The organism is Amycolatopsis pretoriensis (genome assembly GCF_900107925.1).
Taxonomy (GTDB): Bacteria; Actinomycetota; Actinomycetes; order Mycobacteriales; family Pseudonocardiaceae; genus Amycolatopsis; species Amycolatopsis pretoriensis.
Map to the genome: position 1 here is coordinate 57158 of NZ_FNUJ01000018.1, position 56939 is coordinate 114096.

The window sequence follows — 56939 nt, forward strand, 5'->3', positions numbered from 1 at the left end:
GCGGCGCCCCGCCTGTCGCCGTTGGTCGTTCGCCCCATTGTCGTCCACAGCCTGCCAGCCGACCTGCGGGAACGGTACGTCGAATTCGGGGCCGACACGGGGCATCTAGGTGCCGGCGATGCCGCCGCGAACATCGCGGCTATAATCAATGGCGACTTTCTCGATGTCGGCGAATGCGCGCTCCTCATCAGCTCAGGGGCCGGAATAGCGATCAGTGCGATCGTCCTGACTCGGGCGGAGTGACCGGGAAGGAGCTTGACGTGGATTCCGCCGCGCGTAGGCGGTGAACTGGACCTGCGCGGCAGAGGGCGATTTAAGAGCCGGTCGATTGATTCACAATCAATAGGTAGAGGCGTGTCCCCGTGTGGTGGGGGAAGTCTTGTAGCGTGCTACAACGCGATGGTCGAACAGCCGCTGAACCGAGTCGGGAAACGTGAACCACAGCGCCAGCCAAATTTTCCTACCCAGCGTAATTACGGAGTAATGAGGGACCGATGGGCGATCCCGCATCGGGGAGGACGGCCACCGCCCATCGGTCCTGCAGGACTTCGACATAGCTCCTGGAGTGTCTCGTTCACCTCGAGATTAAACCGAGCGTGATCGCGTCGTCCCGCTGTCGGCAGGGCCGATGTCCCTTCGTCAGTTTAACGTGCTCGAAAGGACCTCGGTGATGCTATTGCGTTCTACTGATGACGGCGCGATCTCGGCAGGCGTCTGCTCGAGTGCCTCCAGGACCAGCTGAACACCGTGTTCCTCCCGCTAGGAGTCGACGAACTCGACCTTCACCGTGACGGACGATCCAGCTCCGCGACCCGCGGCCGCCTCGGTTGTGGTCGTGCCCGGCCGTGTTCCCTCGTAGGTCTCGGCCTGCCTTCACCCACGTCCGCAACGCCTCCGGATGCACACCGAGCTGGTCGGCGATCCACTTGATCGCCCCACCGGCCGAGACCGGGTCCCGCCTAGCCTCAACCGCCAAACGCGTTGCCCGCTCCCGCAACTCATCCGGGTACTTCCGTGGTGCCGCCATGACTGTGAATCCTCCGGGTGTTCGACGTCTCCATCAAACCCGGGGCGGGACACTTGTCGTGATTGTAAACGCCGTCGGCGAAGGGCCGACGTGGACAGCGTCGTGGCTTGACGACGCTGCGATTCGGTTGTATAGCGCCGAGTAGCAGGATGAGCTGGGTGACGTCCTTGCAATGACTACCGGTCTGTGTCAGTGTCCGGGCGAGTGGGGTGTCGGCGGCGTGGGTGATCAGATGGTGCCTCGAGCTGAGCTCACGCCGGTCGAACGGGTTATGCTTGGTGTGGCTTCCTCCCTCGCGGGCAGGTAGCAGTCAAGTCAACCAGCACTGCCAACAGGTCCAGCAGCACTGCGGCCTGTAGCTCGCGAGCAGGCGTTCGCGCGGTACGTCGAACAGCTGATCGAAGGAGAGTTGTCCCTACGACGCGAATTGGCAGAGAAAGGAACGTGCCAGGTGAGCCCGACCTGTTGGCGTGCCCGGTCGCCAACCTGGTTAACATCACGATCAAGTACAACCAGCACGGAGGCATGGATCGAGGTCGCCGTCGGCGCGAAGCCCGCACTGAGCGAAGGCGATCCCGACGAGCTGGTACTTCCGGAACCGATCGGCCAGCTGTTCCCAGCCGTTCCACGGCTGGGCGCCAACCGCACGAACCAGCGCGACGACGCCGGGTTGATCCTATATCCATAGTGGACTCGATCGTCAGGGTTCACCGCGGCCGGGCGTTCTCCCTCCCGGCGAGAGCGGCGGCCTGCGGGTCGCAGGTTGTTCTGCCGTGACCGTCCAGGACCACCCCGAACTCGCAGCGCCGAGCCCGCGCTTACTTGGCTGGCGCAGCACCCAGCTGATCGACTACCGCAGTCGTAAACGCACTGCTGCCGATCTCGGTATTCGGCTTGATCCACGACTGCTCCGGCTGCGGACCCGCGATCTGGCGTTCGCCGATGAACTGACCGGTGACCGGATCGATGATCAGCTGCCGAATTTGGTGGCCATCGTCCAGTCCGAGCGCGACACCAGTGCGGCCATCGAGGTTCGTCTCCGCGGCCAGCACCGCCATGCCTGGGATCTTCGCCAGCGCCCGATACCACTGTGCGCGCAACTCGGCCGGCATCATACCGGCTTCAAGGACCTGGATTCCCACGTTGAACATCGCGGACGGGGCCGCACTGTTCCCCTTCGTGAGGCTCTGCAATTTCGCGTACAAGGCGGACGGATCGCGGGGAAGTGCCGCGTAGAACGCCGAGCTGTCCCAGTCAGTGGAGTCGTCGCACTTCTTGGGTGGCTTCGCTTCCGGGAAGAAGTCACCGCACCGGCCTTGCCATTGACCCTGGTCCACGTCCGTCGGCGGCAGCTGGGTAGCCTGCGCCTGCGGTACGGAACCGCCCAAGAACTTCCCGGTGTTCAAAACCTTGCGTGTCTCTTGCCAAACATTATGCTCATCGGCGGGAATCCAACGTTGGTCCTGCTGCTCCCAAAGGTAGCTGTAGCCGATTTTGTCACCAAACTGCATGGTGTTCATGACCCACGCGTGTTTGTTGACGTATCGGAACTGCCCGGGACGAATCGGCTGGTCGGCGGCGCTGACACTGAGGTCGGCCGCCCGGTTCAGCACCTGCGTAGCCGACATCAGCTTGATGTCCGGCCAGTTTGCGGTCGGATTCGTGCCAAGGTTCGCACTCGGCGCCGGAACCACCGAGTTGCCGGTCGCCTTCGCTGCCCCCACTCGCGCGACAGCCAAAGTCAAGACCGCTACTCCAATGACAGCGCCAATGACAAACAATAAGTTCCGGCTGTTTCGCTTCGAACCGCGCGGAGCGGTCCGGTCAGATTGAGGCATTAAGTTCTCCAAGTGGCGACAAAAACTTGGCTTGAAACACGATCGACAAAGCCATACCCTAATGGGACGACAGGATAAGCCGCCCGTCAGCGAGGCGCAAATATATCGAACGACTAGTGGTTACCCGCAAGGGAGGCTACTTACCACAGGGAAGTAATGCGTCTCTTTGATCCGCTTCAGTGACGCCGACCTGATCAGGCGCTGCCCGCGCCAGGACAGCCGGAGTCGCCCGTCCAGCTGCTACGCCGGTTCTTTCGTCTCAACCGCGCGCTCCTCCACTGGACGGTCGCCGACGTGGCGTGCTTGTACTTCGCGCGTTCCGCGACCCGCGACACCTACTCCGAGATGGTTGGCCTCGACCTGCTGGCCGACGGCCGACCGCTGGCCAGCCACGCCCGGCACCTCCGGCAACGACAACGTCTTCTGGGCCTGCATCAGAAGTATCCGGACTCGGCTGATCGAGCGCACCGAAGCTGATCGACACCAGTTGCCTGAGCCAGCGGGTGAAGAGAGCCGGACTAGTCCCGGAAGCCGCCGTTGACCGCGCCCAATGGGCACACGGCACCGCACGGTGACAATCTGACACCCGCGGGCACAACACCCGATACCTCTCGGCCGCTCAACCCGGCAACCATCGGTGCCGAGCCGAATTCCTTGCCCTCCGGCCACGACAGAGCCGAGAGCCGCCCGCCCCCTAGCGCCCCAGCCCACACAGGGATCATTCACTGCACGGGGACAAGCGGCAGGTCGAGAAGACGCCGGTCGTCATCGACGCCGTGGCCAGCGCGGCCGCGACGTCCGCATGGGGTATGCCCGGCCGAACGGCGCTAACTTCGTCCAGTAGCGCGTACTGCTCATCGGCGAGCTCGACATCGAGCGCGTCGAGGTAACCCGCCAGGTGCGTCGGAGTGCGCGGGCCAACGATGGGGATCAGCGACGTCCGGGCCCGTGCCGCCCGCCTACGCAACCACGCCATGGCAACCCGAACCGGACCCGTCCCGGTTTTTCGGCAACGGCGAGGACTGCGTCAAGCACCGCGGTACCGTCCGCTTCCGTAGACCGGGTGGCGAGCCGACCCGGCTCCCCACGCCGGTACTTGCCGGTCAGCAGGCCGCCCGCTAGCGGCGAGTACAGCACGACGCCGTGTCCGTGAGCCTCGGCCATCGGCAGCAACTCCCGCTCCCCGGAACGCTTGGCCAGGCAGTATTCGGTCTGGATGCCGGCCAGCCGCCCGCACGCCTTTAATCGGACCGCAGCGCCGGGGACCCGCCACGTCGGAAGGTTCGGCAGCCCGCCGTAGCGGATCTTGCCCGACCGGCTCAGGTCCTCGAAGCCGGCCAAAATCTCCTATACTAGGGTGACCCCATCCGGGAAGTATGGCGTGAAGACGTGAACGTAGCCGGTTTCAGGCGCCGCAGGCTGTCCTCAAGCGAACGGACCATGGTCCTGCGGCTGCTGCCGGTGGTGCCCGGCCGTACATCCGCCAGCCTAGTCCCGCTGTACTTGGTGATCAGCACGAAGTCTTCGCGGTCGCGACCGAGGAGGTCGCCGAGGATCGACTCGGCCTCGCCGTTCCGATAGATGTTGGACACGTCAAAGGTGGTGCCGCCGGCCGCGACGAACCCTTCGAAGATCGCTTTGGCGCCCGCGACGCCCGCGACCGCGGGCTCCGAGCCGAAGGTGGCCGCGCCCAGCACGTACTCTGAGATCCGCAGGCCGCTTCGACCGAAAAGCTGGTAACGCACAAGAACCTCGTGAACGAACGAGCTATGGGGTATGGTCGGCCCAGTATTATAGAACGAATGGTCGTTCTTAATGCCGAAAGTCCCGCAGCCGCACCTCGACGCCGGCCGTCAGCAAATCCTCGACGCGGCACGCACCCGCTTCGCCACGCACGGTTTTGCCCGGACATCCATGACCGACCTGGGGACGTCTCCAGCCTCTCCGTCGGGGCGATCTACCGGTACTTCAAGGGCAAGGACAAGATTGTCGCAGCCGTCTGCGAGCAGTCGACACAGGCGCTGCCCACCGACCTAACCGCCGAGTCCGTGCGTGACTTCCTGGAACACATTCGCACCATGGCCCGCGAGGAGGACCATGCCAGACTCGTCGCGCACATCTACGCCTAGGCAGCGGTGTTCCCGCCGCTCGCCGCACTCGTCGATCGACAGCTCGACGATCTTCGCACCGCGGTCGCCGCGCTCCTCCCTCATCTGGAATCAGCCGAGGCGGCGCGAATCGCCGAAGCCTTCGTGGCCCTATGCCACGGCTACTCCCAGCAGCTCGCCGTCCGCACTGACGTCGACCCGACTCCGTTCACCGCAGCATTGATGGCGATCATTGGGTCGTAGCGGGCGATTGGTCCGCCGTGCATCGGAGGTCACCATGTTCGACCGTTAACCGGAACCGGTCGCGCAGGTGCGCCTGCCGACCGGCCGCTGCACACGGACGGCTTTGTCGCAGCGTTTCCGTGCGCGGGCCGTGCCCCGGCCGACGCGGCGTTCGCGGCGAAGTGGAGACGCATTCGTGTGCAAACCCAGACCCTTACCACCTCGGCCAGGCACCGCGCGAACCCGACTTTGACTCTGGTCACTTCAGTGGACCAGGACCGTGACCCGGTCACAATCCGCGCGGTTGGCCGCCCGTGAACTTCCAAGCCCGCGGCCGGCACCCGGTCAAGGCGATTTGCCACTGGTCATCAAATTCAATTCAAGACCCCGCTGTGCGAGGCCAACGACGTCAGGGCGTTCCAGGCCGAGTCCCGCGCGCGACTGGCGACGCTGCCGCGATTGCGGCCACAGAAGTTATACGACCTCGTCGCCGAAGTCGCCTAATCCGGCCCGGCCACATCCAGGGCGGCTCAGTGCACGCCTACATCCGCCGCCGCAGTGAAGAGCAGTGGCAGCACGCCCACCCGCTGCTCGCCGCCCCCCTGGACCGACCAGTATGTTGCCGATCGGCCCGCCTCTTCCGACCACGAACGCCACGACATTCTCGCGACAGCCGCGAGCGTCCCAGCTGCTGCGCCTGTTGCGGCCGCTTGGCCGAGGTGCAGGAGCATGCCGGAGAGGGCTTTCGTCGCGCGGCGCACCTTGCCGCTTCCGCGCCTACACCGAAACCCGCAGCGCCCGCAGGCTCGTGCTCACCGACAGCGTCGAGACCACCGCGATCGACGCAGACGTTCCCCAGGTGATCGCCCAACCGTTCCAGGACACTTCCGTAGCCCGCCTCGAGCGCACCCTGGCCGCAAGCGCCTTCGCCCGCCTGCCCTACCGCTGGCAGGAAATACTGTGACGCACCGAAATCCGCGGACTGACGGCGGCATCGGTCGCGGCAGGCATGCACCTGTCACCCAACGCGGTCTCCGCCTTGGCATACCGGGCCCGCGAAGGTCTGCGGCAGGCGTATCTCCAGGCGCACGTCGCCGAGGACGCCCGATGCCCGGACGCGTGCCGGCTGTCGGTCGAGAGGCTCGGCGGGTGGACCCGTGGAGCGCTCAATACCCGTGAGACCATCCAGGTCGACGGCCACCTTGCCAACTGCCACCGCTGCCGCGCCGTCGCCACTGAACTTCGCCACGAACTGCGCGCATGACGTAGCCCTCCCGTGGCAGCAGAGGCCCGGCCGGCTTGACTTGCCTTCCACAGCAAGGCAGCGGCGTCAACCGCGAGCTGCGACACCCCGCGGTGACGACGCGACTGCCATCAGGGAAGGACGTTGCCGTTCGAGCAGTTGTGGACGTGGTTCCCCGTCCAGTCACTGAGCGCCGGCACCACGGCTACTTCAGCCAAGCAGACAGCGACAGCCGTGAAATCCATGACTGTGCTGGTAACACCAACAATAAGACCGGAGTCAGTGCTGGTGGAGGACTCCGTGGTGGCGGCTTGCGCCGGAGTTGCGGCGCCGACAGCAGCCGAAACCAGAGCCAGACCCGCGATGATTATTTTTCGCATGGCGTGATCAAACCCGCAGCGACGCACGCCGAAACGGTCTGTCACCCGTCTGAGCACTGGGTATGTGCAAGATCTGAGCCCGGAGGCGATCCGAGTCAAGAGCGGTCCGTCAGGCCGCCGAGTAGGCTCGGATCGGCAGCTACACCGCGATGGACGCCCGGCAAGTGGGCTGCAATCGGCCGACCAGGGAAGGCGGCGGATCACCGCGGTCACCGTCGGCGTGTTGCGCGGGATTCACGGTCAGCTCCGAGGCAACAGCGCAGTGGCCGCCGCACGGGCGAGAAGGCCTTGGCTGGTGGCGGAGAGGCCGAAGCGATTCCAGTGGAAGATCACTACGTGGGTGAGGATGGCGCGCAGGCCCCGGTCCAGTCGCCCGGCCGCGGCATCGTGACCAAGTCGTTCACCGCCGACGTGCATCGCGGCGAGCCACGGCGCGGCGTACGCGACCGGCCCGCCCGGCGTGAACAGCTCGCTCTCGGCCAGGTCGGCAATTGAGAGGAGCAGGCGCACCTTTTCGACCAGCTTGTCGAGGCGCTCGGTGTCGGCATCGGTCGGTGCGGGCCGCACTCGAGCGACCCGGTCGAACACATCGCCGCATTCGAAGGCGTCCAGTCCAGTCGCGCGCATCAGTCCGCTCAGCAGCAGGACCGACAGTTCCCGACGGCCGAGGCCAGGAACGTCGTGACGTAGGTAAGCGAGCACGCCCGCGCTGTCTGCGCAAAACAGCTCGTGGACGGTGTCGATTCCGGTCGCACCGCCGAAGGCCGCGGTCTCTGGCTCGTACACCGTCGGCCACCAGCGCGCGATAACGTCGGTGCCGGCCAGCTGGTCGAGCACCCGGTCGACAGCTGCGGCGTCCGCGCGCAGCAGACGTAGCCGCCAGCAGGGATGTTTGCGTAGGAACCACCACCCCGCTATCGCTTCACAGGCGCGGAGATCGTCCAGGGCCGGTCCGAGCATCGTGGCTCCGACGGTCTCGGCGGCCGACCAGTCGGCGAACTGGACGCGCACCTGGTACCAGGCGTCTTCGGCACGTCGTTCCAGCGCGGCGACCCCGGCGGCATGGTAAGTCCGCACAGCATCGTCGAGGTCTACCCGCCCCAGGGCGTGGCGAACGGCAACGTCCGCGGGGTCGGCACCGGCGAGCACCGCGAGCACCGCGGCGTTGAGACCGGTGGGCGACGGAGTGATCGTCAGGGACGTGCCGGTCAGGTGATCAGCAGGCATGCGTCCCATCCCGTGGGCGGTGGCGTGCTGTGGCGCGCGGTCTCGAGCGCCAGGTCCACTCCGGCGCTGCCGGTCAGCAGCCCGGTCGGGTGCGCTTGGTGGCGGTCCTCATCGCCGCGTGCGTGCCGGCTGAGCCGGCCGGCCAGAGCCGGCAGCCTGGCGGCCAGAGCCGGTCGGCGGGCGTCGCGGGCCGCACGGTAGGCGGTCTGGAACACCCCGGCGATGCCGTGGCACAGGCCCGCATCGGTGATCCGATCGAGCTGGGCATCGGTCAGGGTCGCGGCCAGGGCGTTCTCGGCGGCTTCCTGACGCCGGGTGTCTCCAGTGGCCAAAGCGGCCAGCTGCAGAGCGCGGGCGACGCCGACCGTCCCATAGCACCAGGACGCTCGGCCAGAGCCAGCGTGGGCGGGGCGGCCCGCGGTCAGCTCCTCGCGGGTGATCCATTGAGGCCACCACGGCCCGTCCGCTCCGTCCTGGCGCCACCAGTCGAACCAGGCCGTGAGCGCGGCGATGGCCTCGCGCTGGCCGTCGACCGCACGACCGTCCACAGTGGCCAGGGCGAGGAAGGCCAACAGCCCGGCCGCGCCGTGAGCCATGCCGAAGTTCGCGTGCCCGCCTGGGGTAGGCAGGATCTCGTCCGGATCATGCGGCACCCACCAGCCGGGCAACTCGACACCGTCCTCGCGGCGCGGTCGGGTGACGAGAGTGACGATGTACCGCAGGATTCCGGCCAGCTCGTCACTGCCGGAATGGTGCCGCAACAACAGGGCACCGATGCCGGTGAGCCCGTAGAACAGGTCATACTCGGCGAACACCGTGGGCTCCCCGCAATCGATCCGGGTCTCGGCGATGGCCAAGCGCCGCCGGGTCAGGCGCAGCACATGCTCGTCCATCGTTCGGCTGGCCGCGCGGAAGCTTGGGTGGCGGTCGGCGGCGGCATGCAGCAGGAACGCGACCGCGGGCGCCCCGTAGTACAGACCGGCGTGGTCGGCGGCGTCAATCGGCCCTGCCGCCACCCGACGGATGTGGTCTTGCGCGGTGGCCCAGCTGCCGGCGCCGGTCCGCGCGCGTTCGACGTGCAGCAGCGCGCCCGCGACCGCGCCACAGGCCAGGGACTGGCCGGTCACCTGATCGGGCTCCAACGACACCGCGCCGTCCGGGCTGGGGCTCGCGTCGGCCGTCATCGGGCACCGACCGCGGCGAGCAGGCGCAGCGCGACCGCGCGGGCGAGGCGCCCGGTCTCCTTCTCGAACGTGGGGTCGACGCCGACGGCGCGGATGTGGTGCTCGTGCAACAGCGTGCGCAGCACCGCGCCCGGCTCTTGCCCATGGTGGATGAGAGCGTCGCGGTAGGCGTGCAGCGCGGTGTCACGGGCACACCAGGCGGCGGCGACCGCCTCGCCGCCGGGCAGCGCGCCAACGGCTCGATAGCGATCGGCGGGATCGGCCACGGCGAGCGCGTGCTCGCGTAACTCCCGGTCCAAGTGGCCGTGCTCTTGGCGCAGGCATCCCAGCAGCGCCCGATACCCGGTGGGCGGATCGGGCGCGAAGTGCGCGGCCAGATGCGCCATTGACGCCGCTGCCAGCGCTTGGGCGGGAGTCCCGGATATCTGCGCAGTGGTGAGCTGGGCGATGGCGGCTGTGGTGTCGGCGGCGAAGACCTGCTCGGCCGCCACGAGCGCGGGGCCAGCTCCGTAGCGGGCGGGGTGCTGCGGCGCCGGGGCGAGGGTGAGCTGGCCGGGTAGCCCTCGGGAATCGAGGTCGGCCGCGAACGCAGTCAGCCGGGCGGCGACGGCTCCGTAGCGCCGCGGGTCGGTCAGGCGCAGGGACACCGCGAGGTGTTGGTCGGCCTCGGGCCGGATCATGTCGCGGTGCCGCCGCACCCACCACGACGCGACCAGGCCATCCGGATCACCGGTTTCGCGGAGTTCGGCGGCGAGCCGGGGCAGGTGCGCGGTGAGGATCTCGTCGAAGCGTGCCGGGTTGCCGACGATCTGCGCATGCACCAGCGCGGAGTCACCGGGCTGAAGTGCGGCACCGGGAGCCGCGGTAGTAGGTAACGGCCGGTTCGGCGGGGTGACCGCGGTCATCGGGATCAGCAGCTCTGCCGGTCGCCCGATCCAGCCTTGTCCGTCCGGTGGGCCGTCTTCGTGCAGTTCGATCCTGCCCGCTCGCTCCAGGCGGGCGCGCAGCAGTGCGCGGTCGAGGTCCTGGTCGAGGTCTATAGGCAGGCGGAGCTCGCCGTGGACCAGCACCACCCGGACCGGTACCTGCCATCGCTGCCGCCATGTCCGCAACGCTTGGTCGTCGCCTCCGGGTTCGGGGCGTACGGCGAGGTCGGTGTCGGAAAGGAGCCAGCGGGCGGCTGCCAGGACTGTGCGGCGGTAGCGGATGCGTGGTACGTAGGGCAGAACCCGGGCGGCGCCGAGATCGAAGCCGCGGAACACGGCGCTGCGCGCGTCGGCGACCTCGGCGAGGAACCGGGCCAGCGGCGGGCTCTGCACCGAGGTGTCCAGCGCGTGTGGGACCCGGGGTATCACCCGTCGGCCGGTGGAGATCTGCACCAAGTACAGCTGCTCTGCGTCGGCGGTGACCGCCAGGTCGTCCACCCCGATGACGGTGAGGTCCGGGCGCGTCGGATCGGGATGCTCCGACAGCGACACGACATTGTCGAGCAGCGGCGGCACTCGCACCACGTTCTCGTTGTGCGGGCGGCGCGGCGGGAACGACAGCTGTACGGCCACCACGTCCGCGGCCGGGACGTTCGGCTGCGGTGCGCTGTAGGTCGCGGCCAGCCTGGCCTGGTTGGCGTCATCGAGCAGGTCGGCGAATCGACCTGCCATGCTGGTGTACGCGCGGGGCGCAGCGGTGACCCGCAGCTGGAACTCGCCGCGGTCAATCGCCGCCGTCGATGCTGCGTGCACGGTGATGCCCAGTTCGACCCGCTGAGGCGGAACAGCATCGGCGTGCACGCCGACGGTCAAGGCGTCGACGTCGGTATCGGTCAGGTCGATCTCCCGCGCTCCGGACAGGGTGGTCTGCTGGATCAGCGCGAGGAGGGCGGCGTCGCGGTCGGTCAGTGCACGCCACGCGGGCCGGGCGCGGGGCGCGCCGAGGTAGCCGGCCGGGTAGCCCAGGCCGGACTCGGCGATCAGGTCCCGCACCGGCACGAGCGCGCCGGGACCGTAGCGGGCGAGGAAGCGAGCGTGGTAGTCGAGCCATGCGGCCGTCCCGAACGGCTGCGTCGTGGTCCGCAGCAGCACGGTCGCGGCCCGTGCGGCCTCGTCGAGCACGCGCGCGGGCAGGGTGATCGCCGCGTCGAGGCGCACGTGGACGGCCAGTGCATCGCGGATGTGGGGTACTAGGGCGCGCATCCGGGCCGCAACCGCTGTGCGGATGGCCCGCGCTTGGTCAGGATCCTCGGCGTGGTTGTGCAGGGTGAGATCGACAGTGATCGCGTCGAGGTCGCGCAGGATTGCGGCGACGTCGTCTAGAGTGTCCGCTTTGGCGGCGCGCAGGGCACCGATCAGGTGGGACACGGCCTCGACGCTGGTCATCGGCGGCCGCAGGCCCGTGATCAGTACGCCGGCGTCGACCAGGCCGTGCAGCAAAGCGTCGATCTTGCTGGGAGACGCGGACGGGAACTCGCAGGTCATCAGATCGGCGAGGGTGTCGAAGCGAATCGGCGCAGCGGCCGCGGCCAGCGCGAACCGTACCGGGCGGGTGAGCCGCACCGAGGACTCCCGCAGCGGCCCGGGTGTGGCAGCGCCGACGTCGGCCCGGCGGTGCACGATCACGCGTCCGTCGCGCACGATTCGCGCGCCGTCCCCCACGACCGTCAAACGCTGGCGCAGGCCGGGATGCCGTTCGAGGTGGTCGATCAGCGTGGTGAGCCATTCGCTGTCCACCCGTGCCACGGCCCGATGCCGCGTGCCGACGGTGGCTGCTGCAGGTCCGATGTCGACGACGCCGACGCCGGCGAACAGGCCGAACGGCGTCGAGCGGCGCTGCCAGCGCAACAGGTAGGACGCGACAGACGTCACAGCCTGGCGTAACTCCTTCGCCGTGGTCTCGGTGGCGCAGTCGCTGACGATATGGTCGACGCGGGCGCCGAGGGCCGGGCTTGCTAGCGCCACCGCCTCGCGCACCTCCGGACGCGCCCATACTTTCGCCAGCCACGCATGGCCGTCCAGCCCGACAGCGGCCGGGTCGCCCGGGTGGAGCCACGTCGGTGGGTCGAGATCACCGGGATCGGTGGTGACCCGGGCCAAGAGGAGGCCGACGTGCTGATAGCGCGGGGACACGGTCATGGCGATTCGCTCTCCTCACCCGGTCATGATTAAGGGGCACACTCTGCTGTCGGCACCCGAGCCAGACTCGGGCGCCGACGGCAAGGGTGGATCAGTACGGGTCGTTGGAAAACGTGGTGCACGCGCTGGTGCTGCAGGTGTTGCCGCATCCGTCGCTCGTGTCGCACATCGTGATCACCAGCTTGGTAGTGGACTCCACCACGCGCAGGTCCAGCTCGAACTCCGCGTCATCGACGACGTCCACGGGCGGGGCGGCCAGTGCTGCTGACATTCGGTTCACTCCTTCACTTCTCTGGGTTGTGCCGGACACCCGGTCACCGAGCGGCGGATGCCGCCGGGGGCCAGGAGATCGTGGCCACGCCGTGCGTCTTGACCAACACGGCGGTGTCCTTGCCGAACTCGGGGCGGTCGGAGCCGGCCGGCCAGTAGGCGAATGAGGGTTCGCGGTCGCGCGCCTGGCCGTCCCATGCCCGGATCTGGTCGACCACCGCGGATGCGGCGTCGGCGCCGTGGACTCCGTAGGCGCGCGCGCCGAACTCCGATCCACCTCCTTCGGGCAGGGGGCGGACGGCCAGATAGGCGAACGAGTCGCCATGTACCGCGCCGAAGGGAAACCAGCCTTTGCGTTCGGCGGACAGGTCGGTGCCTTCGTCCGCGGCTAGCTTGCAGAAGCCGGGCATGAACACGGCAAGCCACAGGTGCAGGTCGGCGAAGGACACTCCGTGTTTGATGGTGACGCCGGACCAGGCTTCGGTGCGCTCGGTCGCCAGCACCCCGTCCAGCAGGTCCAGCCCGACCGGGAGGTCGCCCTCGAAGCGCAGCTTGACGTGGTGGCCGCCTGCGTCGGGCAGCAGGAAGACCCGCTCGTCGCGCGCGCCTTCGCCCTGCATCGGGACGAACCCCGCCACCTCGGACGAGATACTCACCAGGTGATCGCCCTTGTGGCGGTAGCCGATGACGCGGGTGACTCCGTTCATCCGTAACGGAACGACGATCGTGCCGCCCTCGGCCAGGTGCGCAAGCCACGCCGGCGCCAGGTCCCAGGCCCCGACCGTCACCAGGATCGCGTCGAAAGGTTCATGCAGCCCCGGTAGTGGGCTTTCGGCGTCGGCGAGTATCACGTCGACGCGATTGCCGTATCCGGTCTGCTCCAGCAGTTCGCGGGCTCGGTCGGTCACATCCGGGTCGATGTCCACGCTGACCACGCGGCCGTCCGGGCCGACGATCTCGGCCAGGAGGGCTGCGTTGAAACCACCGGACCCGATCTCCAGCACGCTCATGCCCGCGGTGACGCCGGCCTGCTCGATCATCCGGGCTTGGATGTAGGCGGCGCTGGTGGAGGAGATGATCACGCCGTCCGGGTCGCGTTTGACCGCGACCGAGTTGTCGACGTTGTAGGTGACCTCCAGCGGGGTGCCGTCGGCGACGAACAGGTGCCGGGGCACCGTGCGGAACGCCCGCGCCACCTCCGGCGAGGTGATCATCTTGTTGGCGCACAGCGTGTCAACCAGGGCATCGCGGAGCTTGGCAGCACTGGCGTCGTTGTGTTGGAGTGTGTTCACGTGACTACCTTTTCAGAGGGGTCTGACTGTTTCTGGGGCCCGTGTTGCGCGGCGGACCAGGAGCGCGCTGAGCCGGGAAACACAGGCGCGTCGTCATAGATGGGCTGTAGTCACGGCCGTCACGACGCCGCTCCGATGACCGGGGCCAAGGGGCCATGCATCTCAAGTTGGGTGAAGTGGACGACGACGCGGTCCCACAAGCCCGGTTCCCCGACTTCGGCGACGTGCATCCGGACCCGCTGCGCGCGGTCGTCCCAGCAGGCCATTACCCGCACGCCGGTTCGGGCGGCGACGTCGAGGAACAGGTGCTCGTTGATGTGACGATGGAGGGTGCGCCGCTGTGGATCACGCTCTGCAGGCCGGTTCGCACGATCTCGCCAGCGTCCTGGTGCTCGATGCCGGGCAGGAGCACGGCAGGTACCAGCGGGGCGGTCTGCAGTTCGGCGATCAGCTCCGCGCGGTAATCGACCCGGTGGGTCAACCGCCCCAGGACGGTGACGAGGTGGGACAGCGATGTCCGGGGCGTGGTGAGGGTCACGGTCATCGGACACTCGCTCCTTCGCGGTTGCAGGGTCAGAGTGATCGGCGAGTACAGCTGGGCGGGCTCGGGCGCCCCGGCTTCGGCCACGCGCTCAAGCGACCGCGCACGGCGCCAGCACCTGGGCACCGACCCCGGCGGCCGCCTCCGGTTGAGGTGGGTCACGCGAGCTGTCATGTCGTCCCCGTTTCCTCATGGGCTGTGGGGGGCACCCCGGCGGCCGGGACAACGTCGACCACGGGGCGAGGCGGGACCGCGCCGCGGCAGGGACGTCCGGCGTCGCCTGGCGGAGCGGTGCGACCGAACGCCGAGGTGCCTGCCATTCACCCTGGCCCAACGGCCGGACGAAGATCATGACAAGACCTAGGTGCGGTGTATGCGTGCGACGCATAGCCACTAGGCGGCGCAGCGCATACAGTGATCACTGCCATACCGAAAGTCAGATCGACTCGCGCCGAGGTCTCGCCAGATGAGCGTTCCCCGCTCCGCCCGCTACTGCCGTTGCGGTGCGCGCCTGGCTCAGGACAACCCCGCCACGCTGTGCCACCCATGCCGTCACAGGACGCGAAATACCCTGGTCAGCGCACCAGAGGTTCCGCCGAGCTTCTGGGACACCGACGAGCTGCGGGACGCTCTGGCAGCTCGGCACATGGGTCGGGTCGTTCACGCCTATCGACGCAATCCGTGGCACGGGCAGCCGCTGTCACAGACGGTCGTCGCCGGCTGGGTCGGCCTGAACCAGACGCAGCTCAGTCGCATCGAGACCGGCGCGCCATCCCAAGACCTCGCGAAGCTCATACAGTGGGCGCGTGTTCTCCGAATCCCCACTGCTCTGCTGTGGTTCTCCGTTCCGGGTTCTCCCCAGCCCGGTCACGACGCCGGACAGGCGTCGGCCGCTGCCGTGGAGCCGGCCCGCCAGGTGGACGCCATGAACCGCCGCGAGCTTCTCCGGTTGATCTCCATGACCGGAGCCCTCCTGGCGGTTCCCGGGCTCGATGAGCAGGTTGATCTTGATCGACTGGAGCATGCCGCCGCGGCCGGACGGCTCGATCTGGCGGCGGCTGCCGAACATGAACGGCTGAACGCTCAACTGTGGCAGGTCTTCTCCCGCTCCCAGTCCAAGCAAGCTGTCCTGCCCGTCGTGCGCACGCAACTCGGCGTCCTCAGAGCAGCGCTTCAACATCCGCAGACCTCGGCTGTACACCGGAAGCTGTGTGCGGCGACCGCTGATCTGTTCCAGCTCAGTGGCGAGATTTTCTTCGACGGCGATCAGTACACCGATGCCGCGCAGTGCTACGCCCTCGCGGCCAGCGCCAGCAAGGAAGCCGGCGCCTACGACCTGTGGGCGTGCGCGATGACCCGGCACGCCTTCATCGGGGTCTACGAGCGCCAATTCGAGCAGGCTGCCCCTCTTCTCGAAGGGGCCGCCACGCTGGCCCGTCGCGGGAACTCGCGGCTGTCCACACGGCACTGGGTAGCCGCGGTCCAGGCACAAACCCAGGCCGGCATCGGCGACCTCACCGCCTGCGAGCACGCCCTCGCCAGGGCCGAAAAGGTCACCGATCTCGACGGACCGGTGCACACCGGCGGCTGGCTGCGCTTCGAAGGCTCCCGCCTGGCCGAGGAGCGAGGCGCCTGCTACGTCGAGCTTGGCCGCCCCGACCTGGCCGAAGCCACCTTGACCAGCGCCCTCTACCAGGAAATTTCCCCTCGCCGTCGAGGCAGCGTCCTGACCGACCTGGCCACGATCGGCGTGCAGCGACGCGACACCCACCAACTCGTCACCTACGGCAACGCAGCCCTCGACGTCGCCCGGCAGACCGGATCAGCTGGGTACGTCGGCCGCAAGCTCGCCGCGCTGCGCCCGCAGTTGGCACCGTTTCGTGCCGATACCCACGTCCGTCACCTTGAGCAGGAAATCAGCCGGCTCAAGGCCGTCTCCGCCTGAGAGGGAGTTCTCGTTGTCCGAAGAGCACGGCCGCATCTTCCGTGAAGCCTGGATCGCGGGCGTCACCAAGCACTACCCCGGCGAACCCAAACCCAGCTACATCACACCCTGGGACGAGACCCCCGACTGGGAACGCCAAAGCGCCGCGGCGGTCTACGACCAGGTGGCTGCCTTCATCGAAGTAACCGCCGGCGCGGCAACGAAGCTGGCCCGCGAACAGAAAGGCCGATTCGTCAGCCTGTGCTGGACCGGTCAAATCTACAAGCACATACCCAGTCCGAAACCAGCCTATATCGCCGACTGGGACCAGTTGCCGGATTGGCAGAAAGAGACAGACATAGAAATATTTGAACGGATTGAGCAATCGAGCACGAAAACTCACTAATTCGTCAGGGCGACTCGTCGCCATTGTCTGATCGCAGCGCGAGCCCGCCAACCCGATCCACCTCTAGGCTGGTTGTATGGCCGCTCACCTACTTGTGACCACAACTACTCCCGACCGCGCGTCCGGCGCGAAGATCGCCGGATCGGCAGCGGCCGCGCGTCTAGCCGCAACCGCGCAGGTCACCGGCCCTGTAGCGTCGTTCTTCTGGCACCTCGGCGAGCAGGGCGAGGGCGAAGAGTGGAAGGTGACGTTCAAGACTACAGACACCCGCTACGCCGAACTCGAAGCGCACATCGTCGAGCAGCACCCATGGGACAAACCCGAGGTGACCGCCGTCGAGCTTGTGCGCGGCTCCGCCGGCTACCTGCAATGGGTCGAGGAGTCGACGAGCGCCGAGGCTTAGGACCCCAGCTTGGTCAGCAGCTCGTCTACTGCTGGCGTCGAACGGTACCGCGTCAGCTGACGGGGCCACGGCCGGGATAAGGACTGCCGGGCGTACCGAGCCGACTCCCGCGGGCAGGCCGTGACCGTGCGTCAGAGTCGCAGCGGCCTGCTCGACCTCGTGAGCGTGCAGGTAGGACGTAGCGAGCCACGCCGTCGCCGACGCCGACTTCATCGAAGTCGGCGACCCGCTCATCAAGAAAGCCGACGTCTGCGCGATCGAGCAGATCAAAACCGTCGTCGAGGACACCTCCGTGATCGCCGAGAATGGTATCTCGCGTCTTACACCGCGCATACGCTTAAGCGCGTATACCAACCCATCGAGCAAGGCTGGAAACGGTATCCGACCGTCGCCGATCGCTTTCCGCGAGCGTCACTAGAGTTTCGCGAAATTGTGGATGGTAGCGCGCTTGCTGCGGCGAGATTTTCTTCGCGTTGCGCAGCGCTTTCAGAGCACTGTCACGGTCGCCGTGCAATTGATAGCCACGCGCCAGGTCAATCCAGTGATGACCGACCCGTTCTCGAGGGGTCGAACTGCTAAACCTGAGGCCATCAGCACGCTTAACCGCCTCCGTTCCATCCTGCCGCTCCACGGCGAGCCCAACGGACCAGATGTTGACCGAGTCGGCGTCGAACGCCAATCGATAGTGGTCAGAACCTTTTTTAACTCGCCGAGCAAGCTGACGAGCTTCCAAGAGGTGATCGTCGGCCATAGCGCCATCTCCAGCACGTGCCGCAGCAAGGCCAGATTTCAGATGCAGCTGGCCATACATCGCGAGAGCTGCCTCGCCATCGCCTCGAAGCTCGTCCTCGATGTTACGTCGCGCCGTTTCGAGATAAGTGAGGGCGCCCGCCCACTCAGCATTGGCAATCAACTCACCGGCTACATAGAAGTCGGCAGCCGCAGATGCCAGAGGGTCTGCCGATCTCGACGCCGCCCACTCAACCCGTTCGGTAGTGAGGGACGACAGATCTGCATACCCCAGCTTGTAGGCCACCTGGCCAGCAGCTGCGTACGCCTCGGCAAGCAGGCAGTAAAGCTGCTCGACATCGTGGCCGCTTGCCTGCGCAGCCGCCGCGCGCAACTCCGCCAGTAGCCCAGGCAGCTCTGAGCCCAGGGTGTCAAGAGTCGCCAGGTGACGTAGCTTGGAGGTATGGTTCACGGCGCTCTTCAGTTCATCCAGAGAGCGTGGCCGGATGGACTCGTCGGGCGGCAAACGGTACGCCGCCAGTTCCCTGCGCAATCCAGGAATAACAGCGTGCGCCCGCCGTTCAGGCCGCCGGTCGTCCTCGTAAGGCTGATTCATCAGCCTCGTTGAGTCGACTTGCAGCGCACGAGCAACCGCCGCCACGAAGGCGGGAGACGCGGGCGCGAAGCCGGCTTCAACCTTCTTGATGAGACTCAGGCTGACGTTTGCCCTGCTAGCGAGTGCAGGTTGAGTCATCCCGGCCAGCTTGCGGACGGTCCTGACTCGACGGCCGATGCCGTCGAAGTACTCGTCATCGACGCTCACGGTCACCTGCCTTCGATCCGACTGCCATGGCCAACGGTACCCCGAGGTGCGGACCGTCGCTTTGAACCTTCTTTGAACCTTCCACCCAGAAGTCTCACCTAGCGTCACAGTTCGCTACGGAGAGGTGGAGGAGATGCGTTCGAAAGTCTGCGCAGGTGGCGCTTCCAAATCACGCCCTCGTCACGCGCAGTACGCCACCACCGGGCGTGATCGCCGATGACCACGCCCCATGCGAGTCCGTTCGCGTTCCTCTGGGACAAGCCGGCTATCGAGCCGTTCACCACCTTGCTTCAACACAGCTGGGACTTCCTCCCCATATTTGACAGCAACGGCCTCATCGAGCGGTTCACCGCCTCGTTCACGTGGGAGGCGGACGGCTTCGTCGACGCGCTCCGCGTCAAAAGCGAAACCGATGCCGCCGCCCTCCGCGTGGACCACGCCGGCGGCAAGGTCTGGGAACGCGACGGGGATGCGCTCGACATCCTGCACCAGCTCGTCGACCTACCCGCCCCCAGCACCCCGCTCGCGCCCCACCTTGTGATCGGCTCGGCTCCGCGGCTGTGGACGCCGTGAAGTCCCCGTGGGCGCGGCGACGCGCGCGACGGCAGCTCGCCATCGTCCGCGCACGGCAGGCGCTGGCCGACCTGCCCCACATCGACTGGCACAACCCGGAGTCCGAGGAGAACGCTCGCCAGAAGCTCCACGACATCGCAGCAGCCATCGACGGTGCACTGAGAACGGTCCGCGCAAGCTCGGAAGAGGCACGCGCACTCAAGTACGCCCAAGCGTGGTTGACCGCATGGCTACAAGGCTGGGGACACCCGAACCTCATCCCCGCAACCCACGCAGCCTCGATGTACCAGCGCCTCGTCGACGCCATACACACAGCGTCTCGCCGGCTGGCGCCCGACGAGCACACCGAGACCCCGCCTGGCCCAGACGAACCGCCAACCAGACCGCTGGAACACACCGATGACTGACGCCCAACGGCGACCACCCGTGCCCGACAAGCCAGGAAAACCGCCGATCACGCTGCTCCCACTGATCACCGACGCCTACACCGACGCGCTGATGCGACTGGCCTACGCCGAGCGTGACCAGCACGACTGGACCTCCTACCGCAAGCTCGGCCACGACCTGACCGGGGTCGGAGCGCGGGTCATCATGCACGCCTACGCCCGCCGCGACCCGGCCACCGGCGACCCGCGCGCCGTCGCGGCCGAAGCGGTCCAGGAGCTGCGGACCACGCTGCGCCTCGCCGAGCAGCTCGCGGCCAACCAGGTGAGCGCAGACTCCGTCGCCCGGGAAGTCGAAGCGCTCGCCGAAGACTGCGCACAGACCGCCGCACTGCTGTACCGCATCTCCGCCGGACTGTTCCCGACAGCGATCGCCGACATCAACCCGCTCGGACAGCCCCACGCCACCGTCACCGACGCCGAGAACGGCGCCGGGCATCCAGGCGGTAAACACCGGTGAACAACAACGCGAGCCGCGAGCAGGCCGAACACCGTGACGGGCGATCTGTGCGCTCATCCAGCCGGCCGACCGCGACCGTCCTGCGCTCCCCCTCCACCAACCACCCACGCATCCACGCCCTCCACGGCCCCACGTTCGACGCCACCGGCGTGTGCGCACCCGCCTGCGGATCCGCCGACTCCCGCCGCGACGTGATCGCCGCAGCACAGTCACGCAACCCGCAGTACCGCGACACCTCCGCCGCCGTCACCTGCGAGAACCCTTCGTGCAGCAACAGGACCGCCGGCACCGCCGAGGACGCGACCAAGCATCCGGAGCCGCCATGCCCGTGACCGACGGCGCCCGCCCGCAGACCTACTGGTGGAGCACCGCCCGCCCGCGGCCGCTGCACGACTACCTCGACTCGCGCACCCCCACCGCGCGGATACGGCACTGGCCCACCCGCGACCCCGACTCACCCCACACCATCCACCCCCTGCAACAAGCCTTGGACGATCCGGATGACCACGACCGACACCGGCGAACTAGCCCACGCCGTGGGCGTAGAACTGCAGCAGCAACGAGAAACCCGCGGCTGGTCCCGCCCTGCCCTCGCCAAATGGTCCCAAGGCCAGCCGACGGCGGGAACGCTGATCACATGGGAGAAAGCCACCCGCTCGATGTCCCTGCGCCAGCTCAGCACGGCCGCCAGGCTCTACCAGCTGCGGCCCTCAGGGCTGCTGGCACGCGCTGAGCGCTGCATCGGCTGGGACTCCGACCTCGCCGTCAACCTCACCGCCCTGGCCGCCACCCAGCACGACGCGCTCCGTCCCGTAGCCCAGTGGGCACAGAACCTGCTCGACGCCGGGGGATCACCGATTCGCGGCCTGACTACCGACACTCTCGCGGCGATGGCAGACAGCTGCCGCCTGAGCATCGCGCACTTGACCATCCTGCTGACCACCGAAGCGCCGGTACACCCATGACATCAACAGAAACGACGCACCAGACCCCCGCCCCGACCGCGCGGTCCGAAGCCGGGCGTGCACCGTGGTGGTGGCCCTGCGGCGTCGATCAGCACCGGATCAACCTCGCCTACCTCTACGACGCCTTCCGCGAGGCGAAGAACAGCGACAACCGGTTCGCCCCCTGCGTCAAGTTCGCGCGCGCCCGCGAACGCGAGGCCGCCGACAAGCTCGCTGTGTCCATCCCGGACGCGGGATTTGTGTTCCGGTCCGAACGGGAGTTTCTCGACCGCGCAGCCGCCTACCTCGCCGCCCACCAAGGCGTCACCAGCATCGTGGTCGCCGGCGCCGGCCTGCCCAACATCGTCGGCACACGCGACCTGCACTCCATCGTCCGCCGCCGGGAGGCGGCCACCCGCAACCGCGAACAATTCACCACCCGCGCAAGCGTGATCTACGTCGAGCGCGACCCGCTGGTGTGCGCCGAGCTGCGCACCCTCGCCCACGCCGATAGCGGCGTCTACGTCGTCGACGCCGACCCGTGGGACCCGACCGCGATGTGGGACACCCTCTACAACACCGGCAGCGAAAATCCGGGCCTGGTCTCGCCCGATTACGACCGGATCGGGCTGCTGCTGGGCGGGGTGATGTCCTTCCACGGCGGCAGCCGCGCCGACGTCGCCGACGTCGTGCAGGCCCACCTGGCCGGTCTTCCCGTCGGCGCGTTCCTGGCCATGACTCACCTGTTCCTGCCCGAGCACCCCGACCTCGCCGCCCAGGCGCTCGAGTTCGCAGCCGCGCTGCGAGACAACGTCGCAGGTATTGGGAGTCTCGCTTCCGAGGGCGAGATTGAGGCGATGCTCCGCGGCACGACGCTGCTGCCGCCCGGGATCGTCCCCGCGTTCACCTGGTATCCCGACGGGCCACCCACCGATCCGCCGGTCTGCGGGAACTTCACCGCCGCGGTCCTCGCCCAGAAACCGGGACCGGACGACGACCTACCGGAACCCCCGTGGCGACCGGAGGTTTCCTGACGTCCATGTCCGCCCGTCCACGCGGGGTGGCAACAGCAGGCAGGCGGCCACCACGCACTCCCCGGCGGTCTCGACTCCCCTCAGGTGACCGCAACTCACCTTCCCAGTTTGCCGGCAGGCCTAGTTTCCGGCCTGTCGGGACAAGGGTTCCGCGGGTGACCCGACATCACACGCGGAGCGAAGGAACCTGGCAGTTCCCACATGGATTCGGCGTTTACGTGCGCTGCGGGCGCCCGGTCCGTGCGGGTGCCAGGGCAAACACATCGCGAGCGAAGACCTATCTGAGCTCCACAAGGTCAGCTCGTGATGTGGGGTGCTGGCCGGTGCTCAAGGAACCACCGGCCAGCACCCACTCCACACAGCACCCACATCAACATCTCTTCACCGAATCGCTCGCAGCGCGCGAGCACGTCACATGGGCAGGCATGAGCAAGGAAACCGAACCACAGCAAGGCATAGCTTCGACTCGGGCGCTGTGGACACGAGCGTCGTGCCCTTTCGGTGACGACACCAACGCCGACCACGCCGACGGCGCAGAATCTCGACCGACATCGGGGTCGGTGTCTGTGCCGGACGGACTCAACGTCGCCGCGGTGACGGCCGTTGGACCGCGGGGCACGCGTTGGCCCCCACAGTCCCGGCGCGGGCACTGCGGCATGCGACAACACGGTGACCGCTGATGTCGCCTAATCCCCGCCTGGTGTCAGGCAGCCAGGACAGCGCGGAGGTCGACATCGAACGCGAGCGCCGAGACGCCGTCGTCGACTACCTGCTCGGCGACAGTCACAACAGCTCCATCGACCGCATGTTCGCCGACACCCTTGTCGCGGGGAACCCGCAGCTGCCTCGGCTGGCGATCGTCGCCGCTGCCTGGGACCGCACGGCCGCGCAGACCATGCTCGACCACGGCCTGCGCCGATTCCTGGTCCTCGGCACCGGCGGGTTCCCGATCTGGGCCCGCTCCTCCACACTGGCCGACCTGCACGACGCCGGCGCCCGGATCGTCGTGGTTGAGCACGACCCGGTCACCCGGCACCTGCACGCCCTCGTCGACCACGGCGCCGCCGCCGGCCGCGCCCACGTCCTGCACCTGCCCGCCCACCGCCACCACAACCTCGCGACGGCCCCCGCGGTCGCGCCGCTCCTGGCCGGCGACGCGCCGCTGGGCATCCTCGCGACCGGGCTGCTCCGCCCCGCCGACATCCGCCTCGCTGACATCCTGTCGTTGCTCGACAGTGCCCCACCCGGCAGCCTGGCGGCCATCACGCAGCTCACCCAGCGCGCCGACGACAACCCGGCCGGCACCGACGTTGCCCGGCTCGCTGCGCGCTTCGTCGCGGCCGGCATCCCGATCGCGGTCGAGAACCGCCCTGCGATCGATCAGCTGCTGCCGCGCGACGTCGTGTACCCGGCCGCCAGCTGCGACCCGCCGCCATCCCCAGACCGCGACAAGGCGACCTCAGTTCTGCGTACCGCTCTGCTCGCGCGCCGTCAGCCGCCCGCAGCTGCCGCGGGGCTCCTGCGTGGCGAAGCATTCAGACACGGTGCGAACGAACTGGGAGTGCAGCGGTGACGCCCACCATGGCCTGTCCCTGCGGTGTTGCCGTCCTGGGCATCGTCGAAGCGGACACCGATCCCGAAACGGCTATCGCCGCCTACGAACGTGCGGCGTTTCAGGCGCTGGCTGTCGGTGCGCGGTTCTACGTCCGCTACCACGATACCGACCACAGCCCCGCCGAGGCAGCCCCCGGGCTGGACTTGATCGCGCGGCAGTCGCGGATCGCCCACGCGCGGGTGGAACAACTGGTACAGGCCCTTCCTGCAGGCAGTTATGCGCCGAGCCTGGCGGGCCAGCTCCGCTCCCACGCCCTCGAGTACGGCCGTCTCGTCGCCCGGCTCTACCGGGAAGCCGAGCGGCTGGACGCTGGGCCGCACGACCGTCTGCCCGACGGCACCGCCACGCCCGGAGACAACGCCCAGGGCGGGTCGTGATGGCCGACGAGCAGGAATGGCGCGCCACGACGCCCCGCCGGCCTCGTGACCCGGTCACGGTCGTCCTCGGCGTGGTCGCCGGGCTCGGCGGCTGCGCGCTGCTGTGGGCGCTGGCACTCACGGCGATCTTCGCCGTCGACCCCGATCGCCCCTCCAACCCGGTCGACAACACCAGATCCAGCCACGCCACGCCCCGCCACCCGGCGACGACGCCTCCCGCGGAGCTCGGCCGCGAGTCACCACCACCACCGACCGCCCAGCAACACCGGGAGACCCCGTGAACCGCCCTGCCACCGACACCACGCACGCTGCGCCCCGGCTCCCGGTCACCGTCGACGCCTACGACTTCCGTCAGCTCTCCCACGACCATCGCTTGTGGGCGGGGCACCAGTCGCGCGACGACCACCGGTTCGAGGCGATGACCGGGGACGATGTCGACTACTCGTGGCCGCACGCGTGGTGGTATCCCGACTGGCTCACCGTCATCGTCGCGCGCAGCTTCCTCGACGCCACCGGCCACCGCTACCAGATCATCAGCGATCTCGACGACCCGCTCGCCGAATCCGCGGCACACACGCTCTGGCGGCCCTGCCCCGAGCACCGATGCGGCCGCTGCGCCGTCGCCCCGATCTGCAGCTACGTCATCCTCACCGCCTATCCCGGCGAACCACCGCTACCCCAGCGAGATTCAGCGACCGGTGGAAGGGGTGAGGCGCCGCCGCCGACCGGCTCGTGCTGACCACAGCTGTCCTCCTCGCCCTGGCCCTGGCCCTGGCCCTGTGACCCGTCCCGTTCACTGTCCACATCGCACGAAACGACTCACCTCCATGGATTTTCTGTTCACCCTGCTGTTGTGCGCGCCCTACCCTGCCATCGGCGTCCACACCGCGCGCAGTGTCCTACGCGAGCCCCGCACCCGCCGCACCGTCACGCGGTCGGGCAGTCGACGCCTCGCCATCCGGACCTGGCTCTACGCGGCAACTCTGGTGCTGCTGTGGCCCGCGGTCGAGGTCCTCCCGCCGCTGGCACGGTGGACCAAGTCCGGTGTGTCCCGGCTACGGCAGCGTCCCGCACCGACGGAACCGTCCACGTGACCGGCCTCGTCCACGGACACCTGTCGGAAACCGCGCAACAGGTCTACGCGCTGCTGGCCGATCACCCCGGACCCGACACCACTGCGGCCCCGCTGGCCGCCGCCCTGGACCTGTCCGAGCCTGCCGTCACCGACGCGCTGACCATGCTGCACACCGCCCAGCTCGTGGATCGCTGGCCCGGCGACCGCTACCGTCTGGCCGAGCGCGTTCGCCCTCACGCCATCCGCCTGCGCGAGCGGGAGCGTCCGTCGGTCCGCAGCCACCAACGCGCGCGCCTGATCGACTTCTACGCCGCTACCGCGGTCGCCGCCGTGTCGCTCATCGCCCCAGACGCCCACCGATTCAGCCCATCCGCGGCCCACGAGGCCACTCCCCATCTCCACGCCGACGAGCGCCAGGCACGTGCCTGGTTCGGCTGGGAGCACCAGGTGCTGCGCCACGTGGCTACCGCCGCGGCCGGGTGGGGTTGGGACGACGTCGTGGTCGAGCTGGCCGAGGCTGTCTGGCACCTGTCCCGCCCGACCTACCACCACGACGACCTCGCCGCCGTCCAGCACGCGGGGCACACCGCCGCCCAGCGCAGCCACCCGGCCATTGCCGCGGTCTTCCGCGCCCGCGAAGCCGCCGCCCTGTCCGACCTCGACAATCACGACGGCGCCCGGGCCGCTGCCGCCGACGCGACGCTGTCCGTCGAGGACACCGACGACCCGCGCCTGGCCGCCCTCGCCTACTCACTGAGCGGACGGGTTCAGCTCGCCGCCGGCCACCCCGACCGGGCAGCCCACGACCTGCACGCCGCGTTACGCGCCCAGCGGCGCGTCGCCCGCGACCCCCACGGCCACGCCGTCCTGCACCGCCGGATCGGGCAAGCCCACCTCGCCCTCGGCCGCGTCGACGACGCCCTCCGCCACTTACGGAACTCACACGAAGAACTGACCCGCGCCCGCCACCCGCTCGGCGCGGCCCGCACCGCGGTCCCGCTCGCCGACGCCCTGATCGCAGCCGGTCACCCTGGCGCGGCGATGGCCGAACTGAGCAACGCGCGGACCCGCATCGGCGCCACCGCCGCCGTCCGCTACCTCGCCGCGCTCGACCTGGCCACCGCCCGCACCGCCTACCACCTCGGCGACACCAGCATCACCCGCCGCCTCACCGACACCCTCATCACCCAGCTCACGCACGCCGGCCCCGGCGCCACCACCGATCTCAACGCCGCCCACGAGCTCTGACCCAACAACCCCAACCACAGCAACGACTGCGAGGACCCACGCGATGGAACCGTTTTTCCAGCCCGACCGCCTCTGGCCCACGGTCACCGGCAGGTCCAGCTCATGATCATCCCCGACCTCGGTGCCAATCCCGGCTTCGCCGACCTCGTCGCCCAATGCCGCGCCGTCATGGCCTCGCACCCGGCGACCACCGAGCCGGTGCCCGATGAGAGCCTGCACCTGACCGTCCAGCCGATTGGCTTCCCCGGCCGCGACCGCATCGACAAATCGACTCGGGTGCGGCTCGTCACCGCGCTCGAGCCCGAACTGGTCACGGTGCCGGCGTTCGAGCTGCTGATCGGGTCGGCGCTGGTCTACCACCGCGGTGTCGTCGCCGACACCCACCACGACGACGGTTTCAACCGGCTGCTCGACCGCGCCCGCCCCGTCATCGCCGCCGTCTGCGGCCCGGACGCGATCGTCTACGACAGCCGTCCCGCGCACCTGGCGCTCTGCTACGCCGGCGGCCACGGCTCCAGCGACGACCTGCAACGCCAGTTCCGCCACCACGTCCGGCCCGGACACGCCACGCTCACCGTCTCCGCCGTCGACCTGGTCGAGACCGTTCAGGTCCCGGACCGATGCCGCTACGACTCCACCGTGCTGCACCGCTTCACGCTGGCCGCCACGGAACCGGCGCACACGCCCGTCGGTGCCGTCCAGGGAGCGTCAGCATGACCACCTCCGCCGCTGCCATCACCGCAACCGCCCCCTGCGAGCACGCGCACGACCACGACCACGACCACGACCACAGCATGGGTGGCGACTTCGTCCGCCACCACCGGATCACCTGCACCTCGTGGGATCTCGGCACCGTCCAGAACGGCCTGCACCTGCGCCAGCAGTGGACGCTGCGGATGCAACGCCATGACAGCACCGGCACTCCCTACTCGCTGACTTGGATCCACGACTGGAACACCGGGACCGGCGCACTCGACTGGGACTGGGCGATATTCCTGCTCGCCCGCGACGCCCAGAACGGCCGGTTGAGCTGGCCCGACTACCGCACCGAGAACCACCTGTCCGGCGCCACGCTCACCGAGCTCAGCGCCGAACGCGAGTACTGGATCCGGTGCGTGCGCACCTGGCACCGCGTCCGCGACTTCCTCGGCGCCGGCGCGGGCCTGCTCGTGGCGTTCTTCGACGTCGTCCCGCACGAGCACTGACTCCGACGCTGAAATTGACGGACCGCGACGAGCTCCGCCTGCGGAGAGATCCCGCTGCCCGTCGGCACATATCCGAACTCACCTCATAAGGAAGCCCTGTGACTGTGCGATACGACGTACGAGGCGCGCGCCAGCGAGGGAACATCGCGTTGCGCAGAAGTGGTGTCGCCGGATGCTGACCGTGCAATCCCCCTGCACACCCGAACCGGGAACACCATGATCCGTCGCCGCACCGACTACACGCCGAAACGCAGCAGCGCCGAACACAAGCCCGCCGCCCTCGGATTCGGCCTCACCCTGCACCAGCTCCGCATGGCTCGCGGTATCAGCATGCGCGCCTTCGCCCGTAGCATCGGCATCCAGGCACAGCAACTGTGGAACTGGGAACACACCCGCGTCCCCCATCCCACCGACGCCGCGTTCATCGCCGGCGCGCTGCGCGCCGACTACACCACCGCCCAGCGCATCATCGGGCACGCCCGCCACGCCGACCTCCGCGATCTGGTCGACTCCGACCACCGCGAGCACGCTGCCATCGCTTGGCACTACGAACGTCTCGCCGACCACACCACTATCTGGGCTCCGACCCTGATCCCCGACCTGCTCCGCATCCCCGCACTGGACCTCACCCTGCTCAATCACCCGCTGGTCGACCACGACCACGCCGACGCACACGCCGACGCGATGCCCCAGCGCCGCGCCGACCTCGCCGATCCCCGCCGCCGCTACACCTTCCTCATCGGCGACACCGCGCTACACGCCTGCCCCGAACACCTCCGCAGCGACCAACTCGAACAACTCGCCACCCAGGCCGCGCGGCCGAACATCACCATCCTGCAGCTGTCCCACCAGGACTGCCCGCCCGGCCTGATCGACCCGTTCATCCTCTTCAGCAAGAACTCCGCGGCCATCGCCGTCGCCATCCACCACGCTCACGCCACGACGTACCTCACCGACCGTGACACGCTCACCCGGTACGGCGCGACTACTACCTGGTTACGCAGAACCGCCAGCACGATCGAAACATCGCGGCCGCACAATCGGCAACCAGGCACCCCAGACCTCCACGAACACCCCGCGCCCCGCAGCACCGCACCGAACCCCGTCGCGGCGACCGGGAACGACCGCCCCAGGCCATCACCGAGCGCGCCGACGCCCCATCTGGTCACAACGGCCACACCGACGCCCTCCGCCGCCCCCGATCGATCACAGTCACCGCAACGTCGACACCCGACAGTGACAGCGGATCACGCTGTCACTGGAAGTCGATCAACCGCGACCGCACCACCGCCGCCCTCACGCCCGGCCAGCGACACGCCCGCCCCCTCGATGCTTGGGCCCCACGTCGCACACCTGCGGACAGCGCGCGAGCTGGACGTCGCGCAACTCGCCGCAGCGACCGACATCTCGCAATCCAAGCTCACACGGCTCGAACGCGGCATCCACATCGCATTCACGCTCACCGAGATCACGGCCCTAGCCGATGTACTTGGCGTGGCGCGCACCGACTTCGCCACCCTGGCCGTTGCCGACTACAGCCTCCGCCACGGACCAGCCCCGGCCGAACAGGTCACCGATCTGACGCCCGATCAGGGCCTCGGTCGGCCGGCGGGCTGGCTGCGAGTCGAACGAGAGGCGCGGGACCTGACGACGACAACACTCGCCTGGCGGGCCGGGATCCCGCGCCGGGTTTACCGCCAACTCGAGGCGGGCGAAATTCTCGTCACCCTCTCGCACGCCATCCAGCTCGCCGACGCCCTCCACGTCTCCCGCCACGCCCTCGTAGCCCGCGCGATGTCCGGCATCCCCACCTGCGAACATCGTGGCAAGGACCCCGCAGCGACCAGTCCCACGTCCGCAGAAGCGCCGGCTCCGAACCCGGCTCAGTAGGCAGCCTGTGTGCTCGACATGCGCATACGACGTCGCCGACGGCCGTCTTCCACGGATGCGCAGACGAGACGACCGGTTTATACGCACCCTCAACCCAGTTGCTGGCGTTCAGTAGTTGCGCCTCGTGCCCGACTCGTAGTGTCCGCCTGCATCGCGTCGAACTATCGAGCGGTGGCGTTCTTGACTGCCCGGCGGACCGAGGATCGACCAGTCAAGAACGATCCCCGTGACACGGACTTCTACGCCAGTCCTCTCATCGAAGACCCGCACCGAGTAGACCGGGCAAAGAGATGGCGGAGTCGGACTCCGAAACGCGGGTCCAACTCAGGCCGCTCGTCACCCCCGCGCACGGTCAAAGCATAGCCGGGTGGAACATCTGAACAACTGCCCATGCCGCCGATCGCGCGCTTTCGTCCCGTCATGCCAGTGAGCGCGTAACCAGCAACCAACAGAACGTCGGCCCGGCCGGGTGGACACACCGACCGGGCCGACTCGCACACGCGCGACTCCCAGGGGATGTCGCGGCGTCTTGGACGTCAGGGACACCGCGTAACCTGTGGTGTTCCACCTCCACCGGGGCCGGTGTGCTGCTCGACCTCCCACAGGTCACCGCGAACCCAGCCGTAGGTGCCGCCGCGGTAGGACCAGCCCCACGCGTGCCCGTCGGACGCGCCGCGCGTGCACGACACCCAGAACCCGGCGCCGTAGCCGATCGTTCCCAGCACCGGACCGTCCACGGGCCGGGATCGGATGCGCGCACCGTCCACGGTCGCGGTGACCGCGATCCAGCCCTGCGCCGTCGCGGCCGACATCGGCCGCGCGTGCGGCGTCGCGGGCGTGGACCAAACGAGGGATCCGTCGGGCGCGACCGCCGGCGTGCCCGCGTTGGCGTCGCCCTCGCCCGGCGCACCGACGTCCGGTTGGGTGGACACCACGTCGGCCGCGGGCGGAGCTTCGGCTGCGGTGGCCGGTGCCGCCGCGGCCATTGTCGCGCTTGCGAGAGCACCGAACGTCAGCAGTGACGCCGCGATTCGCTTCGCGCCCAGAAGATTCGTTGTCATGAAAAGGGACTCCCGTCGACTCTGGTGCGTCGCGGCCGCCCAGTAGAAGGGCGTGTTGCAGCGTGAGGGCAGCGGCTCGTCAACGCACGCGCGGAAAACCGACGCTCAGTCCAGGTCCCTCTCCTGGGGCCCGAAACCCCGCCACCCGTCGAAGTCGGCGGGTGCGTCGTCGGTTGCTGAAGTTTTCGGCTCGGGAGAGGCGCCCTCCCCAGTGCCCTCTCCCGAGCCGGGAACCCTTATGCCGCCGGGGGTTAAGAGCGGCCCCGGATCCCCAGAAGGGTCCAGTGTGGTCGCTCCCTGTGGACCACAGTGGATCACCTTCTGACACCAGAGTGCCCCAAAAACCAGCAATTGGCCACACTTGTGGCCAATTTTCCGGTAATAACTTTGAGTACTAGGTCATGCACGATATGCGGCCCCGACGAGTTTCCTCCCGTGTGAGCACTGTCTGGGCGTGACCTCAGCCCAGTGCAGCAGACCCACGGTCCAGGGCAAGCCACCGTCCACGAGGGACACGACCGTCCCCATCCGGCCGGCTTGCCCCGGACCCGCGGGGCCCGCCGGCCAAGGCCGCGTCCACCGCCCACCCGGGCCGCGGCCACCGAGGAGGAATCCGTGTTGAAATACTTCGTCTCCACCCACCGCACCCAAGGCGAGAGGGTCAACGACTCCAACGACCTTCCGGGTACGGAACTGGTCGATCTTCCCGGCGAATGCCACGACGACCCGGACTCGCCCATCTGGGGCTGCGCTCGCAGCTTCGTCGGCATCACCAGCCGGCAAACCTCCACCACCGCCGAGGTCGTCGCAACCGACATGACCGCCGCGGAATACATCGGCCGCTTCCACGCCGGACTCCTCGCCCTCGGCTGGAAGGACAACGCCGAGACGCGCAACGGTGTCATCGATGCCGCGGTAGAGCTGCTGTTGCTCGCCACGTTGTGGCCGGTGGGCACCGTCGTCGAACGCCGGGGCCGCGAGATCCGCGTGCGGAGCTTTCCCGAATCGTGACCACCCGCCGCCCCCTCAGCGGCTCTCTGTGAAGGAGTCTTCATGTCCAGTTCGACCGACGCGCGGCGTGCCCGTGCGTTCCTCCAGCACGCCGCCGAACCCACTAACCCGATCCTCGCCCGCTACGTGGCCGAGGTCGGGCCCGTCGACGCCGCCCACCACGTCAGCGAACGCACCGCATCCGCCGACGTCCTCACCGAAACCCGACTCTCCGCCAACTGGATCCGCGCCGAAGCCGGCCTGCGCACCGCCGCAGAGCTCGGCGCCCGCTTCGTCATCCCCGAAGACGACGAGTGGCCGACGGAGATCTTCGACGGCCTGCGCGTACTGGCCGCCGACGACAGCACCCTCGCCGGGCCGCCGCTGGGCCTGTGGGTCCGGGGCGAGCCGCGGCTGGACGAGCTGGCGTCCGCGCACTCGGTCGCCATCGTGGGAGCGCGCGCCGCCACCGAGTACGGCGAGCACCACGCCGCCGAATTCGCCTACGCTCTGGCCTCGCGGAATGTCACGGTGTTCAGCGGCGCCGCCTACGGCATCGACGGAGCAGCCCACCGCGGAGCGCTGGCGACCGACCGCCCGGCCGCCACCATTGCTGTCCTGCCGTGCGGGATCGACAGTGCCTACCCGGCCGGACACGTGGGCCTGCTCCAGCGGATCGCCGCCGCCGGCGCGATCGTGTCCGAGTACCCGCCCGGTGTCCCACCCGCGCGCCACCGATTTCTCCAGCGCCACCGACTGCTTGCCGCGCTCACGACCGCCACGGTCGTGGTTGAGGCCGGACAGCGCAGCGGCGCCCGCCACGCCGCGCGCCTCGCTGCCGAGCTGGGCAGGCCCGTCCTCGCTATCCCGGGTCCGGTGTCCTCCGCCGTGTCGGCTGGGTGTCACAAGCTGATTCAAGACGGCACAGCCCGCCTGGTTACCTCGGCCGACGAGGTCATCGCGGTGCTCGACGAGTCCGAGGAGGTGGACGCCGATCCGAAGGCGGCCGTCCCGGCGGATGTGGCCGGCCGAAGCTAGCGCACGCCCCGACGACGGCCCGAACCTCGCTCAGACCCGGTGACGTCGACGAGCGTCACGGGCCGCCGTCGGAGCGTGCGCTCGGGGCGGTGGCGGCTCACACCTTCGTGGGCCGCCACCGCCTCCCACGGCCCACACGCCCGGGAGGCCGAACTGAGGAGCGCCGATACGTGACCACCTATCTGACCCCGGGGGAACTGATCGGATCCCTGCCCGACACCTGCGCCGACACCCTGCACGTCCTCGCACTGTCCTCCCACACCGACAGCACATCAGCGTGGCGACTGACGTCGCCGGCCGGCGCGGCGTTCCCGGTCACCCTCGTACGGGGCATGACCACCACCGAGATCGCCGGGCACGTGCGAGCGGCGCTTCCGGCCGATCGCGACACCGATCTGGTCGTCGTCGTGATCGCCGAGAACCACTCCCGCAACGGGCTGCCGCTGCGGGCCGCAATCGCCGCACTCGAGACTGACCTGCGCCCCGCCGGACACACGATCGTCGGCCGCTACTGGGCCCCGCACGTCCGCCCCGGCGCTCCCTGGCGCGACTACCGCCGCCCCACCCACCTCGGCACCGTCATCGCCCCACGCGCCGACCTCGACTTCGCCCAGCCGGCCCAGCTCGGCGGTGACGCCCCGACCCCGACCTGGGGCCTGCCCTTCACCGACACCGGCGACACGCTGCCAGCCCACCTCGGCCGGTTCGCCCGCCGGATCGTGCCCCTGCTGATTCGCCCTGGGGACGAAGCCAACCGGATCATCGCCCACGCCACCGCCCAGGCCGGCCGCGGCGAACTCGTCGACGACATCGCCGCCTTCGCAGTCACGACCGCGCTGGCCGACAACGCCGTCTACGGGCCGCTGCTCCTGCCGTCGAACGAGATCGACCCGCAGCGGGTCGAGCAGCTGTGGATGGCCCTCTAGCGCGGCAGCCCCGACCCCCAAGCACGTGCGCGGCTGGCCACCTTGATCGCGGCCAGCACGCTGCGCCGGGGCGACCACCACCTCACAGCCTGCGCCCTGGTCCACGCCCACGGAGCGCCGGGCGCAGCCACCCTCGGACTGCTGTTCCAGCACCACGCCGCCGCCGAGGTCGTCGAGCAGCAGCTGGACGAAACGGCCGGCCGGGTCGGCGCCATGTCTTGGGTCCGCGCGACGCGCTGGTAGCCCACGCCCCAGAACACCTTTCGGCGGCAGGGCCTGGGGCGTCGTCGCGCGTTATCTACACCAGGACGTGCCCGGACAACCCTGGACCTTCCACTTGCGGGTCCGGGGCTGTCCGGGCGCACCAACTGTCGAGCAGGGGCGCCCGATCAACATCGGAACCGGCGCATCCGCCGTCATCCAATTCGGACTCGACAGCGGTCCGACCAGCTGGCTTCCGCACACCACTAGAACTATTGCCGCCAGAAGGCAGACACACACGACGATGGCGCCCACCGTGCGCACGAGCCGCAGCAGCCGTTTAAAAAGAGTCTTTTTCGCCAAGACGATGACGAGCGCCCACCACCAAGCATGTCGAGGACCTTCACTGGCGTCGAAGAGGTAGGTAGGGGTAGGGTCTAGCATTGCGACACTCCTAAGTCTGTTCTCAAGCGGTCCGAGGATGTCGCGCCTGGCGCCTGAACTGTTGACGCAGCTCAGGCGCCCCTTTATTTGCGGCGCGAACTAATACTTAATCACAGAAAAAATAGACTTCCTAGGCCGACGCGCTCCTTTCTCGTTGAATATTTATTTCGGACACAGAAGCATTCCACTCGCTCCGGTTGGCCGAGTGTATTTTGCATGCAGGCGAGATACCTCGCCACGCCTGGCGACTCTCCGTGAGACGAAAGGCTAGCACGTGATCTTGCAATCGCCCATGCACGTGCAGAATTTCTTGCAAAGTTCTCGGAGGGTAAGGAATCGCCAGGTCACGGCTAACCTATCGGGTGACGGCCTAGTTTCCGAATGGTCTAGCTACTACGTGTAGTTAGGGCTATGAGTGAATATCGTTCAGGGCGAAGAGTCGAGGTCCACCAACACCGCAGGCCAACACCTCGCGGGTACGGAGCTCGACTGCTCTGCCACCAACTGGTGGGCCGCCTACCGCTACCCCGAACACCACTCACGCACCGCACGAGGCCGCGCCGCTTACCGGCTCGATCACTGATGGCCCATGCGGGTCAACGGCCGCGCCGTCGACACCGTCCGCCGCGCCACCACCGGCCTGCTCGACCGCTACGAGCCCAGCACCTTCACCGGATCCATGCTGCGTCCCGACCTGCCCAACGACGAGCAGCTCTCCTACAGACCCGTCCACGCCGCCGCCGACGCCCTCATCCTGTGGACCGCTGACCGCGAACCCACGACCGATGCCGTGGTTCCCGGCCACGTGTGACCTCGCGGTGTCGCGCGGCCTCGATCACGCGACCAGGTCCCGCGACAGGCGAGCCGAGTCCCGGTTCGAGGCTGGCCGGGTCAGCGCACGCGCCGCGCTGTCCGGCCAGTCTCCCTTTACGCCTCTCATCGACCGTTGTCGGAGGTCGACCGTGCCACGTGCGACCGAACTAACCGCCATCGAACGGGACGTCCTCTGCGATGTTGCGCGCGGTCTGAGCAACATCCAGATCGCAGGGAAGCAGTTCCGCTCGCCCGAAACCATCCGCACCCACATGAAGAACATCTTCGCCAAGTTGAACGCCCGTAATCGCGCGCACGCCGTCGCCATCGCCTACGACACCGGCATCCTCCACTGCCGGCTCCCGCACCTACCGCTGACACAGCCGATACCGGCCGGAATCTCGCCAACATCGTGCCGACACGGCACCGCCCCGACGGCCGTCGACTGCTCAGCCGCGCGTCGGCCCGCGCGGGGAGAACGGCGATGACCGATCCCCATCGCCCGGCCATTGTGGGGACCTACCTGGATGATCCTGCCCTGCAGCTTGTCATCGATCCCGCCGATGTCGGCGCCGACGCCGAGACCGTGATCGGTGACCTCCTCACCCGCGACCCGCCGGACGCCGCGATCATCGTGCGGGGCGCGGTACTGCTGTCCGCCGCCGACGCGGGCACCGCCGCCGAGTGCCTGGCCACGTCGATGACGTGGCTGTATGGCTGATCCCGCTCGTCGGCTCACCCACCTGCCCGACGTTGCGGGTGTACGGTGGAGGAAACCGGATCTTGGTGTGGCCTCCCCATGCATCGAGTGGCATGAGGACGGTGGTCACGATGACGCTGCTGCGGCAGAACCGCGAACTGAAGCGGCTCGGGATCTGGAACTGGTCCCTGCCGGCGTTCGCCGGGAAACTGCCGGATGGCCGTAACTACAACGTATGCCCGTCGACTGGCGTGTGCGCGAAAGCCTGCTACGCCAGAAACGGTACCTACCTCTTTCCTCAGGTGAAAGCACGACATCAGGAGAACTTGCGCTGGACCATGGATGACCTGCCAGGCTGGCAGCAAGCGATTCTGGATGAGCTGTCGCACAAGCGGTTCGTCGACGCGTGGGTGAGGATCCACGACAGCGGCGACTTCTACTCCCGCGCGTACCTGTCCGCGTGGCTGGAGATCATGCGCGCCCGGCAGCGCACCCGGTTCTACGCCTACACCAAGGAAGTAGCCGCGTTCCGGGAGCTGGTCGAGCCTGATCCGCCGCCGAACTTCTGGTGGGTCTACTCCTACGGCGGCACCCAGGACTCCACATTGGACCCTGCAGTAGATCGTGTTGCGGACGTTTTCCCCGATGAGCAGTCGATCGCGGCCGCGGGCTGGCATTCGCAGGAGGATTCCGACTTGCTGGCTGTGCTCGGGCCGGCGCCGGTCGGGATCCCGGCGAACAATATTGCCCACTTCAAGGCCCGCCAAGCCGGCCGCCGCTGGAGCCGCTGGCGAGCCGGCGTCGATGCCGCCCGCGCCGCCCGCCGCACCGGCGCCCGGTCAACCGCAGCGCCCGGCGATGACCGATCGGACACCTCCGGCAGCCCACGGTAGCGCCGTCCGGGGCCACGGCGGCCGCCTGCTGCCTAACAGCGCGGGCCAGGTGCAGGCCGCCGTGGCCCCGGCTCGCGCTGTCACCGGCTCCACGACGTGCCACCCGGGACGCCGGCCCGCCGCGACCCGCGGCAGCGGCAACCGGAACTGCACACCTCGCGATCGAAAGGAACCCCGGGAGATGTCGAACAACTTGATGCCGTACCTGCGTGCGGTCGCGGACGTGCTCGGCGAGCCGTGGCGTGCCGCCACGTCCCGTTGTGTCGGTGAGGACGCCGCGCTCGTCGGCCCGGACGGCGGGTGGATCAGCGTGACCGTCTCCTCCAACGGATCGGGGGAGCGTCTGGTTTTGGAGGCCTGGCTGGACTCGGAGCTCAGTCCCCATCTGCCGACCGGAATGGTCCGGCCGTCGGTGACCGTGGCGCGGGCCCGGCCCACCGCCGCAGTCGGCAAAGACCTGGCCCGGCGGCTGATTCCGGACGTGGTCGAGCTGATCGACGCGGCGCGGGACCTGGCGCGCCGGCGCGCGTGCGACGCCGCCGACCTCTCGAACGTCCTGGCCGCGATCGGCGCGGGCTTCGGCACAACCCCCGAGGCCGGGGCGAACACCGTGTCGGTCGGTGCCTACGGTCAGCCGCTGTTCGCGACCGCGCAGGTGCTGCAGCCGGTCTGGCGCAGCCGCCAGCGCCGGGTGCGGTTCAGCATCGACGCCACCGTCGAGAACGCGCTCGCCCTCGCCGCGCTCGTCGGTGAACGTGCCGCCGCCGACCGCGCCACGCCTGTGGCGCCCGATTCTGGCCGCTGACGTTCGGCGTGACTGTCGCGCAGGCGACGAACACCCGACTCCGGCGCCTCACCTGGCGCCGGAGTTCTTTTCTTCACAACGAAAGGACGATGTCTTGGAAGCCCATGCCCGTGTGGTTACCCTCGACAACTCCCAGGCTCGGATCGTCGACATCCGTGCCGACCTCGGCGTCGGCGACGCCACGCTGCGGGTGCACGGCCTCAGTCCGACGGTCTCGCGTGAGACCCGCGACCGGGTGCGCGCGGCCATCCGCAACAGCGGCCTGTCGTGGCCCGAGGGCGTCGTGCACCTGACCGCCTCCACCGCGCACCCGCGCTCCGACGTCGATCTCGCCGGGGCGGCCGCGGCGCTGCTGGTCACCGGAGCCGTGCCGGTCCGGCGGCTGATCGCGACCACGCTGGTCGGCGAACTCGGTCTCGACGGCACCGTCCGCCCGGTCGCTGACATGCGGACGCGGGCGATCGCGGCCGCCGACGCCGGGTTCACCCACCTGGTCGTGCCCGCCGCCAACGCCGCCGATACCGGGGACGTCCCCGGCCTCACCATCGTCCCGGTCGCCTGCCTGGCTGACCTGGTCACCTGGCTGCGAGGCGGACCTACTCCAGCCCTGCGGCCCGAATCGGGCGAAGGAGCGTCGTCTGCCACGCTGTGGGCGCCTGAAGCCTGGGCCCAGCTGTCGCCCACAGCGGTCCGAGCTGCCGCGGTCGCGGCCGCCGGCGGTCACCACACCCTGCACGTCGCGGCTCCCGGCACCCCGGTCCTCCTGCTGCCCCGGCTGATCCGGACCCTGATGACCGACCTCACCGACACCGAGGCGCTCGAGCTCAGCAAGTGGCACATCCTGGCCGGCGAACCGCTGCCCGACGATGCGGCGCCCACCCGGCCACCCGCGGTTTCCCTGCGCCCCGACGACACGATCGCCGCGGTAGCCGGATCCCTGAATCGGCCGGGGTTGCTGACGCTGGCCCACCGCGGCGTCCTGACCGTCGAAGACCTCCCCGAGTTTTCCTCCCGCATCGTCGAGGTGCTGCGTCCGGCGCTGGAGAACGGCACGATCGGCGTCACCGCCCGGGCAGGCTCCGAAACGCGCCCGGCCGGGGCGCGCATGGTCTTCACCGCCCGGGACTGCCTATGCGGCTGCGTCCGGGCCACGGAGTGCCGCTGCACTCCGGCGCAGCGTGCGCGCTACCTCGCCCGGATCCCGCTCTGGTTGCTCGACCGCGTCGACCTGTTCGTGCGGACGGTCGCCGTCGCCGAGCCCGATCTGTCGCTGCCGTCCCTGGAGTCGCTGCGGGACAGCGTCGCCCGGGCCCGGGAACGCGCGCGCCGCCGGTGGGGTTCCGTACCGGTACCCGGCACCGCGATGGAGTACTCGCACGCCGTCACGGGCCTTCCCGCCACCGTCGTGGGCGAGCTGGACGCCGCGATCCGAGAAGGCCGGATTACGTGCCGCACGGCTGCGCGGTGCCTGCGGCTGGCCTGGACACGGGCCGACCTGGACGGGCGGGCGCACCCGGACATGGCCGACGTGTGGCTGACGCTCTCCCACCGCAGCGGAATGCTGAGCCTGCTGCGGGATCCGGCCCTGAGGTGAGCTGAAACAGGAACGACCGGGAAATCCCGTCGGCGATAGGCCGATGCTGCGGATCGGGCCGAGGAATGAGGAAGTGGTGCTGCGCTGAGGAAAGCCGGTGCGGTGTTCCGGTCGGGCCGACGCACTCTAGCGGAGCCTGGCGTCGGGGCAAGCCCGCCCCGTTCGCGGCCATGGCTGCGGATGGGCAGAAAGGGGCGGGCCTGCCGCCGACGCGGGCGGCCCCGCTTGGGCGAGTGCGTCCCGACCGGGACACCCGCACATCGCCTTTCTCCACTGCTGGACAGCAGTTCGGGGACGGCGCGGTGTGCGGGGTTCGAGGTCGGTCACCGGGGCTCCCGGTGACCGACCGGCCCGAATCAAGGAGCCCGCGTGACCGCCACGATGGATCTGCCCACCCAGCGCGCCGACGACGCCGACCCCGCCACCCCGGAGATCGATCCCGCACCGTCCAACCTCGACCACGCCGTCCCCGATTCCACCAGTGGCGACGAGGCGGCGGCCAGCGCTAACCCGCTCGCCGGGCTGTCGGAGGACGAGCTGGCGGCGTTGCACGCCCAGTGGGACGCCGAGATCAACACCGTCATCCACATCAACCCGGACGAGGCGCTGCTCGCCGAGAACGTCCGCACCGAGAACGCCGAGGCGGACCCGGCGACCACGGCGAACTTCAAGAACAACGGCATCAACACCGCGGCCAATGGCTACCGCAACTACGAGACCGGCATCGTCATGATCACCGAAGGGCAGCGTCGGTTCAACAACGCCCGCGCAGCGGCCGTCGAGCTGCCGGTCTGGATGAAGACCCCGCCGCCGGCCGACGAGCGCAAGGCCACAATCGAGCGGATCGTCCGCCAGCTCGAGGAGAACGACCTCCGCAAGCCGCTGACCCTCGGCGACAGCGCCCGGGCCATCCAGCAGCTGGCCGCGTTCAACCTCACGCCCGCGGGCATCGCCCGCAAGCTCGCCCGCGGCCGCAACGGCGCCGCCTACGTCAAGCAGGTGCTGCAGGCCGGGGAGAGCGAGCTGGCCCTCAAGGCCGCCGAACGCTTCGACCTCGACCTCGTCCAGGCCGCGATCGTCGCCGAGTTCGACGCCGCCGGTGACCGCGAGACCGCCACAGAACTGATCCGCATCGCGCGCACCGAGCCGAACAACTTCCAGGTGTTCGCGCAGGCCAAGCACGACGAACACGACAAGAAGCAGCGGCTCGCCGCCCTGGTCACGACGCTCACCCGGAAGCTGACCACCGCCAAGATCACGATCTTCGGCGGTAGCCTCACCCCCGAGGCCGGCGAGGCCCGCTCGCTCGACCGGCTGCGCCCCAGCCCCGAGGACGCGCCCTACACGACGCTGACCGCCGAGGACCACGCGTCCTGCCCCGGCCACGGCGCCTGGATCGAGGACGACCACCACGACGGCAACGGCGACCGCATCGCGGTGGCCGTCTACGGCTGCGCGGACTTCCGCGCTCACGGCCACGCGCTCAGCCACGCCCCGGCCGGGCGTGTCGACCTCACCCCCCGCACCACCAGCACGCCCGCCACCGGTGCCGGCGATGGTGCGGGCGCCGCGGGCGAGGAAAGCGACCTCGCGGCCGCGCGAGTTGCCCTGGCCGCCGACGAGCGTGCCCGTACCGAGGCGCGGATCATCCGCCGGTGGGTGCGCAAGAACAACGAGCTGATCGACGCCTCCGAAAAGCCGCGGCGCAAGTGGCTGGCCGAGTTCGTCCTGCGCATGACCGCGCCCAAGGGCGCGCAGCTGTTCCTCGCCCGGCAGAAGGCCCACGGCGGCTACGAGCTGCGCCGCGCGTTCAACCAGAACCACGCCCTCGCCCGCCAGCTGCTCAGCCTCCCCGTCGGCAGCACCGTCACCGACCTGTCCGAGAAAGTCGCCACTGCCTCCACGCCGGGTAAGGCGACCGTCTACGACATGTTCCTCACCTTCTGCGCGATGGAGGACGCGCTCTCGCGCAACGCGTGGCGATACGCGCAGCAGGCAGCGCAGGAGTACATGACCGCGCTCGTCAGCGCCGGCTATCCCGCCTCCGACGTCGAGCGGCTGATCATCGAACCGCAGAACGAGCGGGACGTCATCGCCGCGGCGCTCGGCGAGACCACCACCAGCGACCCGGCCGACGATGACGACGCTGAGCAGCACGGCGACGTGCTCGATGCCCGAACCATCGGGGGCTCCGGCCCGGCCGAGCCGGGCGACGATGCCCAGGAAGCCTCCGAGGGCACCAGCGCTCCGGCAGACCCGGACACGGCCGCCGCGCAGCTGGCCGAAGCCGCGAGCTAACCGGCCGACGTCACCCGATGTCGCCGGTCAGGAGCGGGTCCGCACACCTCGTGCCGGGCCCGCTCCTGCTGTCACTGTCCTCCTCGAGACCCGCGGAGCGTTCCCGCGGCGCAGAACGGAGTTTCGCCGATGCACCCGCATCGTCCGCCCAACGTCCAGCACGTCCACCTCACCAGCACCGACATCACCAGGCACCGCCACGTCACCCCTGGCCCCGCCCTGGTTACCGCCGAGCTGATTCCATGACCACGATCGTCACCTCTGCCGCGACCGCCCCTCCCCGGCCCGTCACCGGCAGACTTCTCCGCGCCGCGATGGAGGCCGCCGAGCGAGGGTGGCCAGTGTTTCCGCTCGTCCCCCGCGGGAAGAAGCCCGCCATCGAGCGCTGGCAGCAGCGGGCCACCTGCGACCCCGACCGCATCCACCGCTGGTGGACCCGCTACCCGAGATGCAACGTCGGGATCAGCTGCGGGGCCGCGGGCCTGCTGGTGCTCGACCTCGACGCCGCGCACGGGCGGGTCCCTGAGCAGTGGGCACGCCACGGCGTCACCCACGGCCGGGACGTCCTGAGGCTGCTGGCTCAGCTGGCCGGCGAGCCCGACCCGGTCGACACCTTCACCGTCGCGACCCCGCGCGGTGGTGAGCACCGGTATTTCCACCGGCCGCCCGGGTCGCGGCTGCGCAGCACCGTCGGTGCGCGCGGCCGCGGGCTCGGCTGGCACGTCGACACCCGCGGCCCCGGCGCCCTCGTCACCGCGCCCGGCTCGCTGGCCACCGTCCACGGCGTGCCCGTGCCCTACACCCTCAGCGGGGACCTCCCGGTCGCCATCCTCCCTAGCTGGCTGGTCACCGCCCTCACCCCACTGCCTCCACCACCGCCGGACGCGGCCCCGCCCTCTCCGCTTCCGGCTACCAGCCGCCGGGTCACCGCCTACGTCCAGGCCGCCCTCGACGCCGAGTGTCGCAACGTCGCGACCGCCACCGAAGGCCACCGCCACATCACCGTGTTCGCCGCCGCAGCCGCTCTCGGCGAGCTGCTCGGCAACGGCTGGATCAGCGCCGCCGCGATCACCCAGCACCTCACCGACGCCGCCCGCCGGCACCTCGGTGTCGCCGGCTTCGACCAGGCCGAGCTGAGCAGAACCATCCGCGACGGCATCGCCGCGGGACGTGAACACCCACGCGTCCTCACCGACCGCACCGCCCTAGGGCGCAGCCGCGCACGCGTGTAGGAGCGACTACGCGCCGATTCGGCAAACACCCGGCACCACAAACAAGGCCGGCGCGCTCCGGGAGCGGCCGGTCAACCGCGCCCGGCGGGGAAACCCCTCCCGCAGGAGGGAACCAGCCGCGGCGACCGAGGAACACCGGACACCGTAACCGTTCGCCGCGCCCTCATCTCAGTGTCAAGGCGCTCTCCACACTTTCCGCAGACGCTCTTCGCCGCCCTTTTCGTGAGGTTTCCGATGCCTGAAGCCATCTACTTGACCGACGCAGACCTCCTTGCCGCGATCCCGGCCACGCTGGGGTACGTGCCCGCCGACTCGCTCGTCCTCGTCGCCGCCACCGACCGCGGCGACGGCACCGCCCGCATGGGCCCGATCACCCGCTTCGACCTCGACACGGTCGTCCGCCGCCCCGGCTACGTTGTCGCCAACCTGCAGCAGGTTCTCGCCGAGAAACCAGTCATCCGCCTCATCGGCGCCGTCGTGCACGACAACACCGTCACCGACGACCTGCCCTACCGCCCGCAGCTGGCCATCCTCATCCAGCGGCTGAACGACTGCGGCTTCACCAACATCGAACTCCTGCACCTGCCCGGCTTCACCCCCGGAGTCACATGGTCATGCTACGACGTCGAAACCCACACCGGCACCCTGACCGATCCCGTCACCTCACCCGTGACCACACACGTAATTGCCCTGGGCAACCGTGTTTACCGCAGCCGCGCCGAATTCCTGCAGCAGTTCCTCCCCGCGGAGGCCGATACCCGCGCCCGCATCGCCGCCCTCGCCAACCCGATCACCGATGAGGTCGAGCGCGAAGAATGTGCCGACGACCGCACACGCCTGCGCCGGCGCCTGGACCGGCTCGACGATGCAGTCAGCGCCGCTACCGGCGGGCACGTGCCGACCGACGAGCGCGTGATCGCCGACCTGCTGGCGGCACTCTCCAATCTTCGCCTGCGCGGTATCCATCTCACCCAGGCCACCGCCGAGAGGGCCGCAGCCGCACACGCTCTGTGGTTGCACCTGTGGCGTCACGCCCCCGAACGGTACGCACCGGACATGGCCGCCCTGGTTGCTACGACGGCCTACCTGTGCCACGACGGTATTTCCGCCGCAGCGATCTTCGCCAAAGATCCGCGGCCAACCCAGCTCAGCCAGCTGATCCGCGCAATGCACCGCAACGGTATCGACCCGGCCACGGTCGACCCGGACTTCTTCACCATCTCTCAGGAACTGCGCACCGAACTGACCACGTCCATACCCGACCTCTAAGGGACCTTCGTCACTCCTAAATGGACACACGCCGCTGTACGTCCTAAGACGTTGCCCACCTCAACCTCGGAGCCCCTGCGACGACGGAACCAGCTCCCGGGAAATGCTCAGGGCAAGAACCGGTGACTGTCGCGATCTCGCGTCAGCGGTGTGCCAGGTCATTGAATCCAGGTAGGGCACGAACAACACCCCGACACCATCGGCCGTGCAGGCCATCGAGAGCACAGCACCCCCAGTCCCGGGGCGCCTGAACCCGGCGCCCGGCCACATCCGGCGCGGGTGAACCGGCGCTGCGGCACCGCGCGCCCACGCGCGTTTCCGATCGCCGGTTCACACCGGCCGGACGAGCCCGCCGGGCTTCACGCCCCGGGCCCGCGGGCGCTCAAACCCCGTCGCGTCCGCACACCGATGAGGCCCGGGAGGCCACCACAGCAACAACGATAACCGTCCACAGGCGACAAGCCGCCATAGGCGGACCAGCCTGCTGATGCTTCTCCGCTCGGTGTCCCAGCCGGGGCTTCCCTACCCGGAGCCGGGCCACCGTCCCGGAGGGCCGGTAGCGCGGTGCGCGCCGAACACCCAACACCGCGCCACCGGCTCTCCCTTCTGTCCATGCGCCCCTCCCGGGTTTTCCCGCCGGGAGGGGCGCTTTTTCACGTCTACAGCGCGAAAGGCCACCCGCCATGACCACACCTGTCGACGACATCGTCCGCTGCAGTGACTGCGGCAGCGAAACCACGACGCCGTTCCATCTGAGCCCCACGCTGTCCGTCTGCGACGCCTGCGTCCGCACCCTGCACCAGTGCAGCGGATGCGGGCAGATCACCGACGTCACCTCGGTCACCGACAACGACGGCCGGATCTGCGAGTACTGCGAGCGCGCCGAGCGCTACGGCCCCTGCGATCAGTGCGACATTCTCATCCGCGACGGATTCCTCTGCCGGAGTCACGCCCTCGACGAGGTCGACGAGTCCTTCACCTGCACCCGGTGCTCGGGCCTCGTGCCGCTGCGGATGTACGAACCGCTCTACGCCACCGGCGGCCGCCAGCTGTGCCCGAACTGCCTCGACGGTTTCGACCTGTGCGACCACTGCGACCACTACGACGACGCACTCCGCAGCACCGAGACCGGCCGCGACCTGTGCGACGACTGCGCCAGTCAACTCGACTACTACGAGTGCAGCGTCTGCACCACCCTGATCGACAGCGGGACCTACTGCGAAGACCACGACACCGACGACGATCTCGACGGCCTGCACGGCTACTGGTACAAGCCGAAACCGGTCTTCCACGGCATCGGCCCCCGCTACCTCGGCTTCGAACTGGAAATCAACGTCCCGCACGGACACCTCTCCGACCGCATCAACGACACCGTCGACACCCTCGATGACCTCGGCTACCTCAAAGAGGACCAGAGCATCGACTACGGCTTCGAGCTCGTCACCCACCCGATGGCCTACCGCTGGGCGCTGGACTCCTTCCCCTGGCATCTGCTCGAGCGGCTCGACCTCGCCGACTGCAACGGCGACGGCAACGGACTCCACGTCCACATCAGCCGCGCCGCCTTCGCCGGACCGTGCCACGTGTTCCGGTGGATGAAGTTCGTCTACCGCAACGCCCCCGACGTCCAGACCCTCGCCCGCCGCAGCAGCAGCTACGCCGCGTTCCGCGACTCCGAACGCAACCACATCAAGGACGCATGCAAGGGCACCTACTACGGACAGCGCAGCTCGGCGATCAACGCCCAGCCCGAAGACACCTTCGAACTGCGCGTGTTCGCCTCCAGCCTCGACATCCAGCACGTGCAGGCCGCGCTCGCCTTCGCTGATGCCTCCGTCGCCTACACCCGCGACCTCACCGTCCCCGACATCACCCGGGCCGGCGGGTGGACATGGGGCGCCTTCACCCAGTGGTTGCGCACCCGGCCGCAGTACGCGCCGCTCACCGCCGAACTGGAGGACCTGGCATGTGCATGCTGACCTACCTTCCCGCGCGCATCCAGCCCGACACCACCGCGCTGGCCAACGGCGCGGTGCACAACAACGACGGCCACGGCTACGCCATCGTCGACGGCGACAGCATCATCACCGGCCGCGGCATGAACGCCGCCGCCGTCATCGACGAGTTCGCCGCCCTGCGCGGCCTGCACCCCGACCAGCCCGCCCTCTTCCACAGCCGCTTCGCCACCCACGGCCCGGTCACCGAAGACAACATCCACCCGTTCCCGATCGGCGGCGACCCCCGCACCGTCCTGGCCCACAATGGAGTCCTGCCGAAGAAAGCCCACCCGCGCATGGGTGATCCGCGGTCGGACACCCGCGTCGCGGCCGACGACATCCTCTCCGCGAAGCGATTCCTGGCCATCGATCGCCTGGCGACCCGGCAGCGCATCGAGTCCTGGCTCGGCGTGTCCAACAAGCTGGTCATCCTGACCGTCAACCCGCGCTACCCCGACCACGGCTACCTGTTCAACGAACAGGCAGGGTACTGGGACAACCGGTCCTGGTACTCCAACCGCGACTACCTCGACTCCCACCCCGGCCAGACCGCGTGGTGGGGCCTGGACGACGGCTGCCACTACTGCGGTGTCACCGACGCCGTCGACCCTGGAACCGGGCTGTGTATGGCGTGCGGCGCGTGCCCTTTCTGCGCGGCCGACAACCAGCCCTGCCCCTCCTGGTGTTACCGGTTGCTCGTCGGCGTCTGCTGCGTGGACTGCGGCGAGGACCTCGACGACTGCGTCTGCGTCGTCGCACCCGCCCTCAACGCCTGACCGCCTCGTCCTTCGACTGCTGGCCCGGGCGCGGCGGCCGCCGTCGCGCCCGGCCGGAAAGGGACCGCCATGCCCTCCTGCCCCGACTCCGCCGACTCGGCACCACCGATCCCTACTGCTATGGCCCACTTGCCGGTCCTGGGTGGTCTCGTCGTGCCCTGGGTGACGCCTCGCACCGCCGATGGCCGGTATCTGCTCGGCGCGGTCGATGCCGCCAAGACCAGCACGGCCATCCACCGGCGGCTCTGTGGCGTCTGCGGCCGCGCCCTCGGCGACCGTCTGGTTCTGCTCGTGCGCGAGTCCGACCTGGCCCGCTGCGCGAGCACCGAGCCCGGGCTGCATCCGCACTGCGCGGCCTACACCATCGCGGCCTGCCCGATGGTCGCCGGGCGCCGCAGCCACTACCGCGCCAGTGCCCACAAGATCGACGCCGACGCCGTCCACGGCGCGGACAGCGACCGCCGCCTCGGCGCACCCGCCGAGGCCTGGCATGCGGTCTGGCTGATCCGCTACGACGTCGTCACCCTCTGCTGCCATCCCGCCGCCTGCTACTTGGTCACGCCGCCGCTGCGCATCCGCCCGATCACCGCGCCGCCGCGAACCCGCTCCTGACGCTCCGCCCAATCCGGAAAGGGACACTTCTTTGCCGTCAGGTGAAGCGCTGGTGTTCATCGCCAGCAAACACACCACCCCGACCCGCCAGCGGGTTCTCTGGCGGGTCACCGTCGCTGACGCCAAGAAGATCTGCAGCGACTCCCGGACCGCCGGACCCCACTACATGCTCTGCTTCACCACCAGGAACATTGACGATCCCGCTGCCTTCGTGTACGTGCCCGACGACGGCCGCCACGCCGAGGTCCTGCACGACCACCACATCCGTGTCATCCGCGGTCACACCACGCGCCAGCCAGCCGCGAAATCCCAGCCGCAGTAGGACCCCGCGACCCCGGCCAGCCGCAGCGAGACCGTCCGAGCACCCGGTGTTCGGCGCGGACGGTCGCGGCCAGGAAAGCACACCCAGGACCCCGGCGCCGACCTCGTGCAGCCCGGCCGCGCCAAGCCACCGAGCGCCGGGGCCCCGGGCGTGCTGGTCGGGCGCGGTCATCCGCACCCGACACGGAGGTTCCCGTGACCGCATCCACCGTCCACAACACCAGTGACTACAGCGATTTCGCTGACGAGCTGGCGTGCCGGCTGATCGAAACCGAACTCGGCGGCCGCCGGATCGTCTCCGACCCCGCAGAACCCGGCGGTCGCTCCGCGGTATGCGCGCGCCAGCCCCACCTTGTCGGCGACGACACCACAGTGGAGGCCTGACCGATGCCCGAGGACCAGCTGTGGTTCAGCCTCTACGACTGGAGCCGCTCCTACGTGCTGCCCGAGTCGGTCGCCTGCAACATCCCCCGCCGCGGCAGCCTCGACGACCTCGGCGCCTGGAACGTCGCACGCGGTGTCCTGGTCGAGTTGTGCCGGGCGCTGCCCGCGACCCCGGTCTCGCTGCTCTACGACGAGCCCGTGCAACGCCGCGACTGGACGCGAATCGCGATCCGGGTCACCGCACGCGCCCGCCGCCGCGACGGACAGGACGTGATCGTCATCTACCGCAGCGAACGCACCGACGCCGAACCCTGGCCGGACTTCTGGAGCGTCGCGGTCAACGGATTCATCCCAGCCTCCGGCCGGGACGTCCGGCGACCGTCGCCGTCCTGCATCGCCCACACCGCCGCGCAGACGCTGCGCACCGAACTCGGTCGCTGATCCTCACCCGGTCCCCGTCGACAGCCCTTACTCCTCCTGTTCGGAAGGACGCTCATGCCCCCCACTCCCGCCAGCACCACGACCATCGTCGCCAGCCTCCCGGCGCTGCTCGGCTTCATCCCCGAGGACTCTCTCGTGCTGATCACCGCACTCACCAACGACGATGGCTCGGTCACCACCGGTCCGCTCGCCCGGATCGACCTCACCCGCATCACCGGCCACGCCGACGACTGCGCGCGGCACGTCAACCGGCAATGCGGCAACCTGCCAGTCTTCTGCGTCATCGGCATCGTCGTCCGCACCGTCGATGAGGACAACGCCGACGGCGAGTCGCTGCCGCAGCGCACCGACGTCGACAGCCTTATCGAGCAGCTGGCCGAACACGGATTCACCGACGTGGACGTCGTGCACGTGCCGGCCGTCGCCGAAGGCGCGCGCTGGCGCTCCTACCGCGACGCCGATCGCACCGGTGTCCTGCCCGACCCCGCCGCCACCGCGGCCGCGGCTGCCGCTGTCGCTGCCGGACACACCATCGCCGCCAGCCGGGACGACCTCGCGGCGCGGTTCACCCCCGCGCCCGAGAACCTCCGCGCACGTCTGCAGCCCCACATCACCGACGCCGTCGCATCCGCCGCCATCGACGAAAGCTGGCACCTCACCGCACACCTCCGCCTGGCCCGCGCCGACGCCGCGATCAGCGCCGCCACCCACGGCGAACTGCCCACCGACGACTCCGATGTCGCCGATCTCGCCGCGACCTTCGCCACGCTGTCGTTCCGCGATGCCTTGCTTGCTGTCCCCGATGACGCGACGCGCCTGGCCGCCGAGAACCTGGTGCTGCACCTGTGGCGCCACAGCTGCGACCCCGTCGCCGGCCAGCTGGCCATCGTCATCGCGGTGCACGCCTACCTGCGTGGCAGCGGAACCGTCGCGCGGATCGCGCTCGAGAACGCCGACCCCCAGCAGCCCATGACGCTGCTGCTCTCCACTGTGCTCGACCACGCTGTCGCACCGTCGGAGGCCCGCCACGTAATCGAGAACGCCAGCGCCGACGCTCGCCGCACCCTGCTCAGCGAGCCCGCGATCGACCAAGCGTGATACCTGCGGCGATCGGTTAGCTCTCCGCCGGGCAGGAAGAGCCCGTCCTGGTGCCGACACCGTCCGCCCAGCATCGCGTATGCGCGGTGGCAAAGCTCTTTGCCGGGCTCCTGCTCCCGGCCGTGGCGGCCTCGCACGACTGTGCGAGGCCGCCACGGTACTCGGGAGCTCGGCTTACGCCGTGAGCGGACTCAGCGTCCGGTTAAGAACTACTTTCGGCCGATCTCACGCCGGGCCGCTTCAACGCGTTCGACAGGTCGCCGAATTTCCGGCTTGAACACTGCCTCGGCGATCCGCGGCACATCCGACGGCTTGGCCTTTGCGACCAGCGCCTTGACCATCAACCACTTACAGTACGAGGCGATCGCGGCGCTAGCGGCACCAACAACAACGGAAATAGCAAATACAACCAGAACAGGCATCGAACCTCGATCCCTGGCCGAGCGGCTTTCTCCACGCCGGACCCGACCAACTTTTCAGCTGGATCGCGTCCTTGGCCAGTTGAGCGAGACGTCGCGACTTGCCGTCTCGGTCTGGAGGCCTCCAGTGTAGCGGTACCCGGTACGCGCCGGCCTCATGGACAACCTAGGTCGTCGCGGTGCAGGGGCGAGCCCATCTTCGTTGTAGCGCAATCGTCGCGCGGATCGCGCGAGAACGCCGACAGCGAGCACATCTCATGACGGCGATGCACTCCACCGCTCTTGACCACGCTGTCGCGCCGCCGGAGATCCAACACGTATTCGAGAACGCCAGCGTCGACGCTCGCCGCGCCCTGCTCAGCGAGCCCGCGATCGACCAGGCATGACGCCCACCCACGTCACGGCGGTCGCGCCGCTTGCCGGAGTGCCCCGGAGCGAGACAGCAGCCCGCGGACCGAATGCCTGCGACGCGTGCTCGGGATCGTCGCGGGTGGTGCCGCGACGGCGGGTGGATGTCATCGGAAGTGGCCTCGCCCGGCTCGCCGGGACGTGGATCGCCCGAAGGTAAGCACACCCCAGCCGGGGACAGTGCGTCCCCGAAGCCCGGCCCGATCCGCCCGGGTGAACCAGCGCCCTCACCTGCCGAACTCCGATGCCGGCTCAGCAGCGGGCTGGTTCACGCCGGGCGGATGAGCCACGGCCGGGGACGTCGCCTCACGGCGACCCCCGGCCGCCGCGTGCTCAGGCTGCGCCGCGTTCCACACCCCAACGAGCACCAGGGAGGCCACCATGGCCGGCGACACCATCCTCACCATCATCGGCAACCTCACCGCCGAACCCGAACTCCGCTTCACCGCCACCGGCACGCCGGTCGCGAACTTCACCGTCGCCTCCACCCCGCGCACCTTCAACCGCTCCACCAGCGAGTGGGAGGACGGCGAGGCGCTGTTCATGCGCTGCACCATCTGGCGCCAGGCGGCCGAGAACGTCGCCGAGTCCCTGACCCGCGGCGCCCGCGTCGTCGTCCAGGGGCGCCTGCAGCAGCGCTCGTTCCAGACCCAGGAAGGTGAGAAGCGCACCGTGATGGAGCTGACCGTCGACGAGATCGGCCCGTCGCTGCGCTACGCCACCACCGAGGTCACCAAGAACGCGAAGACCGCGGCGTCGAAGGTGAACCCGGACCCGGCCACCGGCGCGACCCCGGCCGGCGACCCGTGGGCTGCGGCCGACGAGCGCGAGCTGGTCGGCGCGGGCGCCGGGGGCAACGACGCCCCGCCCTTCTGACCGATCGGGTGTCCGGCCGGGCCTTCCCCCGGCCGGACACCACCGTCCACCACCTGCGGCCGGTGGCCCAGCCCGACGGGCTGGGCCACCGGCCGTTCCCATGCCACCACTCCGGGAGCCCACCATGTCCGCCACCCACGACACCACCGCCGCACCAAGCGACACCGCACAGCAGAATCCGACCCGTGCCGCCTGGCAATGGAAGCGCACACGAGCCCGACAATCACCCTTTGGGGTAGTGGAATTTCTCTACGCTCAAGGAATGAGCAATCGTTACGGCGTCACGATCCCCGGGCTCGTCCTCGCCGGAGGCACCGGCTTCTACCTCGGCATCCAGCCCTTCGGCTACATCGGACTCCTCGTCACGCCCTTCACCGACCCCGCCGGGCTGCTCGCCCTCCCCGGCGCCGTCCTCTTCGGTACGCTCCTCGGCTGCGGCGTCGTCTACCTCAGCCACAACCGCATCAAACCGAAACTCGCCCACCGCTACCGCCGCGGCGCCATCCTCGGCGCCGTCACCCTGCCCGGCTACCTGTTCATCGGGCACTTCCCCGGCGCCGAGGAAGGCGGCACCGCCAGCCAGTGGGCCTTCGGGATCGCTTTCTGCTGCGGCATCGCCGCGATGATCATCTACTACCAGCGACGCAAGCGCCTCTTCCTCGCCCGCCACGCCCGGCGCCTCGCCGGGCAGCAGGCCGACCACCAGACCGCGACGCGCTAACCCGCCGACACCACAAGAGGGGCGGTGGCACCTGACGGTGCCACCGCCCCTCTTCTCGTGCCCGGTGTGCCCAGCCGATCAGTCCGCCGGAACATCCACCTCCGAATATGGTCTCGTCTCCGACGACACATCCTGCTCGTCCACCGGCTTCCCAGCTGCCGGACTCCCAACCGGCGAGGCGGCCATCGGGCCTGCATCCGCAGTCGCACCGTCACTCCGCTGCTTGCAGGATTCCGACGCCGCGGCGCCGCGCGACAACGCGGTCACCGCCTTCGCCGAGATCCCCAGCAGAGCCGCCGTCTCCGCTGCCCCGACATCCGACGCGCGGATCTCAGCGACCGAGGTCGCCATCACCGCGCGCCACTCGCCGATCTCCATCTCTGCGTCCGCGCGGACCTGCTCGGCTGCTCGCTCGAACTCCGCGGCCCTCGCCGCGCGCTGCCGGTCCAGCTCGGCCAGCTTCCGATCCAGCTGCGCGCTCAGCGCGGCGATCCGATCCTCACGCCGACGCTCTACGGCCTCGATCGCCGTCGCCGCTTCCGCGAACGGCCCCAGCGCTGCATCAACGCGGCGCTCGTTCTCACGCTCGCGCTCCAACTGCTCCGAGCGGCGCCGCCGCGCCGCCTCCAGGCGCGCCAGCGTCGCCGACGACCGGCGCTTCCGCCCGGAACCTGCTGTTTGACGTTCAACCATGACGCACCTCCCGCGCGGGGGAGGGCTGCGGTTCTACCGCTCAGCCTACCCGCGACACGGGCACCACCGGGCCGCGCCGACGAGGCAGCGCTTACGCCGCTGACAGGACGACCGACAGCGTCGAGCGTGTTACGGCGACAGCCGGCGAGCGAGGAGAAGGGCGCGGTACCGCCGCAGCAGCCCCGAAGGGCCACGCCACCGAAGTGGCAAGCCGCAAAACTCGCGGCGGCCCGCTGACGCTCCGCCACAAGGCCCAAACAAGCCCACGGAGCGCTGCCAGCAGCATACCTGCAGGCCACGAGCCCCACCGTGCCACTGCAGGAGGCGCAGTCTCGGCCGGTCGAGCGCCTGCGTCTAGCGCACAGCGGCACAGGGGAACCTTTCCATGCTTCGTCGGGTCCGCGGGCGGTGGGTGGCCCCGAAATTGTATCGGTCGTCCCCCCAAATACAAGGGCACCCCAAATTATTTTTGACCGAAAAGCGTGGCCAAAAATAATTTGAGGCCCCACCCTTGTATTCGGGGCCCCTACTCCCTAGGTCAGGCGTTAAGGGCAGGCCGGGGGCCTGCCCTGGTTGCTTCGGGGCCACCCACCACCCACTCAGCGCACGACGACTTTTACCGCACCAACCAGCAGCCACGCAGACGCAGCTGGCACGACACAGGAACGGCAAGCACGCACCTCGGAAGCAAATCAGTCTCGGCGAATTCATCCGACGCCAGAACCAGCTTAAATATGTGACCAGAAACGTCATTTCAAGTGGAACAGACCGCAGCAAACGAGTAATATAGAAATAGCAAGGTGATCGGGACCGCAAACCCGAAAGCCGTCACAAATCCCAAACTCGAAGGTTGGATACATCATGGTTTCGACCATTCACCCCAAGCACCGCCAGGCCATCGAACGCGCGGTGCGCGCCTTGCAGGCGCAGCCGCCGCGCATCCGTCCCGCGCTGCAGGAACTCAAGCGGGTGTTCTCCCACAGCGGCGCGAACCCGCCCGCGATCCTCACCGCGTGCGCCACGCTGCTCAACACCGACGCCGCGCTCACGGGTGACGTTCTCGCCGCCGTGCGCAACGTCCACGCCGAGTGGGACAGCTACGGCAACGCCGAGCGCGAGCTGTTCAACGAGTGCGTCTGGTCCAGCGAGACCCGTCGGGCCGTCGCCGTGACCGAGGTGAACGACGTGACGGTGATGCTGCGCGAGACCCCGCCGCGCGTCGCCGACGCGCTCAACGGGCTCCGGTGGCTCAACGCCTGGACCCAGTACGCGCACCAGGCCGTGTTCACCGTGTGCGGGACGCTGCTGAAGAACCCCAGCGCCGACCACCCCGCCATCATCGAGGCCATCCAGACCGCCTACACCCTGTGGCCCGACCTCGCCGACGACATGCGCACCCTGGTGATGACGTGCGTGTACGCCAGCAAGGCCCGCGCCGCCCACGCCCGCGCGCGCACCGCCGCCCGGCAGCAGGCCACCGAAGCCGCCTCCGGCGACATCCACCGGTGCGGCAACTGCGATGGCAACCTCGCCGGACTCCCCGAAATGCGCTACTGCTCCAGCACGTGCGCCACAGACGCCGAGAGCGCCGAGCGCCCGACCAACGGCGAGCACACCACTACCGTGCCCGCCCACCGGATCGCCGCCCGGCACGAACCGATCGAGCAGCGCGCCGCGCGCCGCTACGTCGACAGCGCTACCGACCCTGACTATGACGAGCAGTGGCGCGAGGTGGAGCAGGCGATCCCGTCCGCCGGTCTGGTCCGCAAGAACGAAAGCGGTGTCGACGCCTACGAGGCCGAGCGGCAGCGGCACGGCGACCATGACGACACCGCCGACGTCCTCAGCGAGCAGACCGGCCAGCCGATGACCGACGACGACTATGACCGGCTCGCGCTGCTCCCGGTCGCGCCCGGCGGGTTGTGCGCGGCGTGCAACCTCGAACGCACCCCCAGCGAGCAGCGCACCCCGAGCACCGACGACCGGTGCGAAATCTGCCGGGAACTGAACACGCCGCCGCTGGTCACGTTCGCGCCGTCGCGTGAACTCGCCGCCGCCGCCTGACCACCCGCCGCGCGGGGGCACCCGAACCGGGTGCCCCCGCCCTGCCCGAACCAGGAGCCGCCACCGTGCGCACCTTTGACGCTCTTCTCGCCGACATCGACCGCGAGATCGCCGCCGACACCATCCCGACCGACGCGCCCGCACCGGTCGCCGCGTACCTCCGGGCACTACTCGCCCGCTACGCCCAATGGGCCACCAGCCAAGACGGCACCGTCACCGAGGTCATTCCCGCCGACGCGATCCGGCGCGAGCTGTCCCGCCTCACCACCTCCACCCAGCCCACAACCGGGCGCGAGGAACGCAACGGCCGTGCCTGCCACATCGGATGCAGGCACATCGATTGCGACGACCGCCTGTTCTAGCCAGCCCGCGCACGCAAAGCGGCCGCCGATCTCCGGATCGGCGGCCGCTTCGCTGTGTCGGCACAACTCGCAGACCGCGCAGGCGCCGGCAGACGGCGCCCGGGGCGCCTTAGTGCAGGCGCCGGCGCTCGACCGCAATTTCGGTCACCACCCCCACGCCCCACCAACACCATCCCGCCTACCGCACCACGCCCACCACCACACCCCAGCCCCACACCACCCCGCCACCCACTCACCCCGCCGACCACGCCACCGCCACCACCTCACCCATCCCACCCCCACCACCGCACACAGCACGTCTTGCAGACGTTCTGAAACCAGGTCCAATCGCATCTAATGCGAACACGCTCTGCGCTCCACGCGGCGTTAAGGCGGCGTTCGTGGAGCCCGCAGAAGGGGGCGTTGACACGGCCTTCGGGGTCCGGGTTCTGTCAAACGAGCGGTGTAACCCGGGGTTGAAGGGAACTACTCCCGTCCGGCGGCCAGGCGGCCGTCGAAGGCGAGCTCGAACGCGTTCAGCGCTGGGTTCCACCGCATGGTCCAGCGTTTGCGGCCGGCGCCGGCGGGATCCAGGCTCATGATCGCCATGTAGACGCACTTGAGCGCGGCCTGCTCGTTGGGGAAGTGCCCGCGTGTCTTCACCGCGCGGCGGATGCGGGCGTTGACGCTCTCGATCGCGTTGGTCGAGCAGATCACTCGCCGGATCTCCGGGGCGAAGGCCAGGAACGGCACGAACTCGGCCCAGGCGTGGTCCCACAACCGCACGATCGCCGGATACCGGCCGCCCCAGGCCTCGGCGAACTCGGCGAACCGATCCCGCGCGGCAGCCTCGGTGGGCGCGGTGTAGACCGGCTTGAGGGCCTTGGCGTCGCGTCCCAGTGCTGGCGGTCCGCGTAGCGGAAGCTGTTGCGCAACAGATGCACGATGCAGGTCTGCGTGATGGTCTGCGACCAGACCGCGGTGATCGCGTCCGGCAGGCCGGTCACGCCGTCGCAGACGACCATGAGCACATCGGCGACGCCGCGGTTCTTCAGCTGGGTGAGCACGTGCAGCCAGTACTTGGCGCCCTCGCCGCCGTCCGCCGGCCCATAAGGCCGAGGATGTCCCGGCGGCCCTCACACGTGACTGTCAAGGCGACGTAGATCGGCCGGTTGGCGACCTGCCCGTCACGGATTTTGACGTGAATGGGGTCGATGAAGATCGCCGGATACCCTGGGTCGAGGGGCCGGTTCTGCCACTCGACCATGCCCTCGATGACCTTGTTGGTGATCGTGGAGATCGTCCGCCTCGACACCTCAGCGCCAAAGACCTCGGCCAGATGCGCGGAGATCTCCCCGGTCGTGAGACCCTTCGCGGCCAGGAAGATCACCATCTCGTCCACCCCGCCCAGGCGTTTCTGCCGCTTGGCGGCGATCTTCGGTTCGAAGCTGGCGTCCCGGTCCCGCGGCACGTCGATCTGGACTGGCCCGCCGTCGGTGAGCACGGTCTTGGAGCGAGTGCCGTTGCGGGAGTTGCCGGTTCCGCGGCCGGCGGGGTGGTGCTTGTCATAGCCGAGGTGGTCGGTGATCTCGCCTTCGAGCGCGGACTCCACCAGCCGTTTGGTCGGCTGCGCCAGCACCCCGCCTTCGCCGGTCAGCGCCAGCCCAATGGCCTTCGCGCGGCTCATCAGCTGCGCCACGAGCTGCTCGTCCAGGCCATCCAGCCTGGTCTCGGACTTGGGCTTCAAGTCCTCAGCGTTCTCCACGCCGGTCATCATGTCGCTCATCAGGTGCACTTCCATGATCGGGAGTTACACCGCTCGTTTTAGAGTCCCGGGGTCCGAGCGTAGTGCAGGTCGGGACAGCGAAGGCTCGCATCGCATCAGATGCGAGATCATCGCACTGGATGCGACCAGGTG

General features: G+C 69.0%; 63 protein-coding genes and 2 pseudogenes (1 of these 65 cut by a window edge). 48 read left to right on the forward strand and 17 right to left on the reverse strand.

Annotation, left to right across the window (positions count from 1 at the left end; all coding sequences use genetic code 11):
- Window positions 1-243, forward strand: partial view of a beta-ketoacyl-[acyl-carrier-protein] synthase family protein gene (locus tag BLV96_RS46840; RefSeq protein WP_086672100.1) — the 3' end only. It extends 762 nt beyond the left edge of the window; the window shows 243 of its 1005 coding nt (coding positions 763-1005); the start codon falls outside the window, past its left edge; its stop codon occupies window positions 241-243.
- A 430-nt stretch (window positions 244-673) separates the two neighbouring features.
- On the opposite strand, the gene BLV96_RS51615 is transcribed toward BLV96_RS46840, so the two are convergent.
- The 5 genes from BLV96_RS51615 to BLV96_RS51415 form a co-directional block, all read right to left on the reverse strand.
- Window positions 674-1027: a transposase gene (locus BLV96_RS51615; protein WP_086672098.1), complete on the reverse strand. Its 354-nt coding sequence runs from the start codon at window positions 1025-1027 to the stop codon at window positions 674-676.
- 818 nt (window positions 1028-1845) lie between these two features.
- Window positions 1846-2877 carry a CU044_5270 family protein gene (locus BLV96_RS46850; RefSeq protein ID WP_279627580.1) on the reverse strand — a complete coding sequence of 344 codons (1032 nt, stop codon included), beginning with the start codon at window positions 2875-2877 and terminating at the stop codon, window positions 1846-1848.
- A gap of 706 nt (window positions 2878-3583) precedes the next feature.
- Window positions 3584-3841, reverse strand: coding sequence for a hypothetical protein (locus BLV96_RS51620; protein ID WP_208608530.1), 258 nt, complete (start codon window positions 3839-3841; stop codon window positions 3584-3586).
- A complete protein-coding gene (locus BLV96_RS51410) occupies window positions 3796-4206 on the reverse strand; it encodes an aldo/keto reductase (protein ID WP_208608531.1) in 411 nt (136 codons plus the stop codon). Before BLV96_RS51410 ends, BLV96_RS51620 begins: the two co-directional genes overlap by 46 nt.
- Window positions 4207-4217: 11 nt before the next feature.
- Window positions 4218-4610 (reverse strand): aldo/keto reductase, encoded by a 393-nt coding sequence (locus BLV96_RS51415; protein ID WP_208608532.1) that lies wholly within the window; start codon window positions 4608-4610, stop codon window positions 4218-4220.
- A gap of 57 nt (window positions 4611-4667) precedes the next feature.
- Between BLV96_RS51415 and BLV96_RS50400 the strand changes: the two genes are divergently transcribed.
- From BLV96_RS50400 to BLV96_RS51625, 5 genes and pseudogenes are all read left to right on the forward strand, one after another.
- A complete protein-coding gene (locus BLV96_RS50400) occupies window positions 4668-4994 on the forward strand; it encodes a hypothetical protein (RefSeq protein WP_208608533.1) in 327 nt (108 codons plus the stop codon).
- A gap of 6 nt (window positions 4995-5000) precedes the next feature.
- Window positions 5001-5216, forward strand: coding sequence for a hypothetical protein (locus BLV96_RS50405; RefSeq protein WP_208608534.1), 216 nt, complete (start codon window positions 5001-5003; stop codon window positions 5214-5216).
- Between the two features lie 369 nt (window positions 5217-5585).
- Window positions 5586-5806 (forward strand): annotated as a pseudogene (locus BLV96_RS51420) (hypothetical protein); the annotation flags it as partial.
- 197 nt (window positions 5807-6003) lie between these two features.
- A complete protein-coding gene (locus BLV96_RS50410; protein WP_208608535.1) occupies window positions 6004-6159 on the forward strand; it encodes a hypothetical protein in 156 nt (51 codons plus the stop codon).
- A 45-nt stretch (window positions 6160-6204) separates the two neighbouring features.
- Entirely contained in the window at window positions 6205-6459 is a 255-nt protein-coding gene (locus BLV96_RS51625) for a zf-HC2 domain-containing protein (protein WP_208608536.1), read from the forward strand.
- A 110-nt stretch (window positions 6460-6569) separates the two neighbouring features.
- Here the strand turns inward: BLV96_RS51625 and BLV96_RS46875 are convergent, their stop codons facing one another.
- The 7 genes from BLV96_RS46875 to BLV96_RS46905 all read right to left on the reverse strand — a co-directional run bounded on the left by BLV96_RS46875 (window position 6570) and on the right by BLV96_RS46905 (window position 14460).
- Window positions 6570-6863 (reverse strand): hypothetical protein, encoded by a 294-nt coding sequence (locus BLV96_RS46875; RefSeq protein WP_208608537.1) that lies wholly within the window; start codon window positions 6861-6863, stop codon window positions 6570-6572.
- 195 nt (window positions 6864-7058) lie between these two features.
- On the reverse strand, window positions 7059-8045 hold the full coding sequence (locus tag BLV96_RS46880) for a thiopeptide-type bacteriocin biosynthesis protein (RefSeq protein ID WP_086672092.1): 987 nt from the start codon (window positions 8043-8045) through the stop codon (window positions 7059-7061).
- Window positions 8027-9229 (reverse strand): lanthionine synthetase C family protein, encoded by a 1203-nt coding sequence (locus tag BLV96_RS46885; RefSeq protein ID WP_086672090.1) that lies wholly within the window; start codon window positions 9227-9229, stop codon window positions 8027-8029. Before BLV96_RS46885 ends, BLV96_RS46880 begins: the two co-directional genes overlap by 19 nt.
- Window positions 9226-12354 carry a lantibiotic dehydratase gene (locus tag BLV96_RS46890; RefSeq protein ID WP_086672087.1) on the reverse strand — a complete coding sequence of 1043 codons (3129 nt, stop codon included), beginning with the start codon at window positions 12352-12354 and terminating at the stop codon, window positions 9226-9228. The genes BLV96_RS46885 and BLV96_RS46890 overlap by 4 nt, the downstream gene beginning before the upstream one ends.
- Before the next feature lie 91 nt (window positions 12355-12445).
- The gene (locus BLV96_RS46895) at window positions 12446-12625 is read right to left on the reverse strand and encodes an FxLD family lanthipeptide (RefSeq protein WP_086672085.1); all 180 of its coding nucleotides are present in this window, start codon (window positions 12623-12625) and stop codon (window positions 12446-12448) included.
- Window positions 12626-12668: 43 nt separating this feature from the next.
- On the reverse strand, window positions 12669-13916 hold the full coding sequence (gene fxlM / locus BLV96_RS46900; protein ID WP_086672083.1) for a methyltransferase, FxLD system: 1248 nt from the start codon (window positions 13914-13916) through the stop codon (window positions 12669-12671).
- A gap of 265 nt (window positions 13917-14181) precedes the next feature.
- Window positions 14182-14460 (reverse strand): hypothetical protein, encoded by a 279-nt coding sequence (locus BLV96_RS46905; RefSeq protein WP_086672082.1) that lies wholly within the window; start codon window positions 14458-14460, stop codon window positions 14182-14184.
- Between the two features lie 463 nt (window positions 14461-14923).
- Between BLV96_RS46905 and BLV96_RS46910 the strand changes: the two genes are divergently transcribed.
- The 3 genes from BLV96_RS46910 (at window position 14924) to cutA (ending at window position 17190) form a co-directional block, all read left to right on the forward strand.
- On the forward strand, window positions 14924-16402 hold the full coding sequence (locus tag BLV96_RS46910; protein ID WP_244180985.1) for a helix-turn-helix domain-containing protein: 1479 nt from the start codon (window positions 14924-14926) through the stop codon (window positions 16400-16402).
- A 13-nt stretch (window positions 16403-16415) separates the two neighbouring features.
- Window positions 16416-16787: a hypothetical protein gene (locus BLV96_RS46915; protein ID WP_086672080.1), complete on the forward strand. Its 372-nt coding sequence runs from the start codon at window positions 16416-16418 to the stop codon at window positions 16785-16787.
- A gap of 76 nt (window positions 16788-16863) precedes the next feature.
- Window positions 16864-17190 carry a divalent-cation tolerance protein CutA gene (gene cutA, locus BLV96_RS46920; protein WP_086672077.1) on the forward strand — a complete coding sequence of 109 codons (327 nt, stop codon included), beginning with the start codon at window positions 16864-16866 and terminating at the stop codon, window positions 17188-17190.
- A gap of 337 nt (window positions 17191-17527) precedes the next feature.
- Here cutA and BLV96_RS46925 read toward each other — a convergent pair whose 3' ends face one another.
- Complete coding sequence (locus tag BLV96_RS46925) at window positions 17528-18742, reverse strand: helix-turn-helix domain-containing protein (RefSeq protein ID WP_244180986.1); 1215 nt, start codon at window positions 18740-18742, stop codon at window positions 17528-17530.
- Between the two features lie 216 nt (window positions 18743-18958).
- Here BLV96_RS46925 and BLV96_RS46930 point away from each other — a divergent pair, with 216 nt between their 5' ends.
- The 15 genes from BLV96_RS46930 (at window position 18959) to BLV96_RS46995 (ending at window position 29606) form a co-directional block, all read left to right on the forward strand.
- On the forward strand, window positions 18959-19315 hold the full coding sequence (locus tag BLV96_RS46930) for a hypothetical protein (protein WP_086672075.1): 357 nt from the start codon (window positions 18959-18961) through the stop codon (window positions 19313-19315).
- Window positions 19303-19722 carry a hypothetical protein gene (locus tag BLV96_RS49535; protein WP_143051150.1) on the forward strand — a complete coding sequence of 140 codons (420 nt, stop codon included), beginning with the start codon at window positions 19303-19305 and terminating at the stop codon, window positions 19720-19722. Before BLV96_RS46930 ends, BLV96_RS49535 begins: the two co-directional genes overlap by 13 nt.
- Complete coding sequence (locus tag BLV96_RS46935) at window positions 19715-20218, forward strand: hypothetical protein (protein WP_143051151.1); 504 nt, start codon at window positions 19715-19717, stop codon at window positions 20216-20218. Before BLV96_RS49535 ends, BLV96_RS46935 begins: the two co-directional genes overlap by 8 nt.
- Window positions 20215-20550 carry a hypothetical protein gene (locus tag BLV96_RS46940; RefSeq protein ID WP_091390443.1) on the forward strand — a complete coding sequence of 112 codons (336 nt, stop codon included), beginning with the start codon at window positions 20215-20217 and terminating at the stop codon, window positions 20548-20550. The genes BLV96_RS46935 and BLV96_RS46940 overlap by 4 nt, the downstream gene beginning before the upstream one ends.
- A gap of 168 nt (window positions 20551-20718) precedes the next feature.
- On the forward strand, window positions 20719-21183 hold the full coding sequence (locus BLV96_RS46945; RefSeq protein WP_086678700.1) for a hypothetical protein: 465 nt from the start codon (window positions 20719-20721) through the stop codon (window positions 21181-21183).
- Entirely contained in the window at window positions 21180-22196 is a 1017-nt protein-coding gene (locus BLV96_RS46950) for an SAM-dependent methyltransferase (RefSeq protein WP_086678701.1), read from the forward strand. The genes BLV96_RS46945 and BLV96_RS46950 overlap by 4 nt, the downstream gene beginning before the upstream one ends.
- A gap of 679 nt (window positions 22197-22875) precedes the next feature.
- Complete coding sequence (locus tag BLV96_RS46955) at window positions 22876-23769, forward strand: SAM-dependent methyltransferase (RefSeq protein WP_086678702.1); 894 nt, start codon at window positions 22876-22878, stop codon at window positions 23767-23769.
- Entirely contained in the window at window positions 23766-24188 is a 423-nt protein-coding gene (locus BLV96_RS46960; RefSeq protein WP_086678703.1) for a hypothetical protein, read from the forward strand. Before BLV96_RS46955 ends, BLV96_RS46960 begins: the two co-directional genes overlap by 4 nt.
- A complete protein-coding gene (locus BLV96_RS46965) occupies window positions 24188-24469 on the forward strand; it encodes a hypothetical protein (RefSeq protein ID WP_086678704.1) in 282 nt (93 codons plus the stop codon). The genes BLV96_RS46960 and BLV96_RS46965 overlap by 1 nt, the downstream gene beginning before the upstream one ends.
- On the forward strand, window positions 24466-24927 hold the full coding sequence (locus BLV96_RS46970) for a hypothetical protein (RefSeq protein ID WP_086678705.1): 462 nt from the start codon (window positions 24466-24468) through the stop codon (window positions 24925-24927). Before BLV96_RS46965 ends, BLV96_RS46970 begins: the two co-directional genes overlap by 4 nt.
- A gap of 88 nt (window positions 24928-25015) precedes the next feature.
- A complete protein-coding gene (locus BLV96_RS46975) occupies window positions 25016-25282 on the forward strand; it encodes a hypothetical protein (RefSeq protein WP_086678706.1) in 267 nt (88 codons plus the stop codon).
- Entirely contained in the window at window positions 25279-26511 is a 1233-nt protein-coding gene (locus BLV96_RS46980) for a hypothetical protein (RefSeq protein WP_086678707.1), read from the forward strand. The genes BLV96_RS46975 and BLV96_RS46980 overlap by 4 nt, the downstream gene beginning before the upstream one ends.
- A 102-nt stretch (window positions 26512-26613) precedes the next feature.
- Entirely contained in the window at window positions 26614-27228 is a 615-nt protein-coding gene (locus BLV96_RS46985) for a 2'-5' RNA ligase family protein (protein WP_086678708.1), read from the forward strand.
- On the forward strand, window positions 27225-27716 hold the full coding sequence (locus BLV96_RS46990) for a hypothetical protein (protein WP_086678709.1): 492 nt from the start codon (window positions 27225-27227) through the stop codon (window positions 27714-27716). The genes BLV96_RS46985 and BLV96_RS46990 overlap by 4 nt, the downstream gene beginning before the upstream one ends.
- 216 nt (window positions 27717-27932) lie before the next feature.
- Window positions 27933-29606, forward strand: a complete 1674-nt coding sequence (locus tag BLV96_RS46995) for a Scr1 family TA system antitoxin-like transcriptional regulator (protein WP_091390445.1) — start codon at window positions 27933-27935, stop codon at window positions 29604-29606.
- A 536-nt stretch (window positions 29607-30142) separates the two neighbouring features.
- On the opposite strand, the gene BLV96_RS47000 is transcribed toward BLV96_RS46995, so the two are convergent.
- Window positions 30143-30667 (reverse strand): hypothetical protein, encoded by a 525-nt coding sequence (locus BLV96_RS47000; protein ID WP_143051152.1) that lies wholly within the window; start codon window positions 30665-30667, stop codon window positions 30143-30145.
- A 615-nt stretch (window positions 30668-31282) separates the two neighbouring features.
- On the opposite strand from BLV96_RS47000, the gene BLV96_RS47005 reads away from it, so the two are divergent.
- The 20 genes from BLV96_RS47005 (at window position 31283) to BLV96_RS47095 (ending at window position 49499) form a co-directional block, all read left to right on the forward strand.
- Window positions 31283-31678 carry a DUF7715 family protein gene (locus tag BLV96_RS47005; RefSeq protein ID WP_086675458.1) on the forward strand — a complete coding sequence of 132 codons (396 nt, stop codon included), beginning with the start codon at window positions 31283-31285 and terminating at the stop codon, window positions 31676-31678.
- 42 nt (window positions 31679-31720) lie between these two features.
- Window positions 31721-32695, forward strand: a complete 975-nt coding sequence (dprA, locus tag BLV96_RS47010) for a DNA-processing protein DprA (protein WP_086675457.1) — start codon at window positions 31721-31723, stop codon at window positions 32693-32695.
- Between the two features lie 170 nt (window positions 32696-32865).
- The gene (locus BLV96_RS47015) at window positions 32866-33621 is read left to right on the forward strand and encodes a DUF4192 family protein (RefSeq protein WP_086675456.1); all 756 of its coding nucleotides are present in this window, start codon (window positions 32866-32868) and stop codon (window positions 33619-33621) included.
- A gap of 42 nt (window positions 33622-33663) precedes the next feature.
- Window positions 33664-33864, forward strand: coding sequence for a hypothetical protein (locus BLV96_RS47020; RefSeq protein WP_086682727.1), 201 nt, complete (start codon window positions 33664-33666; stop codon window positions 33862-33864).
- Between the two features lie 991 nt (window positions 33865-34855).
- Window positions 34856-35077: a hypothetical protein gene (locus BLV96_RS47025; protein WP_086682724.1), complete on the forward strand. Its 222-nt coding sequence runs from the start codon at window positions 34856-34858 to the stop codon at window positions 35075-35077.
- A gap of 151 nt (window positions 35078-35228) precedes the next feature.
- Complete coding sequence (locus tag BLV96_RS47030; RefSeq protein ID WP_158104225.1) at window positions 35229-35567, forward strand: response regulator transcription factor; 339 nt, start codon at window positions 35229-35231, stop codon at window positions 35565-35567.
- Window positions 35564-35800: a hypothetical protein gene (locus tag BLV96_RS47035; RefSeq protein WP_143051153.1), complete on the forward strand. Its 237-nt coding sequence runs from the start codon at window positions 35564-35566 to the stop codon at window positions 35798-35800. The genes BLV96_RS47030 and BLV96_RS47035 overlap by 4 nt, the downstream gene beginning before the upstream one ends.
- A gap of 110 nt (window positions 35801-35910) precedes the next feature.
- On the forward strand, window positions 35911-36672 hold the full coding sequence (locus BLV96_RS47040; RefSeq protein WP_244180987.1) for a GP88 family protein: 762 nt from the start codon (window positions 35911-35913) through the stop codon (window positions 36670-36672).
- A 193-nt stretch (window positions 36673-36865) separates the two neighbouring features.
- Complete coding sequence (locus BLV96_RS50205; RefSeq protein WP_158104224.1) at window positions 36866-37477, forward strand: hypothetical protein; 612 nt, start codon at window positions 36866-36868, stop codon at window positions 37475-37477.
- Window positions 37478-37589: 112 nt separating this feature from the next.
- On the forward strand, window positions 37590-39071 hold the full coding sequence (locus BLV96_RS47045; protein ID WP_158104223.1) for an ATP-binding protein: 1482 nt from the start codon (window positions 37590-37592) through the stop codon (window positions 39069-39071).
- 369 nt (window positions 39072-39440) lie between these two features.
- Window positions 39441-41369 (forward strand): ParB N-terminal domain-containing protein, encoded by a 1929-nt coding sequence (locus tag BLV96_RS47050; RefSeq protein ID WP_091390451.1) that lies wholly within the window; start codon window positions 39441-39443, stop codon window positions 41367-41369.
- A 314-nt stretch (window positions 41370-41683) separates the two neighbouring features.
- Window positions 41684-42601 (forward strand): bifunctional DNA primase/polymerase, encoded by a 918-nt coding sequence (locus BLV96_RS47055; RefSeq protein WP_279627583.1) that lies wholly within the window; start codon window positions 41684-41686, stop codon window positions 42599-42601.
- Between the two features lie 234 nt (window positions 42602-42835).
- Window positions 42836-43870, forward strand: a complete 1035-nt coding sequence (locus tag BLV96_RS47060) for a DUF4192 domain-containing protein (RefSeq protein ID WP_086678962.1) — start codon at window positions 42836-42838, stop codon at window positions 43868-43870.
- Window positions 43871-44553: 683 nt separating this feature from the next.
- Complete coding sequence (locus BLV96_RS47065) at window positions 44554-45849, forward strand: amidoligase family protein (protein WP_244180989.1); 1296 nt, start codon at window positions 44554-44556, stop codon at window positions 45847-45849.
- Entirely contained in the window at window positions 45837-46643 is an 807-nt protein-coding gene (locus BLV96_RS47070) for a class II glutamine amidotransferase domain-containing protein (RefSeq protein ID WP_143051154.1), read from the forward strand. Before BLV96_RS47065 ends, BLV96_RS47070 begins: the two co-directional genes overlap by 13 nt.
- Before the next feature lie 153 nt (window positions 46644-46796).
- A complete protein-coding gene (locus BLV96_RS47075) occupies window positions 46797-47255 on the forward strand; it encodes a hypothetical protein (RefSeq protein WP_244180990.1) in 459 nt (152 codons plus the stop codon).
- 52 nt (window positions 47256-47307) lie between these two features.
- Window positions 47308-47577 carry a hypothetical protein gene (locus BLV96_RS47080; protein WP_086678959.1) on the forward strand — a complete coding sequence of 90 codons (270 nt, stop codon included), beginning with the start codon at window positions 47308-47310 and terminating at the stop codon, window positions 47575-47577.
- A gap of 194 nt (window positions 47578-47771) precedes the next feature.
- Window positions 47772-47960, forward strand: coding sequence for a hypothetical protein (locus BLV96_RS47085; protein WP_086678958.1), 189 nt, complete (start codon window positions 47772-47774; stop codon window positions 47958-47960).
- Between the two features lie 3 nt (window positions 47961-47963).
- Window positions 47964-48401: a hypothetical protein gene (locus BLV96_RS47090; protein ID WP_086678957.1), complete on the forward strand. Its 438-nt coding sequence runs from the start codon at window positions 47964-47966 to the stop codon at window positions 48399-48401.
- A gap of 54 nt (window positions 48402-48455) precedes the next feature.
- Window positions 48456-49499 carry a DUF4192 domain-containing protein gene (locus BLV96_RS47095; RefSeq protein ID WP_086678956.1) on the forward strand — a complete coding sequence of 348 codons (1044 nt, stop codon included), beginning with the start codon at window positions 48456-48458 and terminating at the stop codon, window positions 49497-49499.
- Between the two features lie 209 nt (window positions 49500-49708).
- Here the strand turns inward: BLV96_RS47095 and BLV96_RS49540 are convergent, their stop codons facing one another.
- Window positions 49709-49921 carry a hypothetical protein gene (locus BLV96_RS49540; protein ID WP_143051155.1) on the reverse strand — a complete coding sequence of 71 codons (213 nt, stop codon included), beginning with the start codon at window positions 49919-49921 and terminating at the stop codon, window positions 49709-49711.
- Window positions 49922-50707: 786 nt separating this feature from the next.
- On the opposite strand from BLV96_RS49540, the gene BLV96_RS47100 reads away from it, so the two are divergent.
- Window positions 50708-51202, forward strand: coding sequence for a single-stranded DNA-binding protein (locus tag BLV96_RS47100; RefSeq protein WP_086678955.1), 495 nt, complete (start codon window positions 50708-50710; stop codon window positions 51200-51202).
- 262 nt (window positions 51203-51464) lie between these two features.
- Window positions 51465-51923, forward strand: a complete 459-nt coding sequence (locus tag BLV96_RS47105) for a hypothetical protein (RefSeq protein ID WP_086678954.1) — start codon at window positions 51465-51467, stop codon at window positions 51921-51923.
- Window positions 51924-52001: 78 nt separating this feature from the next.
- Here the strand turns inward: BLV96_RS47105 and BLV96_RS47110 are convergent, their stop codons facing one another.
- Entirely contained in the window at window positions 52002-52616 is a 615-nt protein-coding gene (locus BLV96_RS47110) for a hypothetical protein (protein ID WP_086678953.1), read from the reverse strand.
- Between the two features lie 861 nt (window positions 52617-53477).
- Between BLV96_RS47110 and BLV96_RS47115 the strand changes: the two genes are divergently transcribed.
- Complete coding sequence (locus BLV96_RS47115) at window positions 53478-54680, forward strand: hypothetical protein (protein WP_086678952.1); 1203 nt, start codon at window positions 53478-53480, stop codon at window positions 54678-54680.
- A 65-nt stretch (window positions 54681-54745) separates the two neighbouring features.
- Window positions 54746-55042, forward strand: coding sequence for a hypothetical protein (locus tag BLV96_RS47120; protein ID WP_086678951.1), 297 nt, complete (start codon window positions 54746-54748; stop codon window positions 55040-55042).
- Between the two features lie 465 nt (window positions 55043-55507).
- On the opposite strand, the pseudogene BLV96_RS47125 reads toward BLV96_RS47120, so the two are convergent.
- Window positions 55508-56708 (reverse strand): annotated as a pseudogene (locus tag BLV96_RS47125) (IS256 family transposase).
- Between the last annotated feature and the right edge of the window lie 231 nt (window positions 56709-56939).

Coding starts and splice junctions, on each gene's coding strand:
- BLV96_RS50400 (WP_208608533.1), top strand. CDS start 4,668: ATGGTCGTTCTTAATGCCGAAAGTCCCGCAGCCGCACCTCGACGCCGG.
- BLV96_RS46935 (WP_143051151.1), top strand. CDS start 19,715: ATGACTGACGCCCAACGGCGACCACCCGTGCCCGACAAGCCAGGAAAA.
- BLV96_RS51615 (WP_086672098.1), bottom strand. CDS start 1,027: ATGGCGGCACCACGGAAGTACCCGGATGAGTTGCGGGAGCGGGCAACG.
- BLV96_RS47105 (WP_086678954.1), top strand. CDS start 51,465: ATGAGCAATCGTTACGGCGTCACGATCCCCGGGCTCGTCCTCGCCGGA.
- BLV96_RS51620 (WP_208608530.1), bottom strand. CDS start 3,841: ATGGCGTGGTTGCGTAGGCGGGCGGCACGGGCCCGGACGTCGCTGATC.
- BLV96_RS47115 (WP_086678952.1), top strand. CDS start 53,478: ATGGTTTCGACCATTCACCCCAAGCACCGCCAGGCCATCGAACGCGCG.
- BLV96_RS46950 (WP_086678701.1), top strand. CDS start 21,180: ATGACATCAACAGAAACGACGCACCAGACCCCCGCCCCGACCGCGCGG.
- BLV96_RS46945 (WP_086678700.1), top strand. CDS start 20,719: ATGACCACGACCGACACCGGCGAACTAGCCCACGCCGTGGGCGTAGAA.
- BLV96_RS46990 (WP_086678709.1), top strand. CDS start 27,225: ATGACCACCTCCGCCGCTGCCATCACCGCAACCGCCCCCTGCGAGCAC.
- BLV96_RS47040 (WP_244180987.1), top strand. CDS start 35,911: ATGACGCTGCTGCGGCAGAACCGCGAACTGAAGCGGCTCGGGATCTGG.
- BLV96_RS46985 (WP_086678708.1), top strand. CDS start 26,614: ATGATCATCCCCGACCTCGGTGCCAATCCCGGCTTCGCCGACCTCGTC.
- BLV96_RS47100 (WP_086678955.1), top strand. CDS start 50,708: ATGGCCGGCGACACCATCCTCACCATCATCGGCAACCTCACCGCCGAA.
- BLV96_RS49540 (WP_143051155.1), bottom strand. CDS start 49,921: ATGCCTGTTCTGGTTGTATTTGCTATTTCCGTTGTTGTTGGTGCCGCT.
- BLV96_RS46955 (WP_086678702.1), top strand. CDS start 22,876: ATGTCGCCTAATCCCCGCCTGGTGTCAGGCAGCCAGGACAGCGCGGAG.
- BLV96_RS47060 (WP_086678962.1), top strand. CDS start 42,836: ATGCCTGAAGCCATCTACTTGACCGACGCAGACCTCCTTGCCGCGATC.
- BLV96_RS47000 (WP_143051152.1), bottom strand. CDS start 30,667: ATGACAACGAATCTTCTGGGCGCGAAGCGAATCGCGGCGTCACTGCTG.
- BLV96_RS47055 (WP_279627583.1), top strand. CDS start 41,684: ATGGAGGCCGCCGAGCGAGGGTGGCCAGTGTTTCCGCTCGTCCCCCGC.
- BLV96_RS47065 (WP_244180989.1), top strand. CDS start 44,554: ATGACCACACCTGTCGACGACATCGTCCGCTGCAGTGACTGCGGCAGC.
- BLV96_RS46965 (WP_086678704.1), top strand. CDS start 24,188: ATGGCCGACGAGCAGGAATGGCGCGCCACGACGCCCCGCCGGCCTCGT.
- BLV96_RS47110 (WP_086678953.1), bottom strand. CDS start 52,616: ATGGTTGAACGTCAAACAGCAGGTTCCGGGCGGAAGCGCCGGTCGTCG.
- BLV96_RS51625 (WP_208608536.1), top strand. CDS start 6,205: ATGCACCTGTCACCCAACGCGGTCTCCGCCTTGGCATACCGGGCCCGC.
- BLV96_RS46895 (WP_086672085.1), bottom strand. CDS start 12,625: ATGTCAGCAGCACTGGCCGCCCCGCCCGTGGACGTCGTCGATGACGCG.
- BLV96_RS47025 (WP_086682724.1), top strand. CDS start 34,856: ATGCGGGTCAACGGCCGCGCCGTCGACACCGTCCGCCGCGCCACCACC.
- BLV96_RS46880 (WP_086672092.1), bottom strand. CDS start 8,045: ATGCCTGCTGATCACCTGACCGGCACGTCCCTGACGATCACTCCGTCG.
- BLV96_RS47035 (WP_143051153.1), top strand. CDS start 35,564: ATGACCGATCCCCATCGCCCGGCCATTGTGGGGACCTACCTGGATGAT.
- cutA (WP_086672077.1), top strand. CDS start 16,864: ATGGCCGCTCACCTACTTGTGACCACAACTACTCCCGACCGCGCGTCC.
- BLV96_RS46910 (WP_244180985.1), top strand. CDS start 14,924: ATGAGCGTTCCCCGCTCCGCCCGCTACTGCCGTTGCGGTGCGCGCCTG.
- BLV96_RS46995 (WP_091390445.1), top strand. CDS start 27,933: ATGATCCGTCGCCGCACCGACTACACGCCGAAACGCAGCAGCGCCGAA.
- dprA (WP_086675457.1), top strand. CDS start 31,721: ATGTCCAGTTCGACCGACGCGCGGCGTGCCCGTGCGTTCCTCCAGCAC.
- BLV96_RS46975 (WP_086678706.1), top strand. CDS start 25,016: ATGGATTTTCTGTTCACCCTGCTGTTGTGCGCGCCCTACCCTGCCATC.
- BLV96_RS46890 (WP_086672087.1), bottom strand. CDS start 12,354: ATGACCGTGTCCCCGCGCTATCAGCACGTCGGCCTCCTCTTGGCCCGG.
- BLV96_RS46930 (WP_086672075.1), top strand. CDS start 18,959: ATGACCACGCCCCATGCGAGTCCGTTCGCGTTCCTCTGGGACAAGCCG.
- BLV96_RS46905 (WP_086672082.1), bottom strand. CDS start 14,460: ATGACCGTGACCCTCACCACGCCCCGGACATCGCTGTCCCACCTCGTC.
- BLV96_RS47090 (WP_086678957.1), top strand. CDS start 47,964: ATGCCCGAGGACCAGCTGTGGTTCAGCCTCTACGACTGGAGCCGCTCC.
- BLV96_RS47070 (WP_143051154.1), top strand. CDS start 45,837: ATGTGCATGCTGACCTACCTTCCCGCGCGCATCCAGCCCGACACCACC.
- BLV96_RS46885 (WP_086672090.1), bottom strand. CDS start 9,229: ATGACGGCCGACGCGAGCCCCAGCCCGGACGGCGCGGTGTCGTTGGAG.
- BLV96_RS47095 (WP_086678956.1), top strand. CDS start 48,456: ATGCCCCCCACTCCCGCCAGCACCACGACCATCGTCGCCAGCCTCCCG.